This is a genomic window from Nocardia sp. NPDC003999, assembly GCF_053604885.1.
The window spans coordinates 115,124-171,775 of the sequence record NZ_JBSGIB010000004.1 but is presented as its reverse complement, the minus strand read 5'-3'; the positions used below and the strand labels follow the sequence as shown (position 1 = coordinate 171,775).

Here is a 56,652-nt window from a genome sequence, read left to right as displayed (position 1 = left end):
GAACCGCTGAACCCCCACACTTTTCTCGGACACAAGGAAGCTATTTCCGGGCCAGAGTTTTGATTCGCACGACTGGGACGACGACCACGCGCACCGCATCCTGGCCCGCTGCGCCGAAGCAGTCCGCCCCGACGGCCGGATCATGATCATCGAACCGGTCGGAGACCGCCACGCGGGCACCGAGTTCGACCTGGCCATGCTCGTGATCTTCGGCGGACGCGAACGCCGCATCGAGGAATTCCGCACGCTCGCCACGGCCCACGGCCTGACCCTCGACACGGTGGCCGACCTGACCGAACAGCGTTGCCTGCTGGAACTGCGCCTCGACCGATGATCCACGGCCCTGCTGACTCTTCGATGAGCTCTCCGGCGTGCATGTTGCCCGGAGTGACCGTGCGAGCTTCCTGTTCAGTACGTCCGCGACTGGGCCGACTTCTGGTTGGCTCGGCATGTCGTCTTCCACCGAATTCTCTTCGAGGGCCTTACCGGCCGCGGGCGTGAGCGCGATGCGGAGTGTGAGCGCGATCTGTCGGTTCCGGCCGTGCCGGAGGTCGGTCGATTGAGGCGGACGGTCGGTGACGGCCTTCCTCGTGGGAAGCCCACGATGCCTGGCTACTCGGCGCGGCGACTGGTGAAGTCGAAGGGTCCGCCGTCGATGCCCCAGGAGATGATTTGTTCGGGGTGAATTCGGATGATCGCGCGTTCCTGGGGAGGGAACGGTGGCTCCTCGTCATCGAGCGCCTCGGCGGTGCCGCGTACCTCGATGCCGCGAATCACGTATGGCTCCAAGGAAACCTGTTGGTCGATGACGAACGAGACCCGGCTGCCTGCCTCGACATTGCGGTACTTTCGACTGGCGCGCATCCGCATGCCCCCGATGTCGATCGTGCCGTCGGCGTTCACCCGATAGCTGGTCGGGTTGTTCTGCACGACGCCGTCGGGCGACACCGTGGCCAGCCGACCGATCCCGGCCTCGGCGAGGAATTGCTGTTCGTTGATGGTGAAGGTCATGTCGGTTACTCCTTGGTGGATTCGATATCAGATGTGTGCCCGGCGATCAGCTGTGAGTTGTCGGGCGCGGGAAGCGCAAGCTGTTGCCTGCCGCGTGCTCTGAGGTCAGAACAGGATCAGCGCTGCGCACAGTCCGGCGATGGCGACGAACTGCAGGGTGACCCGGTATTTCAGAATGCTGTCCCACTTGTCCTGCAGGGCACGGGCATTGGCCGGGATGATGCCGCTTCGCGCGGCGGCGGTCTGCTGGGAATTGATCGGCTTGGCGATGCGGACGTAGAAGGCCAGCCAGGTGAGCAGTGCCGCCACCGTGATCCCCGCCGCGACAGCGGCGCCGATCTGCCCGGCCCACAACGCGATCAGCAGCGTGAGTACCGCGCTGACCACACCGACCACGCCGACGACCGGCATGCGTCTGTCGCCGTAGTAGTGACCCCATCCCGCACTCATGGTCACGGTCGCGTCGTCGAGCTTGCGGTAGACCGATCGGGTGATCATGGCCACGGAGACATCGGTGCCATAGACGATGGCGTTCGAGACAACGGCGGCGGCGGCGATGATCTGGCCGGTGACGATGAGCATTCTCGGCTCGCTTTCCAAATTCTAGCGTCGTTAGGAACTGGAGCAAAGGTAACATTCGCTCGCTATCTTGTCTAGCTTTGCTAGATTTCCGATCGCTACCGCAGGATCTCGCTCGGATCAGCAAGCCGCACATGCGTGTTCCGACCGAGCGGACACCGTCGCCCAGCAAGCCGGTCACCTGACGCTGACAGGTCTTCGGTCCGCCGGATCCGCCGGTGGGACTGGGGCTCATTACCCTCCGGCACTCGTCGACCGGGTTGCGGGCAGCCCGACCGCGCCGGTCCCGGCCCTCGTCGACCGAGTTGCGGGCAGCCCGACCGCTTCGGGCTCGGCGATCGACGGCACCCGACAACCCCACCTCGACGCGGGCGATCCGACCAGCTGCCCGGTGACGCCGCCGCAGCTCGAGCGGCGGCATCACGGCCGCACACCGAGGCCACCCGTACAGACGCACCCCTCTGCCGCGTACCGCGCGATGCGATGGGGCGAAAAATGGCCGTTTCCGGCCCGACCTGGATTCGGCGCACCGGAAACAGGAAACCGCGGCTCGCCGAAACCGCGAATCGGTCACAAACCGCGTACGGAACTACGCGACGAAATCAGGGATGTAAGAGTCTCTGGCAGACAAGAGTTCTGGGAGCGCCCGAGCCAGGGCAGAAATGACGACCCAGATCGGTGCGCTCACCACGGCAGAGGTCTACCGGGTCCACTGGTCGATCAACACCGCCACACGGGCGTCCCGCTGAGCCGGTCGCAGACGTCCGCCGCGGTCCAGGGTCGCCAGGCCGTGCAGGGCGCTCCAACCGACCTCGGTGAAAGTCTCCGGATCGTGCTCGCCCGCGAACGGTGAGAAAGCGGCGAACATGACGGCGAACGCGTCCCGCAGCGGCTGCGAGGCATTCTCGCCGAACGCGAGGTTCACCTTCATCAGGAACATCGCGTCGTAGAGCGCGGGCCGCGCGGTCGCGAACTCGAGGTAGGACCGCGCCACCGCCGCCAACGCCGCGCGCGGCTCACCGCCCGCGGACTCCAACGCCGCGCGGCTCCACGCGGCCATCTCCGCGATACCCTCCTCGGCGACCGCCGTGACGATCTCATCCTTGCCCGCGAAATGCGAATACAGCACAGGCTGGCTGTATTCGATCCGTTCCGCCAACCTGCGCACAGTCACCGCGTCCCAGCCCTGCGACTCGGCCAACTCCCGAGCGGTGTCGATGATCAGCCGGTGCCGCTCGGCGCGCTCACGCTCTCGTCGCGTCTGGATCCCCATAGACCGACTGTAGCATTGCTTGACAATCTAGTGTCACTAGATTTGGTGTCAGCGGCACAACACGGGCGTCACCTAGACTTTCCACACCTCCTGCCGCCACGGCGAGTGTGGAGGCGGTGGTTCTCGTGGCTGTCCGCGTGGAGGGTCGGGACTGGGGCAAGCTGCTGTCAGCGATCCCGAGCGGCGAAACGGGGCGATCATCTACGACCTCACCGACTTGGGCGGGGTGCCGATCACGCGCTACCCGGATGCCAACGGCGTCGCCACGATCCGATGGACACCGCAATCCGCTGGCGCGCACACGCTGACGGCACAGGGATGCTCAGACTCTACGCAGACCGACACACCCGTTGAGATCATCGTCGAGGTGATCGGCGGATAGTCTGCCCCACGCAGGTTGCTATGCGCTCTTCCGTCGTGCACCGCTGGTTGATCGCCTTCCCGGTTGGCCACCAGCAGCGCCTTGTCGAGTTCCGGACGGAGGCGAGCTTGCCGGAAAGCTTGTCGAGGAAGATCTGTCTACAAGAAGAAACTACGGCTGAGCTGGCCGGACTTCGCTTGCCTTGCGATACTTTCCGTGTCCGCCTTCGCCGATGGACCATGTCACCGGCATGCCCGAGGTAATGAGTTGTTCGTCGCCTTTGTACTCCCACAGGCAGAACCACACGTCGCCGGAGTGGCTGGCAATGAGCCCGTCGGAATGGCGGGGCAGCCACCACCGGACCACACCGTCAAGGTCCGGATCGGGATCCTTCGCTGCCTCGGCCTGCCCGAACGGTGTCGAGCCGCCCTGTCCGCACCATCCGTCAAGGGTGGGCAGCAACGGCTGGTCCCCACCCGCAGGGTCGGCGGGCCAGATCTTCCCGCTGCGGGACAGGACGTCGTCGTGGATATGCCAGGCGAGCTCGCATGCCACACCGCTGGGCGTGAACTCGCCGGGGCTGGTGCCGACGAAGACGTTCAGTGCCGGAACGCTGAACTCGATCCACCAGGCCGGTGCAAAAGACATCCGGCGCCGATGCTCGGGGATCCTTTCGTCGATGTGTACCTCGAAGCCGAGAGCCGACTCGATGTCGGCCGCCAGCAGCTCGGCGCCGGCTCTCGAAATCTCCTGATCCACGCCCTTATCTTCCCGCATCTCGGGGGCTGTTCGCCGTGTTGGTCATCGCGGCGGCTCTTGTCGGCCCGCCGCAGCGGCACAACCGGGTACCACGATGCCGATTTCCCCGACGCCGACGACATCGACTACGTCCGCGGTACCTACATCGCCGGTGACCGGGCCGAGCCAGCCGGATAGCCTGCCGCACGCAGGTTGCTATGAGCCCTTCCGTCGTGCACAGCGGGAGGGCTCGTACCGTGCGGCCGGGTCCGCGGGCGACCGGCTGTGTCGAGTCGGCCGCTCTCTCACCTGCCCTGGTTGGCGACAAACCCCTGTACGGCATCGAGGAACTCCGGGCCGCCCATGGCGTATCCGCCGATGGTTCCACCGATCAGCGCACCGATGGGGATGCTGACTCCCCAGACCAGGATCACGCACGCCCCGAGGAGACCGCCCACGATGGCACCGGCGACGACGCCGGGCAGGTTCTTGTTGATCTGCTCCTTGAGCCGGTCGTAGGAGCTGATGTCCTTCAGCTGCGCGGTATCTTCTGCGGTCGGTGTCGAGGTCAGGGTGCGGCCGTCCGCGCCGATGTGCTGCGCGATCGCGATCGAATGCCCGTCGACGTCGTACTGTTGCGGCACTTCGGTCACTGCCGCTCCGTCGCCGGACTCGAGCACCACCGCACCGTTCTGTGCGATCTCGAACCTGCCGTTCTCGACGGTAGTGGTAACGACGCCGTCGACTGGCGAAACAGTGATCTCGTAGGGGATTCCGTGATCCACACCGGAAGTCGTGTACCCCGCAGTCGGCTGCTCCGTTATGGCCGGTTCCGCATGGGCGGTCGCCGCGGTGACACCCACGGCCGAGACGGCCAGGAAAACGGCAGCGGTGATCTTCTCGAACTTCATTCTTCGAATCCCTCCACTCAGCTGCCCCCGATGGGCGGACCGAGTCAGACCTTAGGCCCCGGATTCAATGGTGTGTGGTAAGCCACACCCAGTTCGAAGTCACACCACTTCGAGACAGAACCTAACCGCGATAAATCTCGACGTAAGCGTTGGTCGCCACCGCCACCACACCGGGACCCATTCCCGTGCATCCCGTGGTGACGCGCTGGCCGCTCGGCGTGAAGGGGTAGCTGAGCGCTTGATAGGAGCCGACACCATACTGCGGGAACGGCCCGCTGGCGTAGAGGCCGAAGCAGTCGACGTGCAAGACGTAGTTGCTTCCTCCGTCGGGTTGGCAAGTCGTCGACGCACCGAAAAGGTCTCGCTCGACGACGCAATCCTGCGGCGCCGCTTGGGCGGTCCCGGAACCGACAATTGCGACGAATGCCAAACCCGAAACACCGGCCGCCGCGACGCGTACAGCGGTAGTCAACACTTTCTTCATAGAATCTCCTCCTGTTCAGGGTTCTCTTCGGCCGTCAGCGGCTGGATGTTACGACTGGCAGATCTGAAACCGACAGTGAGTGTGGACAATTCGGTGTCCGATACGAAACGTCCGTCCTGGTGGTGACGGCTTACCTCGGAGCCCTTGAAGAGATAAGCGCTCCGCACAGGTAGCAGCGCGACTGCTTGCGGCGCCGGTTCGTGTACGACCGACGCCGAGGAATCCGTCGTGAGGTTGCCGCGAACCCGCCGGGACGAGAGTCGCGGCAATACACTGCACGCATGCGACGACCGCGCGCCATGGTGCTCGATGAGGTGTGGCGCAGGCTCGAGGGTGTCGAACCGCTCAGCGGCCCGCACGGGGGTCCGCTGCGCCGGACGGTGAAGCTCGTGCTCGACCCGTTGGTGATCCGGCCCGTGCAGCATCCGTTGTGCGCGGGGCCGATCCTGACGGCGGATGGCGCGGTGTTGTTGGAGGCGCGCATTCAGGCGGCGGCCGATGTACTGCGTGCGACGGCGGCCTGGTTCACGGTGCTCAAGCAGGTGCGGCGGACGCTGCGGATCACCGAGGGGCACCCGCAGGATCTGTATTTCCAGCGCTGTTTCGAGCTGGCGACCACCTCGGGTATGCCGGATCCGGCGCGGGCGCGCGGAGTCGCGGAGGACGCACTGCGCGAGATCCACGAGTACACCGCCGGACGCACCACGCAAGCGCTGAAGGAATACCTCACCGACCGCGAGCGGGAACGGGAGCTGGCCGGTCTGCTCGAGCTGGCCTGGCGGCGGCGTCCGCTCACCGGCCCGCCGGGCGGTGACCACGACGCGGAGGTGGACGAGCTGCTGGAAGCCTGTGCGGCCGCACGACTCGGTGAGGACGCCGACGGACAGGAGACCCTGGACCGGCTGATCGCCGCCCATGCGGGTACGCACGCGGGGATCCGGCTGTGGCAGGACGCGTCCGCTCAGGAACTCGGGTTGACCACGCATCCGGTGCCGCCTCGCCCCGCGATCGGTTCTTCGGCCTCGAAATCGACCCTCGGGCTCCCGTTCGATCGCACCGTGTACGAGCGGGTGTTCACCGTGCTCCAGGCATCCACCGAGCGCGCGGAGCTGCCGCCGATCCCCGAGCTGGTCGACGCCGAGATCGCGCGGAGTTGTGCACCGTGGGCGCTGCTGGACGAGTCGCTGCGCGTAACAGCGACGGCGGGGACCGCGCTGGCGACCGGTTTGGCGCCCATCGAGCACCGTCGTGAACAGTCGACGGGCCGACCGCGGCTACGTCTAGCCGAAACAGCGACGGAAACAACGCAATCCACGGCGCATCAGGTGGTGAACAGCCGCTGGCAGCGGGAAGCATACGTGTTGCAGGCGCGGCGGCTGGTGGTGTCCGCCGAGCGGCCCACCGGTCCGCTGGCCGCCATCGCCGCCGAGCTGATCACGCCGTGGCAGCCGTACCTGCGGCGCTTGTGGGTCCGCTTGCACGGCAGAGATGTCCGAGAGTTCGCCGTTTACGATCCGGACGAGCTGTGGGATCTGCTCGACGGTGTGGCGCGTTCGGTGATCCTGGACCATCGCACGCGGGTCAAGCGGGCGCTGAGCGTGCGGGCGAGCGTGGGTGAGCCGGACGCGGCGGAAACGAAGGCGAGCTGATGACGACCGTACGCATCCGCCGCCGCGACGGCCTGTGGATCATCGCGCCGGACGACGCTCCGACCGTCGTGGACGGCGCGGCCGGGGTGGACGTGCTCGTGCTCGAGGTGGCGGGCGGGCATCTGACGTGGAGCCTGCTCAGCGGGCAGACGACCCCGGCGGCGGTGCTCGACGACATCGACCTCGCACAGGAGTGGATCTGGGCGGTGTACGGCCCAGAGGTGGCCATCGCTCTCGACGAAACGAGCGGCAGTGAAGGGGAATACACGGCCGAGCCCGCACTGCCCGACCTCGCCGCGCATGCCTGGCGGCTCGGCTACGCCCGCTGGGCGGCACGCTGGTGGCCCGCGTCGACTCTGGACGGCATCGCCCCGCTGGACGAAGACCTGCTGGAAGACGAGATAGCCACGCTGAGCGAGGAATGCGATCTGATCGTCGACGGCGCCGACGCGACTCCCGAAGAACGCACGGCCGCGCGGGCACTCGGCCGCGCGGAGGATTACGCGCTCGCCGCCGGACCGGCCACCATCGTCGCGCCCGGCGCTCTCGTCCTGGCCAGGGGCAGCGCGGGCTGGGACTGGCATCGCTGCCCGCCGGGCCTGCTCGACGCCTCGGAGCGCGCAGTGTCCTGGGAAGTGGTGCGCGCGGCGGGGACCACGATAGTGCGGGTGAGCGCGGTCGCCGCCCCACTTTCGCCAACGGACCTACCGGCACACCTGCATCCCAGGGCCGGAATTCGCACTCCGGCGGACGCCGCCGACGTGCCGCTGATCCGCGACGGCGAGCTCTGGCGGGCCGAGAGCACGGCTCCGGCCGGAGCGGAAGCGGGCGTGACCGTGCACATCTACGTCCCGGGCGTCGGCGTGGACGAACAGGAGCCGGACGCGGCGACGCGCCGAGCGCGGATTCGCGACCTGGTCACGACGCGGCTGCACCGCGCGGACGAAGCATCCGGCAACTCCGCCGACTCGCTCCTGCTGGCGGAAATCGCCGCTGCCGCATCGGATTCGGACTTCTGATATGACCGAGGCGACTCCGGACGACGGCCGGGAACTGCTCGCCGCTGGCGCCGCCGCATACACCCGCGGCGACCCCGCCGAGGCGAAACGCCTGTTCGAGGACGCCGCTGAACGAACAACCGGCGATATCCGGCTCGGCGCGATCATCAACGCCGCGAGCATGGCCGACGAACTCGGCGACCACGCCGCCTCGCTCGCCCTCTACCGCTCGGCGTTGGCCGAGATGCCCGAACACGCACCGCGATTGCGCCCGAATGCCCTGGTCAACATGTCGCAAGCGCTCCAGCATCTGGGCGATCTCGACGCGGCGCAAGCGGCGCTGGAGCAAGCACGCGCCTTGCTCGCCGACAACACCGACACCGATCTCGGCGTGCTGCGCGTGGCCTGCCTGCTCTCCCTGACCGCCGTCGCACTGCACCGGCAGAACTGGGCCTACGCCGCCGAGATCGCCACCGAATCACTCGACGCGGCACAGCGTTTCGCGCCGCAACTGGCGGGTCACCCGCTGATGAATCTCGCCGCCACCTACTTCGAGACCGGACGCCGCGACCTGGCCGTCGATTTCACGCGGCAAGCGCTCGCCGCGTTCGAGTCCGCGGGCGACCGCAACGCGGTCGCCGAGACCGAACAGAATCTCGCCACCATGCTCGTCCGCCTCGAGCGGTACGACGAGGCCGAGGCGCCGCTGCGATCCAGTCAGGCCTATTTCGAGCAGGCCGGGCTGGGGTATCGGGCCGGGGTCGGACTCAAGACCATGGGATTTCTCGCCGAGGGCCGCGGCGATCTGGCGGACGCCCAGGATCTCTACGGGCGGAGCCTCTCGTATTTCGTCACGTCCAGCGCCGTACTGGATGCCGCCGACCTGCGCATTCGTTCCGCCACCGTGGCGTTCAAGTCCGGGCGGGTCGCAGAGTGCGAGGAATTGCTCGCCGCCGCGTTCGCGGTCTATGCCGAGCGTGGCCTAGGCCTGCACTGCGCCCAGCTCGATTTCTGGCACGCGACGCTCCTGGAAGGCGCGATCGACGCGTCCGAGTCGCCGCCCGCGGAGTTGCTCTGGCGCGCTGTGGGGATCGCCGTTCCCGCCGCCCTGGCCATCGACGCCGTGCGCCACACCTTGCCGAACGGTACGCAGCGCGAGCAGTGGAACCGGCAGATCGCCGACCCCGCGATGCGGCTTGCGTTCCGCTTCGCCTACCTTTCCGGCAACGGTGTCCTCGTCACCGATTTGGTCGAAACACAGTGCGCTGGGACAGCTTTGGCGCTCGATCGCACCGAACGGGCGACTCGCACACGGCTTCCGCTCGATCTGCTCGACCCGCCGGAGGACTTCACCGATCATCCCGGCAACGCCGCCCTGCAACTGGGCGCCGCCTTGGCAGAGGTCGCGGCCGGAGCGGGTCTGCCGGTCGCTCCGCCACCGCGCCTGGCACTTGCCGCGGAAGGCCGAATCGCGCTCGCGCCGTTCATCGCCGCCGCCGAACAGCGCTACGGCCGGGTGATCCGCGACGATCGGGTGCTGACGGTATGACGCGACCGACGGTGCTGGTCCGCATGGCGGACGCGGGAGACATCTACGTGTCGTGGCGATGGGTCGACGACAGCGCGCCTCGCGGCGCGGGAGTGCTCCCGGAGGACGCGGCGATGCGGGCGGTCGGACTGCTCGCCGACGCGCTGCCGCGTCCCGCCGAGCCCGGCGGTCTCGAGCAGGCGCTCACCACCGGCGCGTTCGCCGACTACGAACGGGAATATGCCGTCGCACAGGCGCTTTCGCGAGCACTTTTGCCTTATGGCCTGGCCGCGCAGCTCTACGAGCTGTGGCAGCGCGGCGTGCGCCCGCATATCCGGCTGCAACCGTCACCGCGTGTCGCCCAGGTGCCGTGGGAACTCGTCGCGCCGGATCGCGACGTCCGGCTGATCGACATCGCCGACGTCAGCCTGCTCGCGCCTGCCGGCGTCGCGCAAGCGCCCGGACGGATCGCCCGCACTTGGACCGAGACCGCCGCGCGGCCGGTCGTCGCGGTGCTGGATCCGCGCGTTCCCGGCTTCCGCGCCGATTCGACGCTCGGCTCGGTGCTGGGCCGGATGACCGCTGAAGCCCCGCTCGCACAACGAATGGCGATGTACACCGCGAACGACCGCTTGCGCCCCGCGGTAGCGAACCCGGTCGAGACCTTCCGGCGCACGGATGTCGATCGCGACTGGCTCGGCTCCGTCCTGCGCGCGGGCGCGAGCCGCTTGCTCTACGTCGGACACGTCACCGCCGCCGCGCCCGGATCGGGCCGCAGTGAGGACGCCGAACTGCATCTCGCCTGCACCGCCGATGCCGTCGGCTTCGCGGAACCGTCCCGCACCCACCGGCCGCTCTCGGCCAAAGACCTCCTGCTCGGAACGCATACCATCGAATCGGAACCTGTGGCCGGACAACGACTGTGGCCGATGCCGAGCCGGGTCGCGCTGATCGCCTGTGAGAGCGGCGGCGACCTGCGGTTCAGCGAAGCGCTCGGCTTGACCGCCGCGATGATCACCGGCGGCGCGGAACTGGTCACCGCCAGCCGGTGGCCGCTGCCCACGGATTTCGCCTTTCAGCGCGTCGCGGGCGCACCGGCGCAGGTCCACCCGCTCCAGGAGACGATCTGCGCCATCGACGAGGCGCACGAGCGACCCGACCCCGTGACCGCCATCGCCGAATGGCAGCGCGACCGTCTCACCGCGTGGCGCGACACCGGCCGGATCGAGCATTCCCCGGTGCTCTGGGCGGCCTTCGCCACCGTGTGTGCCTAACTCGGGCAAACCATCCCGCGCGGTCTACATATACCGGTCTACGTGCAGCGATGCCGCGGGAAACGCGCGAGAATGGGTAACGCAACTAGTGCGCAAACCGACACTCAGCTTCGAACGTGTGGATAAGCTCGAACGCCGTCACCCATCACGATTCGCGACCAGGAGAACCAGCAACACCAGTTGGATGACCGCCTCGACCGGCCTCTGAGGAGCCCACCAATGCGCTACTACGCCGTCTACGACAACGACGGAAACCTCGCCACCATCCTCGGGCAACCCGACGACGCGCCGCCGCTGCGCCCCGCCGCCTTCCACCGGGGCCAACGGCTCACGGAACTGGCTCTACCGGAAGGGGCCGTTGACCCCACCGACCCCGACAATCTGACCGCCCTGCTCGACCTGGTCGCCGACCGGCGAGTCGACGCGGCCGACACGCGCGCCCGCCGCTAGTCCGGTGCTCCTCACGCCCGCGTGAGGGCGACCACCGGGATGACCCGGGACGTCTGCATCTCGTGTTCGGCGAAGAACGGATAGGCGTTCTTCAGCATCGCCCAGGTGCGGGCACGGTCGTCGCCGGTCAACGGGGCGGCCAGCGCCGGATAGCTCTCCTCGCCCACTTCTACGGTGACGCGCGGGTTCTCCCGCAGGTTCACGTACCAGTCGGGATGTTTCGGCGCACCGATGTTGGAAGCGACGACGAGCAGGCGGTCGCCGTCGTGGTGGAACATCAGCGGGGTGGTGTACGGGGCGCCGGTTCTGCGGCCGATCGTGGTCAGCAAGATCAGACGGTCGCGTTGCATGCCCTCGATCTCGCCGCCCGCTCGGAACTGGGCGATGGTTCGCCGATTGACTTCCTTGACGTCCACGGTTCACCTCCCTTGCTTGTCGGTGGACGAGACTCAGCTTTCCCTCCGTCCGCACACCGTGTGCGGGGAACGGCGGGATGAACAGCGCCGCCGAGGCATTCACCCGCGATGGGCGAGCAGGTGCTGGATCAGCAGGCGGGTCAGCGCCTCGGGCGCCTCTTCCGGAACCCAGTGCGAGACGTCCTCGAGCATCTCGAATCGGTACGGGCCGGAGACGTACTTTCCGGTCGCCAGCGCCGCGGTGGAGCCGAAGGTCGCGTCCTCGGTGCCCCATACGTACAAGGTGGGAACGCACACCGGGCCGGTCGGACCGGCGAGGTCCATGGCGCGATACCAGTTCAACGCGGCGGTGAGCGCGCCGGGCCGCGACAACCGGCCCACGTAATCCTCGACGCGTTCCTCCGGGATCTTCCACTCGAAGATCCGGCGCAGCGCGGCGGCGTCGTCGGCGAGCAGAGCCCGCTCCGCGGTGCGCGGCTGCCGAAGGGCGATCACATGGTGGGACCGCAACGCTTGATCCTCGTCCTCGGCTATCGCCTGCTGGAGCGCGGAAGGATGCGGATGCGACACCGCGCTGAACGTGCGGACGCGCTCCGGCAGCTCCGCCGCCACTGCCCATCCGACCCGCGCGCCGCAGCCGTGGCCGATCAGGTCGAAGCGCTCCCACCCCAGCGCGTCGGCTATCGCGACCACGTCGCCGACCAGTTCCTCGAGCCGATAGTCGGCGGCTCGCTCCGGCCGCACTCCCGGCGAGTACCCGCGCTGGTCGGGCGCGACGACGCGGCACCCGCCGCCGCCGAGGACGCGGAGCTGGAACTCCCACTCCCGTGCGCATTGGGGGAACTCGTGCAGCAACAGCACTTCCCGTCCGCCGGGAGCGCCGGCGGCCAGTACGTCGAAGGTTCCCGCCCCGGTACGAATCTCGAGTTCTTCGATCACCCGCCCGACTCTAGAACCGGAGACCGACGCGAATCAGTGCTCGTCGAAGTGACCGTCGTGGGCGGCGTGACGATGGCCGTCGTGCAGGTAGTCGACGTGGTCGCCGTGCTGGACGGCCTCGTGGCCGCAGTTCGGACCGTGCCGGTGCGGGTGATCGCGGCATTCGCAGTGCTCGGACCGCTCGCATTCGTCGTAGTGACCCGCGTGTTCGCGATGCAGATGACCATCGTGGGCGTAGTCGATGTGATCGCCGTGCTGGAACGCCGTGTGCCCGCAGTCCGGGCCGTGCACATGGTCGTGGCCGGTGTGCTGGGCGTGTGCTGTGGTCATCGAATTTCCCTCTTTCCTCGCGCGGATAGCTGGAATCGTGATGACAAATACATTAGCAGATGCGCATCAATGAAAGTTGCCCCGAATGTGCTACCGACTCAGAGCACCTGGGCGAGGAACCTCTGCAAACGCGGAGTCCGCGCGTCGTCGAACAAAGCGTCGGGCGTGCCGGTCTCCACGACCTGCCCCTGATCCATGAACACCACGCTGTCGGACACCGTGCGGGCGAAGCCCATCTCGTGGGTGACCACGACCATCGACATGCCGCCGGAGGCGAGGTCGGTCATCAAACCGAGCACGCCCTTCACCAGCTCGGGATCCAGCGCCGAGGTGGCCTCGTCGAAGAACATGAGTTCCGGCTGCATCGCCAGCGCCCGTGCGATGGCCACGCGCTGCTGCTGCCCGCCGGACAGGTTCCCGGGACGGGAATCGGCCTTGTCGGCCAGACCGACGATCTCCAATTGCTCGACGGCCAGCGCCCGTGCTCGATCCTTGGACAGGCCGCGCAGCTTGCGCGGGCCCAGCGCGACGTTCTCCGCGACGGTCTTGTGCGGGAACAGATTGAAATGCTGGAACACCATGCCGATACGCTGCCGCAGCCGGTCCGGATTCTCGGTGAGCACGGACTTGCCGTCCAGCAGCACGTCGCCCTGATCGGGCTCGTACAACCGGTTCAGCACCCGCAGCAGGGTCGACTTGCCCGACCCGGACGGCCCGATGACGGTGACGGTCTTGCCCGCGTCGACGTGGATGTCGATCCCGCGCAGCACGTGGTTGTGTCCGAGCGTCAGATGCAGTCCGGTACCGGTGAGGGAGGCACTCATCTATCCGCGCCCTTCCGTGATCGTGGCCGCCTCCACCTGGTCGATCGGCCGGTCGGGTCGGCCGGTCCGCATCCGGCGGTCGATGTAGTTCACCAGGTGGGTGAGCGGGATGGTGAGCAGCAGATAGGCCAGACCGGCGGCGACCAGCGGCGAGAGATTGCCGGTCTGCGCGTTGAGATCGCGGCCGACGGCGAACAGCTCGCGCTGGGTGGCGAGCAGGCCGAGGAAGTAGATCAGCGAGGAATCCTTGATGAGGGCGATGAACTGGTTCATCAGAGCCGGGAGCACCCGGCGCACGCCCTGCGGGATCACCACCAGCGTCATCGCCTGGCGGTAACCGAAACCGATGGCGCGCGCCGCCTCCAACTGCCCGGCCTCGACCGATTGGATGCCGGAGCGGAAGATCTCGCCGATGTAGGCCGAGGCGAGCAACGCCAGCGCGACCGCACCGAGCCAGTACGGGTTGTTGCCGGTGAGGTTGCGCACCACCGGCCCGACGCCGAGACCGATCAGCAGGATGATCACCACGGCGGGCAAACCGCGGAAGATGTCGGTGTAAACCCGCGCGGGCCAGCGCAACCAGCGAGTCCGCGAAATACCGGCGACCGCGAGCAGCATGCCGATCACGGTGCCGAGCGCACCCGAGACCACCGCGAGGATCAAGGTATTGGGCAGGCCGGTCTTCAACAGATCGGGAAATGCCTTGCGGTACAGCGACCAGTCGAAGAACGTCTCCCGCAACTGCTGCACCGTGGATTTCGGCGCGTTCTGCTCCGTCTCGTCCTTTTTCTTGCCCGCCGCGAGCGCCGCGAAGTCCGGCAGCTGCGGCGCGGGCGCGGCCCGCGAGCCCGGCTTCCAGCCCGGCGGCAGCTCCCGTGGCACCCAGTCGGTGTAGAGCTTGGCGTAGGTGCCGTCCGCGATCACCGCGTCCAGGCCGCTGTTGAGCGCGTCGATCAGCGGCTGGTTGTTCTTGGCGACCGCGTAGCCGACGAAGTTGTCCAGGCTGAAGGTGTTCTGCGACACCGATGTTCCGTCGCCCGGCTTGATCGCGCCTTCCGCTTGGGCGGACGGGGCCACCCAGGCGTCCACCTGGCCGGACTTCAAGTTGGCGTAGGCGGTGTTGTAGTCGGGGAACTTCACCGGGTCCAGATGCAGCTGGTTCACGACGAACTCGTCCTGCACGGTGCCCTGCACCACCGCGATCCGTGTGCTCCGGTTCAGGTCGGCGAACCCCTTGATGCCGCTGCCGCTCGGCACCACCAGGGAGAAGTAGCCGAAGTCGTAGCCGTTGGTGAAGCCGACCAGCTGGCGGCGCGCGTCGGTGGTGGTGATGTTGGACGAGCCCACGTCGAAGCGACCGCCGGACACCTGGGCGAGCAGCCCGGCGAACTCGGTGCCGGAGAACTCCACCTGGAGGCCGAGCTTCGCGCCGATCGCCTTCAGCAGCTCGTTGTCGAAGCCGGTGAACGTGCCCTGCCGGTCGACGCAGATGCTCGGCGGCGCGTCCGAGAGCGTGCCGACGCTGAGCTTGCCGGGCGTGATCAAGCCGAGCTTCGAGACGTCGATCGAGGTCAGCGGCGCGGTGGTCGCGGTGGTGTAGCGGTCGCTGCCCGCGGCGGCCGACGAGGCCAGGTTGGTCGGCGCGGCGGAGGCGGCGGCCGGGCCGGGCGGTGCGCAGAGGTTGCGCTCGGTGCTCGCGTCGTCGGAGCCGGAACCGCACGCCGTCGCGCTGAGACCGACGGCAAGCAATATCACGGCGATCAACGCACGAGACCGAACAGCGGGCAGAACAGCCATGACGGACAACCCTAGCGGCGGAATTCTGCTAACCCACGGCTACCCCAGGGCCGGAATTGCCGGAATCCATGCCGCTGCGGCGGTCCAGAGTTGCGATCACGGTGATTCGAACTCCACACCGCCCTCGCGCAACAGTCGCCGGGCAATCCGGATCAGGCCAGCCCGCTCACCGGTTCCGGGTTGACCTCGTCACGCCACCGCACGGCCTTCGCGACCTCGCTCAGGTCGTAATCCGGTCCGCTGGCCCCGATGGTGAAGGTGGTGACTCCCGCCTCGACGAAAGCGGGCGCCTTCTCCAGTCCCGGCCACTGCACCGAGCGCTCGATGCGCGCCTGGTCGGTGCCGACGGCGGCGCAGTGCTCGGCGAGCACCTTGTTCTTGTGCGCGAGCACGTCCAGGTCGGCGAAGGTGTGCCACATGTCGGCGTACTGCGCGACCAGCCGCAAGGTCTTCTTCTCGCCACCGCCGCCGATCAGGATCGGCAGGTCGCGAGTCGGGCGCGGATTGAGCTTCGGCAGCCGGGCGCTGATCCGGGCGAGCGTCTCCTTCAGCAACTCGAGCCTGCTGCCCGGGGTGCCGAATTCGTAGCCGTACTCGTCGTAGTCCTTCTCGAACCAGCCCGCGCCGATGCCGAGGATGAGCCGCCCGCCGCTGATGTGGTCGACGGTGCGCGCCATATCGGCCAGCAGATCCGGATTGCGGTAGCCGCCGCCGGTGACCAGCGCGCCGATCTCCACCCGTTCGGTCTGCTCGGCGAACGCGCCCAGCATCGTCCAGCACTCGAAGTGCGCGCCGTCGGGATCGCCGGTGAGCGGGTAGAAGTGGTCCCAATTGAACACGATGTCGACGCCCGCGTCCTCGCACCGCAACACCGCGTCACGGATGAGCCGGTACTCCGGCGCGTGCTGCGGTTGTAGCTGAACTCCGATACGAACTGGACGACTCATGGCATTACTCCTCGTCGCTCGGCCCGCCCCCGCCCCGAGGCTACCGGCGCGGTGGGGTTCCCGCAGGTCGCCGCACGATGCTTCCGGCGCGTCCGGCGGGGGCTAGGTTGAGACCCGATGCCGAGCCCGGCGAAGGGAGGTGTCGCCAGTGGCCGACGGCGAGAACGAAGTGGTTCGCGCGGTCGTCTCGACGATGCTGCGCGGTCGCGATCAGCTGATCGCCGAGCTGTCGGCGGTGATGCGCGCGCAAGTCGCGGCGCTCGACCTGGATACCCGGCTGCGGGGCCTGTTCGAGGCGGGCACCACCGACAATCTGATGTCCGTCCTCGACTTCGTGCAGAACGACGCCGCCGAGCACGACGTGCACGCCCCGGCGCGGGCGCTGGTGTACGCGCGCACGCTCGCGCAGCGCGACGTCCCGCTGTCGGCGCTGATGCGGGCGTACCGGGTGGGGCATGCCGGGTTCCTCGACATCGCGATGCGCTACGCGGCGGAACTGGGTGGCTCCGACAGCGCGGCGGCGATCATCCGGATCGTCCATCGCTCCGCGGTGTACATCGACCGGGTGTGCGAGCACGTCGGCATCGCCTACGAGCAGGAGCGCGACCGGTGGGTGGGCAGTCGCGGCGGCCTGCGTCAGGAATGGGTGGCGCGGGTGCTCGACGGCTCGGCCGACGACATCGGCCAGGCCGAGCAAGTGCTCGGCTATCCCTTGTCCGGCCGGCACGTCGCGGTGAACGCCTGGACCGAGCCGCAGCTGTCCGCACGGGCCGCGGTGGATGTCCTGGACGCCGTGCGCGCGGCGCTGGTTCCGCTGCTCGGCCACCCCCGCCGGGCGCTGCTGGTGCCGACCGACGAACGCGAAGTGCGGCTGTGGTTCTCGATCGCTCGGGACACGACCATCGATGCCGAGGCCATCGAGCGTGCCCTGTCGGCACTGGCGTTGCCGGTGCGTGTGGCGGTGGGCGGGCGCGGTTCCGGCGTCGCGGGATTCCGCCGCAGCCTGCGGCAAGCCGATCGGGTGCGCGAACTCGTGCTGCTGGCCGGTCCCGACGCGCCCCGCGCGGTGTCGCACGACCAGGTGGCGGCCGTCGCGCTGCTGGGCGGCGACATCGAGGAACTGCGCCAGTACGTGGCCGACTGCCTGGGTGAACTCGCGACCGGCAACCAGCGCAATCTCTGGCTGCGCGAAACCCTGCGCGTCTTCCTGGCCAACAACCGCAGCTACGCCGCGGCCGCGCAGGAGTTGGCCGTGCACCGCAACACCGTCCAGTACCGGGTGCGGCAGGCACTCGACCTGACCCGCCACGACTTCGACGATCACGATCGCACGCTGCACCTGCATCTGGCGTTGCAAGCCGCCCGCTGGTTCGGACCGGCGGTGCTGCAACCGTGCCCGGTGGCCTGAGCCGCGTCCTTCTGTGCGATGCGCACGAAAGTTGTACGAAGATTCAGCACCGGCGAATATGGCCCACCTCACATACCGGTTCGTACGATTCCTGCGAATGCGCAGCTCAGATGAGGAGAAATCGCTGTGTCGACGCTGGAAACCGTGCGCGGGCCGATCGATTCCGCCGAGCTCGGAGTGACACTTATGCACGAGCACGTCTTCGTGCTCACCGGGGACGTCCAGCAGAACTACCCGGCCGAATGGGGCTCCGAGGACGAACGCATCGCCGATGCCGTGCGACGGTTGCGGGTCGCCTACGACGCCGGGGTGCGGACGATCGTCGATCCGACGGTGGTCGGGCTGGGCCGCTACATCCCACGGATCCAGCGGATCGCCGAGCAGGTGCCGCTGAACCTGGTGGTCGCCACCGGCATCTACACCTACGGGGATGTCCCGTTCTTCTTCCACTACCGCGGCCCTGCGTTGAACGAGATCGTCGGCGCGCAGGTCCCCGACCCGATGGTCGACATGTTCGTCGGCGACATCCGCGACGGCATCGCGGGCACCGGGGTCAAGGCGGGCATGCTCAAGTGCGCGATCGACAAGCAAGGGCTGACCGCGGGCGTCGAACGGGTCATGCGCGCGGTCGCCAGGGCCCATCTCGAGACCGGCGTGCCGATCACGGTGCACACCCATCCGGAGTCGCGCGCCGGGCTCGACGTGAAGCGCGTGATGTGCGACGAGGAAGGCGTCGACCCGGGTCGCATCGTGCTCGGGCACAGCGGCGACACCACCGACTGCGATCACCTCGCCGAACTCGCCGACGCCGGCTTCGTGCTCGGCATGGACCGCTTCGGCATCAACCTCGACACCACCTTCGAAGCCCGCGCCGACACCCTGATCGAGATGGTCCGCCGCGGCTACACCGACCGGATGGTGCTGTCCCAGGACGCGAGCTGCTATATCGACTGGATCGAGCCCGCCGCCATGGCCGCCCTGCCGCAGTGGCACTACACCCACCTGTTCGACGATGTGTTCCCCTACGTGCTCGAACGCGATGTCACGGAGGAGCAGATCGACACCATGCTGGTCGACGTCCCGCGCGCGTTCTTCGAGGCGCGCACCCGCTGACGTGGCTCGTCGCCGGCCCGCCCGATAGGATCGCCGCACCCTTACTCGGATCGTCCGGCACGTTCCTGCCGGGATGGGATGTGAATTCGTCATGGCCACTGTGACCTTCGACAACGCGACGCGGCTCTACCCCGGATCCGCCAAACCCGCCGTGGATCGGCTGAACCTGGAGATCGAGGACGGCGAATTCCTCGTCCTGGTCGGTCCCTCCGGCTGCGGGAAATCGACCTCGTTGCGCATGCTCGCCGGGCTGGAGGAGGTCAACGGCGGACGCATCCTGATCGGCGAGAACGACGTCACGCACGCCGAGCCGAAGGAACGCGATATCGCCATGGTGTTCCAGAACTACGCGCTCTATCCGCACATGACCGTCGCGGAGAACATGGGCTTCGCGCTGAAGCTGGCCAAGGTGGCCAAGGCGGAGAAGGAGAAGCGGGTCCTGGAGGCGGCCAAGCTGCTGGACCTGGAGCCCTTCCTGGATCGCAAGCCGAAGGCGCTGTCCGGCGGCCAGCGTCAGCGGGTGGCGATGGGCCGCGCGATCGTGCGGCAGCCGCAGGTGTTCCTGATGGACGAGCCGCTGTCCAACCTGGACGCCAAGCTGCGCGTGCAGACCCGCACCCAGATCGCGCAGTTGCAGCGCAGGCTCGGCACCACCACGGTGTACGTCACCCACGACCAGGTCGAGGCGATGACCATGGGCGATCGGGTCGCGGTGCTGAAGGACGGCCTGTTGCAGCAGTGCGCCACTCCGCGCGACCTCTACCGCGATCCGGCCAACGTGTTCGTCGCGGGGTTCATGGGTTCGCCTGCCATGAACCTGTTCACGCTTCCGGTCACCGATAGCCGGGTGGAGCTGGGCGGGCACGCGATCGCGCTGCCGCGCACGGTCGCGGACGAGGCGGGGAACACCGTGACGGTCGGTATCCGCCCGGAGCATTTCGAACTGGGTAACGGCTCCGGCATCGAGATGGAAGTCGACGTGGTGGAGGAACTCGGTTCCGACGCCTACATCTACGGCCGCACCGTCGCCGAAGGCGGGACCGACGGCGCCGGGGAAACCATCGTCTCGCGCGCGGATTGGCGCAATCCGCCTGCGAAGGGCGCCCGGCTGCGGCTGGCCACCGCGCCGGAGCACGTCTACTTCTTCGACACCGAAGGACGCAGGCTCAACTGAGCACGCTGCCGGGTGGGCCGCACGGCTTCGGCTCTCGGCTCGATCCAGCGCGAGGCGGTCACCGCCGGCGGATCGGCAGCTCAGGTGTGGTCGCGGCATCGCAGGTCGACGGCCCGCTCGGCACAGCGCCGCGAGCGGGCATCAGTCTGTCGCGTCCACTCGACGGCGCTCGCGCCGCTGCTGGGCGTACTCCTCGTTGAGCCGTACGCCCAGTTCCTCGAGTTCGATCTCGCGGCCGGACTCGCTGCGCACCTGCACCCGCACCGGGGCGCCGGTCGACTCCTCGACCAAGAGCAGTGGGGCAGGCCCCGGCTGCAAGTAGGCGTCGCCCCACTGCATGAGCGCCAGCACGGCGGGCAGTAGATCTCGTCCCATCCGGGTGAGCACGTATTCGTGCCTGGTGCGCTTGCCTTCCTCTCGGTAGGGCCGTTTCGCCAGCAAGCCCGCCTCGGTGAGCTTGCGCAACTGGGCCGCGGCCGCCGCGTCGGTGATGCCGACGCGGCTGGCGAACCCGTCGAACCGCCGGGTCCCGTAGTACGCCTCGCGCAGGATGAGCACCGCCGAACGCGTACCGACGATGTCCATCGCCTTGGCGATCGAGCATTCCTCGGCCTTCCACGCGCTGAGATCGGCCAACGGTCCTTCCATCACTGCTGCCATGACGAACATCATACCGGAGCTGACTTGTGTCAACTATTGCCAGGTGTAATCTGACTATGTGTTGATAGAGCCAGGCATGGCGGCCCGGCTCTCGGTCCGGAAGGAAGCACCATGAGAGACGCGGTGATCGTCGAAGCGGTACGCACGCCGATCGGCAAAGGCAAGCCGAACGGAGCACTGTACGACGTCAATGCGGTTGATCTGCTGGCCCACAGCCTGCGCGAGGTGGTGAACCGCAGCGGCATCGATCCCGCCCTCATCGATGACGTGATCGGCGGCGTCGTCACCCAGTTCGGCGAGCAGGGGGCGAATATGACACGGCGGGCCGCATTGGCCGCCGGATATCCCGAATCGGTCCCGGCCACCACCGTCGACCGGCAGTGCGGCAGCAGCCAGCAGGCGATCCACTTCGCCGCGCAAGGCGTGATCGCGGGCGCCTACGACATCGTGGTCGCCGCAGGCGTGGAGTCGATGGGCCGGATTCCCATGGGCGCCAATCTGGTCGGATCGGACGACATCTCCGGCGTCGGCTTCGCCGAGCGCTACCCGGAAGGCCTGGTGTCGCAGGGCATCAGCGCGGAGCTGATCGCGGCGAAATGGGAACTCACCCGCACCCAGCTGGACGAGTTCGCGCTCGCCAGCCACGAGAAGGCCGCGCTCGCCACCAAGAACGGCCTGTTCGCGCGGGAACTAGCGCCGATCAACGGACTCGCCACCGATGAGGGCATCCGGGTCGGTAGCACGCTGGAGACGCTGGGCGCACTCCGTCCCGCCTACTACGACCCGGCCATGGCCGCCCGCTTCCCGCAGATCGGCTGGGCGATCACGGCCGCGAGCGCGAGCCAGGTCAGCGACGGCAGCGCGGCGGTGCTCATCATGACCGGCGAGCGCGCGAAGGAACTCGGGCTGAAGCCGCTCGCCCGGCTGCACAGCTTCGCGGTGGCCGGCGACGACCCGCTGCTGATGCTCACCGCGGTGATCCCGGCGACCAGAAAGGTCTTGCAGCGGGCCGGTTTGCAGCTGTCGGACATCGACCTGATCGAGATCAACGAAGCGTTCTCGCCGGTGGTCCTGGCCTGGGCGCACGACACCGGTGCGGACCTGGCGAAGGTCAACGTCAACGGCGGCGCGATCGCGATCGGGCACCCGCTCGGCGCGTCCGGCGCACGCCTGATGACCACGCTGGTCCACGCCATGCAGGACCGCGGCGCCCGCTACGGCCTGCAAACCATGTGCGAGGCAGGTGGTCTGGCGAACGCCACCATCGTGGAGCGGCTGGGCTGATCCGCTTCTTTCCCAACCGAGTCCATGGGCGGATCTGTGGGCAGTTTTCGACCGGCACCCTCCGCTCGAAAACTAGCCCACACCTGGGCAGATCGAACTCGGAGCAGCGGCAGATCAATAGGAGACCAGCACGACCGCGATCAAGAAGCCGACCAGCCAGGATTCGAGGATCAGCGGCACCGCGATCAGCGGAGTCCAAGCGATCGGCCTCCGGTCGCGCACCTTCTCCAGGGCCGAGACGACCGCTGCGAGCACCGACGCCACGATGCCCGCCCAGGCGATGACCTGTGCCCACGGCAGGTACCCGACGCCTCGGCCCTCGTGTCCGTCGCGCAGGAGCACTTCGTAGAGCGGGACGAAAGCGGCCATCACCCAGCCGAATCCGAGGACGATCACCGACCCCAGCGCCACGCGCAAGGCATCGGCCGTTCGTCGCCGGATGTGCCACGCCATTGCTTCAGCATGACCGGTCAACGGCCGCAGGGCATCTCAAGCGCCTGTGTAGACCTGGGAAGCCAGCGCGACGCCGCCGGCGAACGACAGGACGATGAGCGCCATCGCCAGCACCGGCCAGTACCACATGTACCAACGCTTGATCGCGGCGAGAACAAGGATCGCGGTAACCCCGACGATCGCGGTCGCCGTCCCGCCCCACGACACCGCGAACGCCCAGCCGAGGTATTCGGTGCGGCAGTTGTCCTGACCGCACGGATCTGAGGCGAAGGCGAAGAAGACGGTGAAATAGGCGGCGGCCGCACCCAGAACTACGGCGACGGAGTACAGCACGACTGCGAGTACGACGTCCCAGGTCCGCACCGGCCGCTGCCCTACGGGCGGCGTGCCGTACGGCCAAGGCTGCGGAGTACCGGTGTGGATCATGACGCCAACGATCCCGTCTCGCGCGCCGGGCCGACTCGGGGAAACTACTCGAGTCCGCATGCGCAATCCCGCGATCGGCCGCCGCAGCCGCATAAGCTGGTCGGCGATGAGCGACTCCGCAGCGCAGAACATCGTCTACGCCATTCCGATGCGCACCCGCTTCCGTGGCATCACGGTGCGCGAGGGCATGCTGATCCACGGGCCGCTCGGCTGGGGCGAATTCTGTCCGTTTCCCGAATACGACGACCGGGAGGCCGCCGGCTGGCTGGCCACCGCCGTGGAGCAGGTAACCACCGGCTGGCCCGAACCGGTGCGGGATCGCATTCCGATCAATTGCACCGTGCCCGCCGTCGACCCGCGGCAGGCGCACGCGATCGTGGCCCGATCCGGCTGCCGCACCGCCAAGGTGAAAGTCGCCGACCACCCGGAATCGCTCGCCGAGGATCTGGCCAGGGTGGAGGCGGTCCGCGACGCGCTCGGCCCCAACGGCGCGATCCGAGTCGACGCCAACGCGGTCTGGGATATCGACACCGCGGTGCGCCACATCGAACTGATCGACAAGGCCGCGGGCGGGCTGGAGTACGTGGAACAGCCGTGCCGCACCATCGAGGAACTCGCCGCGGTGCGCCGCCGCGTGGACGTGCGCATCGCCGCCGACGAATCCATCCGCCGCGCCGAGGACCCGATGCGGGTCGCGGTCGCCGGGGCCGCCGACATCGCCGTCCTCAAATGCACGCCGCTCGGCGGAGTCCGCCGCGCCTTGCAGGTGGCCGAGGCAGCCGGGCTGCCCTGCGTGGTCTCCTCCGCCTTGGAGACCAGCGTCGGCCTAGCCGCACAGCTGGCGCTGGCCGGGGCGCTGCCCGAACTCGACTTCGCCTGCGGGTTGGGCACGCTGAGCCTGCTCACCGGGGACGTGACGCGCGGATCCCTGCGTGCGGTCGACGGTTACCTCCCGGTTCTGCGCACCCCACCCGAGCCGGAACCGGAATTGCTCGAAAGCCATCGGCAGCCCGATGCCGATCGCGCCGCCTGGTGGCAGGACCGCTTGGCTCGCGTCAGTGCCCTCGCCGCACAGAAGAACCCGGCCACATAACGCGCGTGGTTGCAACGGGTCCACCTCGCACCCCCAAGCGACACCTGTGTTCGGGGTCAGGCAGGTGTGGCAGCGTGCACCGAACCCCTCAGGATCTGCTATACCCTGCTACTCCCGAGACCGAGACGAGCACGCGTACCAGCGGCGCAGGTAACGCACCAACTCCACGGCCAAGATCAACGCCGACCCCGTTACTCGAGCCTTCTCCTACTCCAGCAGCGCACCTCGATCCCACCAGACCCTACACAGGACCGCTAGGCTCAACATCGCCTCATATTCGCAGGCAGGGCGGCCTAGCGGCCACGATGACAGCCGCCTGGATCGCCATTCCGGTCACCAGGTGAATGCCTGATCGCGGAAACCTGGTAAAGAATCGCCGGCCGCTCACCCGATCCGGACGCCGCATCCCAGCATCGTCGTGCGCAAGAGCAACGCTGCCTCAGGACCGACGACGCCGTCTACGAGGTCCACGTAGCGGTCGCAGAATTCCGGGCCGTGCGGGGCTGCCGACTCGGGGGCGGATTCGAGGTGATGCGCCAGTTCGTGCAGGATGACCAATTCCCGCAGCGCCCACGCGGTGCCGCCGGTGTGCAGCGGAACCGCCAGAACGTTCCCGGCCGCCTCGTAGTGCGCGGCCGTTGTTCCGGCGCGAGAACGGACGCGCACCGCCACGGCGGCCCGCTCCCAGCGCGCCCGCACCCAATTGAGCGCCAGCACCTTGTCCGTATAACTCTGTACGGATTCCACCGAGGCGAAGCGGCGCTCGATCGGCAACGTGAGCTGCGAACCATAGAGTTCGACGGTGCGCACACCGTGCTCGTCCGCGCGATCGAACACCCCGCGTACCAACTGCTCGGCGTCGTAGACCTTGGCACGCTGGCCGTCGCGCACGGTCATCGCCGCGCCGCCGATCCCACGGGCGGCATCGGCCTGTCGCCGAGGTGCGCCGACCGGACCCCGGCAGCCGCTCGCCCGGTTCGGCCCGTGACGTCCACGCCGGTCAACCGCCCTCGGAAGAGTTCAACTTCTTACGCGCGGCGGGCAGTTCGGGCGAATTACCGATCCGTGCGGCCCGCCCCGCCCGGTCCCCCGCCGCCCGCGCCGCCGCCGAATGTCCCGCCGACTCCTGCGGCCCGCGCCAGGTGCCGCGCGCCTCCGACGTCTTCGCGTAGAAGTCTGTGAGCTCGATCTCCTTGTTCCGCAGGGCCAGCGCCGTCCCGGACACCTCGGCGTCGCGTGGCAACACTTCGGCTTCCACCTCGGCCTTGACCTCCGACAGCCGCCGCCCGATCCGCGCGGCGAACGCCATCTGGAAATTCAGCCGCGCCGTCACACCGGCGACCGGCGCCTGCACCCGGCGCCGCACCTGGCGACCCCACCGCTTCTCCACCACGATCTTCTCGACGGTGGCCGATCGGTAGGCCCCCGACTTGATGTACTGGTCGGACGCGCGCACCATCTGCACGAGCAGGCTGGCGTAGAGCGCCTCGCAGGTGTCGATGTCGGAGTCGAACCCGTAGGCGTAGACCTGTGTCGAAGTCCGGGCGACGTCACAGCGCACGTCGTTCGCGGCCGCGATCGCGACGAACAGCTGGACATAGGTGCGCAACCCGCGTTTGCCGGGCTCGCCGATCGGAATGATCCGCTGCACCGGTGTGGGCCTGCGCTCGCGTCCCGCGATGTGCGCCCGCGCCACGGCGAGGTCGATGGACGACTTAGTGGCCAGCCGCTGAGCAGCGGCGAGAAACGCCTCGGCCTCGTGTTCGTTGTCCGTGCACTCGGCCTTGCGCAGCAGCCCACCGATGCGCGTGAGCATCCGATCGGGAACCGCGTTCGGCGAAGACATCGCGCCCCAGCCTAGTGGGCGAGTTCCAGCCACTGTCCCGCACGCCGGATCGGCACCATGTATCTTGCCTTGTGCACCGGCAGGGTGTGCTGCCGCTCACGAACGATCCTGGAGTGTTTGCGATGGCTGTGAAGAAGGTGACGTCCCTACGTTCGTCGCTCGTACCGCGGGCCGCGGTGGCCCTCGCGTCGGTCGGGCTGCTGACCGCGACGTTCACCAGCGCCTGCTCCAGCGACAGCAGCGGGAGCCCGATCAGCCAGAATCTCACCGGTCGCGGCCCGATCACCTACGTCGAGGGCAAGGACACCACCGAGACCGGCGCGGTGAAGCAGCTGATCGAGCGCTGGAACGCCGCGCACCCGGACGAGCAGGTGACGTTCAAGGAGCAGTCGAACGACGCCTCGCAGCAGTACGACGACCTGGTCGAGCACATGCGTTCCAAGCAGTCCAACTACGACGTGGTCGCCTTGGACGTGCCGTGGACCGCCGAGTTCGCCGCCAAGGGCTGGATCCAGCCGTTGAAGGATTCCTTCGCCATCGACACCAGCGCGCTGCTGTCCCCGCCGGTCGCCAGCGCCACCTACAACAACACGTTGTACGCCGCGCCGCGCAACACCAACGGCGGCCTGCTGTTCTACCGCAAGGATTTGGTGCCGAACCCGCCCAAGACCTGGAACGAGCTGCTGGCCCAGTGCCCCATCGCGCGCCAGCAGAACATCGGTTGCTACGCGGGTCAGTTCGCGCCCTACGAGGGTCTGACCGTGAACGCGGCCGAGGTGATCAACGCCTACGGCGGCAGCTTCGTCGGCGCCGACGGCAAGACCCCCACGGTGAACAGCCCGCAGTCCCGCGCCGGACTGAAGGTCCTGGTCGACGCCTACAACAACGGCGACATTCCCAAAGAGGCCATCACCTTCAAGGAGCCCGAGTCCAGCAACGCCTTCGCGACGGGCAAGCTGATGTTCCTGCGCTCGTGGCCGTCCACCTTCGGTGACGTCGGCGGCGAGGCCTCCGCCGTGAAGGACAAGTTCGCGGTCGCCCCGCTGCCGGGGGAGAACGGCGTCGGCGCCTCCACCCTCGGCGGCTACAACGCGGCGATCAGCGCGTACTCCAAGAACAAGGCAACCGCGCTGGACTTCCTGCGCTTCCTGATCAGCGAGGACGCGCAGCACATCGTCGCCGCGGGCGCGCTGCCCTCGGTGCGCGCGTCCATGTACGACGACCCGGCGCTGATCGCGAAGATGCCGTACCTGCCCGCGCTCAAGGACTCCATCGCCAGCGCCGTGCCGCGCCCGGTGACGCCGTTCTACCCCGCCGTGAGCAAGGCCATCCAGGACAACGCCTATGCTGCGTTGAACGGAACCAAGTCCGTCGACGACGCGATCACCGGTATGCAAAAGGGCATCGAAACCGCTGGATCGTGAGCGGTTGAACGCAACGGACCCGACGAACCCGCAGGAGAGAAACGGTGTCGGATCCTTCGGGAACGGCGACTAGCGTGCCGAAAGACGAATTCGTTCCGGCCAGGCGCGGCTTCGCCGCCAGGCTGGCCTCGGAGCTGCGTCGCTCCGGGAAAGCCTGGCTGTTCGTCACCCCCGTCCTGATCGCGCTCGCGGTCGTCATCGGTTATCCCGTGTTCCGGGCGCTGTGGATGTCCTTCCAGAAGGACTCGGGACTCGACCCGGCGACCGGCATGTTCGTCGAAGGCGGCAACGCCGGGTTCGACAATTACACGCACTGGCTGCTGCAACAGTGCCAGATCGCGACCGGCGAGACGGTGCCGTGCCCGACCGGCAATCTCGGCTCGCAATTCTGGCTGGCCATCGGGGTCACGCTGTTCTTCACGGTCGTCACCGTCGCGCTGGAGGCCACGATCGGCCTCGGCATGGCCATGGTGATGGGTAAGACCTTCCGTGGCCGGGCGCTGCTGCGCGCGGCCGTGCTGATCCCGTGGGCGATCCCGACCGCCGTCACCGCGCGGTTGTGGGAATTCATGTTCCAGTACGACGGCGTGGTGAACCGCGTGCTCGGCACGCACATCCTGTGGACTTCGGACCCGTGGCCCGCCCGGATCGCGGTGATCGCGGCCGACGTCTGGAAGACCACGCCGTTCATGGCGCTGCTGCTGCTGGCAGGCCTGCAAGTCATCCCGGCCGACGTGTACGAGGCGGCTCGCGTCGACGGCGCGTCGGCCTGGCAGCGGTTCACCCAGATCACGCTGCCGCTGCTGAAGCCGGCCCTGCTGGTCGCGGTGCTGTTCCGGACCATGGACGCGCTGCGGATGTACGACCTGCCCGCGATCATGACGCTGGGCAACCCCGCCACCCGCACGGTATCCATCCTGGTGGTCGATCAGGTCCGGCAAGGCCCCAACAGCGCGGCCGCGTTGTCCACGATCACCTTCCTTTTGATCTTCGCCGTGGCGTTCGTGCTGGTGAAGATCCTGGGCGCCAACGCGGTTCGTACCCAGGAAGAACAGCGGGAGGCGCACTGATGTCCGTGCAGACAGCGGAGCAGGCCGTGACGAGCGAATCCGCCGCGGCGCCGGTGCCGTGGACCAAACGCATCGGCTCGGTACGGCTGTACCTGGGCGCGCTGATCGTGCTGGTGTGGGGGCTCGCGCCGTTCTACTGGATGGCGGTCACCGCGTTCCGCGATCCCGACTACACCTTCGACAACACTCCGTGGCCGACCCACGTGACGCTGGAGAACTTCCGCAACGCGTTCGACACCAGCCGCGGCAACGACTTCGGCAAGGCGCTGGTCAACAGCCTCGTCATCGGCTCCATCACGACGGTGATCGCGCTGGGGATCGGCGTGCTGGCCGCGTACGCGCTGGCCCGGCTCACCTTCCACGGCAAGTACGTGGTGTCCGGACTGATTCTCAGCGCCTCGATGTTCCCGGTGGTCGTCCTGGTGACCCCGCTGTTCCAGCTCTTCACCAACCTCGGCTGGATCGGCGAATACCAGGCGATGATCATTCCGAACATCTCGTTCGTGCTGCCGATGACGGTCTACATCCTCGCGTCCTTCTTCGCCGAACTGCCGTGGGAACTCGAAGAAGCCGCGCGGATCGACGGCGCCACCAAACTGCAGGCCTTCCGCTTGGTGATGCTGCCCCTGGCCGCTCCCGCCGTGTTCACCACCGCGATCCTCGCGTTCATCGCGGCGGTCAACGAATACCTGCTCGCCCGTTTGCTTTCCAGCGACAAGACCGAGCCGGTGACCGTCGCCATCGCCCGCTTCTCCGGCAACAACCCGCTGGTGCAGCCGTACGCGGCGATCATGGCGGCAGGCACGATCGTCACCATCCCGCTGGTCGTCATGGTCCTGATCTTCCAGCGCCGGATCATCTCCGGCCTCACCGCGGGCGGCGTGAAGAGCTGAGTCTTTTGCCGCTTCGCTCGAAACCCGTGGTTGAGCTGGTGTGGTGGCGTTGGCGGGATCGCTAGGGACAGATAGTTCGCCGCTTCGCGCAGCACGCTTATGGTCTGCGTGCACCGCTGTGTCAACGGCCCGAGAAGTGGAAACCCGGTTGTGAACGTACGCGGTAAACTCGGCCTTTCGATGCTCTTTTCCGTCCGTTCGTGCAGGTGAGTTCGTCCGACGCTCCGGGAGGAGATGATCGTGAGCTCGTTCCGCAAACCGCGTGAACGCAGGCGTGGCGCCAAGGGGGGTCCTCCGACCGCACCGTATGCCTCGATCGCGGGCTGGACGCAGCGGCCCGATACGCCGAACCGGAACGCGCGGGAGCGGCGCGAGCGCGCGGCGGCTCGCCGGAAATCGCGACCGACCGCGCCGCGCCCCACGGAGCCGGATCGTCCGCCGCGCAGCCGGGCCGAACGCATCCGCCGCCTGCTGCTGGCCTTGTTCATCATCTTCGGCGTGGTGCCCGCGCTGCTGTCGGTCCTGGCGTACTGGAGCGCCGAGATCCCGGATCCGAATGCGGTGCAGACGAATCAGATCGCGACCGTCTTCGCCGCCGACGGCAGCACCGTGCTCGCGAAAATCGTCCCGCCGGACGGGAATCGGACGCCGGTGCCGTTGTCCGATGTGCCGCGTCCGGTGCGCGACGCGGTGCTGTCGGCGGAGGACCGCAATTTCTATACCAATCCCGGCTATTCGACTTCCGGCTTCCTGCGCGCCGCGCGAGACAATCTGCTCGGCAAGGACAACGCGGGCGGCGGCTCCACGATCACCCAGCAGTACGTGAAGAACGCCTTTCTCGGCTCCGAGCGCACGGTCACCCGCAAGATGCGCGAGCTGATCATCGCGGCGAAGATGGCACGGCAGTGGAGCAAAGACGACATCCTCGCCGCCTACCTCAACACCATCTACTACGGCCGCGGGTCGTACGGCATCGGCGCGGCGGCCAAGGTCTACTTCGACAAGCAGGTCGACCAGCTGACCCTCGCGGAGGGCGCGGTGCTCGCGGCGCTGATCCGCACGCCCTCGATCCTGGATCCGGAAACCCACCTCGCGGACCTGAAGGCCCGCTGGCGGTACGTGATCGACGGAATGGTCGAGATGGGCGCGCTCGCGCCGGGCGATCGGGACGCGACCACCTTTCCGCCGATCATCCCGCTCAGCCAGATCCCGGACGAGAACGTGGCTCGCGGCCCCGAGGGCCTGATCCGCAACCAGGTCGTGCGCGAGCTGCGCGACTCCGGCATCAGCGAGCGCGACTTGAACAAGGGCGCGCTGCAGATCACCACCACCATCGACGCCAGAGCGCAGCACGCGGTACTGGGCGCGGTGCGCGACCGGCTCGGTGCGCAGCCACCGGAACTGCGCGCAGCGGTGGTGTCGATCGATCCGCGTTCCGGCGCGGTACGCGCGTACTTCGGCGGCTACGACGGCATCGGCTTCGACTTCGCCCAGGCGCCGTTGCAGACCGGCTCGGCGTTCAAGGTCTTCGCGGCGATCGCCGCGCAACAGCAGAGCATTCCGCTCTCCCGCGTGCTGGACAGCTCCCCCGTGACCGACCGCGGTACCCGGATCACCAACGTGGACGGCGAATCGTGCGGCAAGTGCACCATGGCCGAGGCGCTCAAACGCTCGCTGAACACCAGCTTCTACCGGCTGACCATGACGATGTTCGACGGTCCTCAGTCCATCGCGGACGCGGCGCACGCGGCGGGGATTCCGGAGGAGCTGCCCGGCGTCGCGGGCAAGACCCTTACCGAGGACGGCGGGAAACCGCTGAACGGAATCGTCCTCGGGCAGTATTCGGTCCGGCCGATCGATATGGCCTCGGCGTATGCCACGATCGGCGCGTCGGGCGTCTACCACCGGCCGTACTTCGTGCAGCGAGTGGTGACCGGTGACGGGCGGGTGCTGCTGGATCGCGGCGAGCAAAAGGTCGGCGACCAGCCGCCCGCGGGTCAACAGCGCATCTCCAAGACGATCGCGGAGAACACCGTCGAGGCGATGCTCCCGATCGCGGCCTACTCCAACGGGCACGCGCTGAAGAACAACCGCCCATCGGCAGCCAAGACAGGTACCACGCAGTTCGGCGCGAGCGAGTCGAACAAGGACGCGTGGATGATCGGCTTCACCCCGTCGCTGTCCACGGCGGTGTGGGTCGGAACCGATCAGCCACAACCGATCCGCACCGCACGCGGAGCCGACATCTACGGCTCCGGCCTGCCCGCCGACATCTGGAAACAGGTCATGGACGACGCGCTCGACGGCGCTCCGATCGAACAGTTCCCTGGTGCGCAGGCTCCGGGCGCGCAAGCCCCGGCCCGGCCGAATCCGAGCAAGCCGCCCTCCGGCGGTCCCTACGACATCCTGAACCCACCACAGCCGTCATCGCAGCGCGAGCCCGTCGTCATCATCCCGCCCAGCCCGCAACCGCCCAGCGAGGTCGAGATTTTCCCCGGACTGAGCATTCCGGTTCCTGGATAGCGATGATGCTGTGACCTTCCGTGGCCCGGCGGAACGCATGACATGGCAGCATCGTTTGCCAGAGTGAGAGCGAACAGCGAGTGCGTCGGAACGGGCCGACGCCGAAACCGCGAAAACAATGCGGAAGGATATGCGCCCGAGCGACGACAGCGCGGCGCGAGCGACGGGCCCGGAGGCGGTAGCCTGCGTCACCACGGAGGGCACCGGGACCGACGCCAATTGAGGACAGACGAGACATAGGGGCTACGCCGGTGGATTTCAATGTCGTTGACCAACCCGAGACGCTGGTGGCGGGAACAGTGCTTCGCAGCCCCGCGCTCGCGGTCGAGGGGCCGCGCCGCGCGAAAGTCGAAGAGGCGTGGAAGCGCAACCTGGCCCGCAAGCTGCCCGGACCGCCGACCACCGCGTACGTCGACCACGCGCCGGAGATCAATTCGTACCTGACCCATATCGTCGGCTACCGCTGTCACGGCTTGGCCGACCTGCAGCCCGGAGACGTGCTCGCCCGGGTGCCCGCCGGGCGCTTCGCCCGGTTCGTCGCCAGTGGAGACAATCTCGGCGACACCATCGTGAGCATCTGGCGAGCAGTGTGGGACGCGGAGGCCGCGGGGCGACTCATTCGCGCTTATACCGGCGACTGGGAACACTATCCGGACGCACGGACGGTGGAAGTTTTCGTGGCAGTGGCAGACGATCAGGGCAACGGGTAGGAACAGACAGTGGACTTCGAGATCGTCACATTGCCGCAGAGCATGGTCGCGGGCCTGACCGTGCCGCTGGCCGGCCGGGAGGTGACCGCGCGTGACCTCGACCTGGTGAACTTCACCTGGGATCGCTATCTGGCGCGGGAGAAGAACGTGCCGCGGGTGGCGGCCTACATCGGTCAGAACGACCACGCCGTCGCCGTACTCGGCTACGAGATCGGCGCGATGGACGAGCTGGACTCCGGCGATGTGCTCACCATCATCCCGCAGGGCCGCTACGCCAAGTTCGTCGTCTCCGACAAGCCCTACGACCTGCTGCGCACCGCCTGGGCACAGGTGGCGAAGGCGGAGAACGCGGGAACCATCACCCGCTCCCACACCGCCGAGGTGGAGCGCTACACCGGCCCGGCGTCGGTGGAGGTCTACGTCTCGCTGGACTAGCGCGGACGCCGCACAACGCAGCCGGCCGGAGGCTTCTGCCTCCGGCCGGCTTGCGTCGGTGTCACCGAATCACTCGGCGCCGATGATGAAGGCTTCCAGCTGGGCGCGCGCGATGTCGTCGGCGAGCTGCTGCGGCGGGGACTTCATCAGGTAGGCCGAGGCGGGGATGACCGGTCCGCCGATGCCGCGGTCCTTGGCGATCTTCGCCGCGCGTACCGCGTCGATGATGATGCCCGCGGAGTTCGGCGAGTCCCACACCTCGAGCTTGTACTCCAGGTTCAGCGGCACGTCACCGAAGGCGCGGCCTTCCAGGCGGACGTAGGCCCACTTGCGGTCGTCGAGCCAGCCCACGTGGTCGGACGGGCCGATGTGCACGTCGTTGGCGCCGAGTTCCTTCTTGAGGTTGCTGGTGACGGCTTGGGTCTTGGAGATCTTCTTCGACTCCAGGCGCTCGCGCTCGAGCATGTTCTTGAAGTCCATGTTGCCGCCGACGTTCAGCTGCATGGTGCGGTCGAGCTGCACACCGCGATCCTCGAACAGCTTGGCCATCACGCGGTGGGTGATGGTCGCGCCGACCTGGCTCTTGATGTCGTCACCGACGATGGGGACACCGGCTTCGGTGAACTTCGCCGCCCAGACCGGGTCGGAGGCGATGAACACCGGCAACGCGTTGACGAACGCGACACCCGCGTCGATCGCGCACTGCGCGTAGAACTTGTCGGCCTCCTCCGAGCCCACCGGCAGGTAGGACACCAGCACGTCGACGTTGTTGTCCTTCAGCACCCGCACCACGTCGACCGGCTCGGCCTCGGACAGCTCGATGGTCTGCGCGTAGTACTTGCCGATGCCGTCGAGGGTCGGCCCGCGCTGCACGACGACGTCGCTCGGCGGCACGTCGGAGATCTTGATCGTGTTGTTCTCGCTGGCGAAGATCGCCTCGGCCAGGTCGAAGCCGACCTTCTTGGCGTCCACGTCGAACGCGGCGACGAACTTGACGTCGCGGACGTGGTACGGCCCGAACCGCACGTGCATCAGGCCGGGGACGGTCGCGGATTCGTCCGCGTCCTTGTAGTACTGCACGCCCTGGACCAGCGAGGAGGCGCAGTTGCCCACACCCACGATGGCGACGCGAACCTCTGTGGCGTTGTCAGCCTTCTTGACGTCACTCATGGCCGATATTTCCCTCTTTCTGTGGTGCCGCCTTCGTCGATTGCTCCGCCGCAATCAACTCGTTGAGCCAGCGCACTTCGCGCTCGCTTGATTCGAGTCCGAGTTGATGGAGCTGCCGGGTGTAGCGATCCAGCGACCCGCTGGCCTTCTTGATCGCCTCCCGGAGCCCCTCTCGGCGCTCCTCGACCTGACGCCGCCTGCCCTCCAGGATCCGCATCCGCGCTTCCGCGGGAGTGCGGCTGAAGAAAGCCAGATGAACGCCGAAGCCGTCGTCGGTGTAGTTCTGCGGCCCGGTGTCGGCGAGCAACTCGCTGAACCGTTCCCGCCCGGCCGGGGTCAATTGATAGACCCGTCGCGCGCGGCGTGTCGTCGCGCCCGCGGGGATCTCCTCGGCGATCAACCCGTCCGCCTGCATGCGGCGCAGTGTCGGGTAGAGCGATCCGTAGGAGAAGGCACGGAAGGCCCCGAGCAGGCCCGTCAACCGCTTGCGCAGCTCGTACCCGTGCATGGGCGCTTCCAGGAGCAGCCCGAGGATTGCCAGTTCGAGCACCGGGCTTCACCCCCTGACTGTGTACAGAACCTAACCGATGGATGCGACTTTCCACTATATCGGAGCGATACATCTGTGCACAGCCGTAGGCCCGGTGCGGCCGAACTCGCGGTTCAGCGAGTGGGTGGGAAGACCGCTAGCGGCTCGCCCGCGAAAGTGGTCGTCAGGTAGCCGGACGAGCCGTCCTTGCCCGTGACGTGGATCTCCACGACGGCGCCGCGATCGTATGGACCGTGCGTATCGAACTGCACGATGACCAGGGTGATCACGCCGTCCGGGCACCTCACCGTCCGCGGCGCACCGGCCAGCAGGCCCGCGATGGCGGGCACGTCGATGGCGGCCAGGTCGAAGCTGCGGGCCCCGCGTTCCCGCTGGGAGGTCCCGGAGGTGCGGAAGTCGCCGTTGTAGTGGTAGTCGCCGGTCTCGGAGGCGCTGCCGGGCTTCTGCCGGTCCACAACCGCATACTTCGGATAGAACGTGACCTCGTCGGCGTTCATATCGCCGAATTCGGCCCGGTACTCCGCGAGGAAATAGGCCAGCCCCGCGCCGGTGGTCAAGTCGGGAACGTCCTCCCCGAAGCCGGGCAGATCGACACCGCAACGGCTGATCCCCCCGACCATCGCGCCTGCCACCAGGGCCGCGACGACCACCGACACCGGCGCCAGCCAGCGGCGCGGACGCCGCCGGTCGACCCGGACCACCGGGGCATTCGCCAGCCCGTCGGGGATCTGCAGATCATCGATCAACGCCTCGAGCTCGCCGAAGGACTTCGCGCGCATGGCTCGAGCGGTACGCGCGGCGTGCTCGTCGGCGGTGAGCTGGCCGTCAGCGAGCGCGGCGTCCAGCAGCCCGCACACGTCGGCGCGGTCGGTGTCGCGGGCCCGGACGTCGCTGTATCGGGTGGTCGCCATCGCTCATCCTCCGAACGGCCATACGCGGCGCACCTCGCCCGTCGGGGTCAGCACGAAGTGGCCGCTTTCTTTCACCGCGTTGCTCACGTAGACCTCGATGACGGGTTGCCCGGCAGCAACGCCGTACCCGGGAGACAGACCGTTCACGCCCACCTTGAAATGCGTGACGACGCCGCCGGGCACTCGGGTCATGGTGGCCGCGTCGGCGAGAGCCCTGCCGATCGCCTCCACGTTCAGTCCGGCCAGATCCACCGACGGCGTGTCCGCCTTGCGTGTCTCGATCTGCATGGACTGGGCGAAACCACCGCGGTAGTCGTACTGGACCTTCCGGTTCGGCTGGCCGGGCACAGCCCGGGTGAGCGAGGCGTGATCACCGTGCATATACAGCTCGTCCACCTGGAGGTCGCCGAATTTCCGCTGGTAGTTGCGCAGGAAGGTGGCGATCCCCTCGGTGGTGACCAGACTCGGCGTCGGAACCACCACGGGCTGCACCGCCCCCACGTCCACGACCGGCGGGGCTTGCGCCGTGGATCGCGGTTCCGCCTCCTTGGTGACCGCGAGAAAACCGGCGCAGGCGGCCAGCGCCGCTGCCACAGCGACCGCGGCCCGATACCACTGGGGTCGATGCGACCGCGGCGGTCGCGGCGCGGGGGCGACGTCGCGTGGCCGCTGGAGATCCGCGACCAGATCGTCCAGATCTCCCAGGGTGCGCGCTTCCGCGGCGAGTTCGATGAGGGCGTCGTGCTCGTCTTCGGACAGCTGGCCATCGGCACGGGCGCGGTCGAGCAGTTCGCGCGTAGTGGCGCGATCGGCATCGCGCGCCCTGGTGTGACCGGGATAACTGCCGCCGGAACCGGAGCGGCGCAATACTTTTCGCGCGCCCGACGGGCGCCGCGCGGCGAACCCGCGCGCAGCGGCCGGGGTTTGCAGGTCGGCGGTGAGCGCGGCCAATTCGCCGAGCGTCTTCGCCGCCGCGGCCTGCGCGATCCGGTCGTGGTACTCGTCGGCGCCGAGCTGCCCCTCGGCGTAGGCGGCATCCAGAAGACCGGATGCGTCGGCGCGGTCGAGATCACGCGCTCGCATGCGCCCGGATGCTGCGGTGGACACAGACGGATCGTAGTCCGGGTAGCGGCGCGACGCGCTGGATCGGCCCGGTCGGGAACGGTCAATCCGCAGCAGCCCGGGGCGGCCCGATTCCATCCCCGCTACTCTGGTTCTCGTGCGAATTCAGCGGCAAGTTGTCGACTACGCCCTGCGGCGCCGGTCGCTGCTGGCTGACGTCTATGCGGGCCGGGTCGATGTCGCCGAGGTGTGTGATGCGAATCCTTATCTCTTGCGTGCGGCGAAGTTCCATGGCCGCGGGAGCGAGGTCACATGCCCCATCTGCCGGAAGGAACAGCTGACCCTCGTATCCTGGGTCTTCGGCGACGGCCTGGGGCCGGTCGCCGGATCGGCTCGCACACCCGAGGAGCTTGCGCGACTCGCCGAGACGCGCGAAGAATTCTCGGTTCATGTCGTCGAGGTATGCCGGACCTGCAGCTGGAATCATCTGGTGCAGTCCTATGTACTCGGTTCCGCGCCGGCACCGCCGCGACGCCGCTCCGGGACACGCGCGAACCGGCGCACCGCCGCCGAATGAAGTGCCTGGGTCGTCCCCGGCGGGTGACTCGCGGAGCCGGCATGCGTCCGCCGCGGTGACGACTACCGCTGATTGCCACCTGGACCGCTACGAGTTATGGAGATCTTGTCAGTGAATTCGCCCTACGAGCCCTACGGCGATGAGCCACATGGCGGTCGTCCTCCGCAGAGTTCACGTCCAAGTCCCAACCCGTATCAGAATCCCCGTCCCGGACCACCTCCCGGCGCCCGTCCGGTCCCGCCGCCCGGTGCGCGCCCTCTCCCCGGTGAGCCGCGCGGCCCCCAGCCGCCGCGCCGTCCCGGCCCTCCGCCGAACGGTCGTCCTCCGCAGGGCGGCCGTCCGCCCCAGCCGGGCCGACCGCCACAGCCCAACCGCGGCGCGCCCAATGGTGGCGCTCCCGGCCCCCAGCCTGCCCAGCGGACGCAGCGGCCGGCTTCCCTGACCGAGGCGGTGAACGAACGCGACAGGCGCGGCCCCGCCACCGGACCGCGTCCGGCCACCGGCGCACGTCCGGCGGTGGACCGTGACGGACGTCGCGTCACCGGTAGCGGCCCCACGACCGGCGAACGCAGGCAGGCCGCGGGCGGTCCGCCGTCGGGCCCGCCGCCGCGCCGCGGCGGCAGCGGCGGCTCCGACGGGCCGGGAAGGCGGCAGCCCGGGCAGCAGAAGAAATTCCCATGGCGGATCGTGCGCCGCACCCTCTACGTGCTGATCGCGCTGGCCATTCTGCTGCCCAGCGGCATCTTCCTGGCCGCGTACACCACGGTGTCGGTGCCGCAGCCGGGGGACCTGAAGTCGAACCAGGTGGCGACCATCTTCGCCTCCGACGGCACCTCGGTGATCAGCAAAGTGGTTCCGCCGGAAGGCAACCGGACCGACGTCACCATCGACCAGATCCCGCCGCACGTACGCAACGCGGTGATGGCCGCCGAGGACCGCGACTTCTACACCAACCCCGGCTTCTCGATCTCCGGCTTCGCGCGCGCGGCCAGGGACAACGTTCTCGGCCGGGAGAGTGCGGGCGGTGGCTCGACCATCACCCAGCAGTACGTGAAGAACGCGCTGGTCGGTGACGAGCACTCGCTAACCCGCAAGATGCACGAGCTGGTCATCTCGGCCAAGATGGCGCGGCAGTGGAGCAAGGACGAGATCCTCGCCGCGTATCTGAACACCATCTATTTCGGTCGCGGCGCGTATGGCATCGACGCAGCGGCCAAGGCGTACTTCGGCAAGCCGGTGTCGGAACTCACCGTCGCCGAGGGCGCGGTGCTCGCCGCCACCATCCAGCTGCCGTCCAGCCTGGACCCGGAGAAGAATCCCGAGGGCGCGAAGACCCGCTGGAACTACGTGCTCGACGGCATGGTCTCCGGCGGCAACCTGAGCGCGACCGAGCGACAGGGCCTGCAGTACCCGCAGGTCGTCCCGCTCTCCTCGACTCGGGACAAGGCGCAGGACTCCGGCCCCGAGGGCCTGATCAAGACCCAGGTGCTCAAGGAACTCGGCGCGGCGGGCATCAGCGAGCAGCAACTGAACACCGCGGGCTTGCAGATCACCACCACGATCGACCCGAAGGCCCAGCAGGCCGCGGTCGACGCGGCCACCTCGAAGATGAAGGGTGAGCCGGAGCAGTTGCGTACCGCCGTGGTCTCGATCGATCCGCACACCGGTGCCGTGCGCGCCTACTACGGCGGCGACAACGGCCAAGGTTACGACTACGCCAACGCCGGTTTGCAGACCGGTTCGTCGTTCAAGGTCATCGGCCTCGCGGCCAACCTGGAGCTGGGCATCCCGCTGTCGCAGATGTACGACAGCTCGCCGCTGACCGTGAACGGCATCAAGATCTCCAACGTCGAAGGCGAGGGTTGCGGCACGTGCACCATCGCCGAGGCGCTGAAACGGTCACTGAACACCAGCTTCTACCGGATGGAGCTGGACATGCAGAACGGCCCGCGCAAGATCGCCGACATGGCGTACAAGCTCGGCATGCCGGACACCATCGCGGGAGTCGGCAAGACGCTCACCGAGTCGGACGGCTCCGGGCCCAACAACGGCATCGTGCTCGGCCAGTACCAGGCGCGGCCGCTCGACATGGCCTCCATGTATGCGACGCTGGCCGCCTCCGGCGTCTACCACGCGCCGCACTTCGTGTCGAAGGTCGTGACCGCCGACGGTCAGGTCCTGCTCGACCGTGGTGAGGTAGCCGGTGAGCAGCGCGTTTCGGCCGCTGTCGCCGACAACGTCACCGCCGCGATGAAGCCGATCGCGGCCTACTCCCGTAACCACGGGCTGGCCAACGGGCGCGAATCGGCGACCAAGACCGGTACCGCGCAGCTGCTGGATACCGGCGAGAACAAGGACGCCTGGATGGTGGGCTACACCCCGTCGCTGTCGACGGCGGTGTGGGTCGGCAGCGTCGACAACTCGCCGCTGCGCAACTACAGCGGCGGCATGATCTACGGCTCCGGTCTGCCCTCCGACATCTGGAAGGCGACCATGGACGGCGCGCTCTCGGGGACTCGCAACGAGACGTTCCCGAAGCCCGCCCCCATCAAGGGCCAGGCCGGTGTCCCCGAATGGTCGGCGCCCTACACCCCGCCGTCCACTGTCGACTCTCCGCTTCTGCCACCCGTGGTGGTCGCGCCGACCCAGGTGGAGATTCTGCCCGGCATCACGATCCCGGTCCCCGGCGTCCAGCCCGCACCTCAGCAGCAGCGCCCGCAGCAGCAGCGTGAACCGGACTCCGGACCGCTGCCCGGCCAACCGGTCGCACCGTCCGACGGTGCCGCACCGACGGCCACCGGCTCACCGAGACCCGGCAACAACGGCAACTCGGGTAACAACGAAGGCACGAACGGAACCGCTCCGACACGGGGCCGATAGTTCGCCGGCGCACAGGCCGGGTCCGACCGCATCAGGTCCGGTCCCGGCCTTCGTCGTATTTGCGCCGGATTGCCGAGAGACGGCTTGCTCCCTGGGCTGGTAATTCCGGGAAGCCGTGATCGATCGGTCCGGTCGGCGAATTCCATTCCCGGCGCCCTCGGATGCAAGTACATATCCGAACTTCGGTGGACAGGATCACCGTGAAAAACGCCCCTCTGGGCAGACATTATTGGTCAGCAGGCGGATCACCGAACTCGCCAAGGATGTCCAGACCAGAATGCGTTGATCATGCGGGCCATCCCCGCCCGGCGTCATTCATACCCAACGCATGAGAAAATACGGAAAGGCTCGACCGCCCAACAGCGGTCGAAAGACCGAATCCTTTCAGCCCTGGCCAACGTATCCGATCGCAGCCAGGGCCGACACGAAGGAAGAGATCAGATCGGAGTCTTGTACCAGAAACCATTCGGATCCTGGTAGCACCTCTCCCTGGCACCCGCCCAGCTCGAGCATTCTGCGTACTTGAAGTATCCCTGCGGGACGACATACGTTCCGGATTACGCTCGCGATGCCCGGAGGCCGTGCGCGGATGGCAACGCGCGGAAGACCGAAGCCGACTCGGTCCGGACCGTGGGCCGTACTCCGGGTAGCCTCGGTTTCCGTGACCGATCAGCAGCTGGTGGAGCCACGGAGGAATGGGAGGGCACCGCTGTCGGACCAGAAGGCGCCCGGTGGGGCGTACTACGCCGCCCCTGCTCCGCTCGCCTCTGATCTGCGATCGGCGGACGCGCGGGACCGGCCGAGTCGCAACGATTCGCTCGCCGCGCAATTGTCGACGGTGATCGGTGGGCCGGTCGGTGATCATGCGCTGATCGGGCGGGTGCGGTTCTGGACGCCCATGCGGGTGCTGATGGCGTTCGCCCTGATGTTCCTGGCGCTCGGCTGGTTCGGCAAAGCGGGATGCATCCAGCAGACCACCGGCGCGGACGGTCCCACGCTCGACTGGAACAACGGCCGCCAGTACGTGGCGATGTGCTATTCGGACACCGTGCCGCTCTACGGGGCCGAGCGCCTGAACGAAGGCGCCTTCCCGTACAAGAAGCAGTGGACCGAACAGACTCCCGACGGTGGACGGGAGACGCGGTACATGGAATATCCCGTGCTCTCGGGCCTGTACCAGTACCTTTCGATGCGGATCGCGAAGAGCTGGGACGCTTCGCCGCTGCCCGGCGCGCTCCAAGTGGTGATCTACTTCAACGTCGTCGCGGTCGGTCTCGCCATGGCCTGGCTGATCACCGTCTGGGCATCGGCGTTGCTGTCCGGCCGCCGGATCTGGGACGCGGCGCTGATCGCCTGTTCGCCGTTGGTGATCGTGCACGCCTTCACCAATTTCGACGCGCTCGCGACCGCCTTCGCCGCGACCGGCCTGCTCGCCTGGGCCCGGCGCAAACCCGTGCTGGCGGGCGTGCTGCTCGGTCTGGGCGGCGCCGCCAAACTGTATCCGCTGTTGCTGCTCGGGCCGATCCTCGTGCTGTGCCTGCGTACCGAGACGAGGCAACGCACGCTGCGCACGCACCTCGGCCTGCGGATACGCGACATCGACGGCTGGCCGACCTTCCTGGCGTGGGTGCGGGAGACGCCCTACCGCATCCAATTCCTCAGCGCCCGACCGATCGGCGCCGCGTCCGTCGCGATGTGCGCCGCGCTGGCGACCTGGCTGGTGGTGAATCTTCCGATCGCCGCGTTGTTCCCGAACGGCTGGCAGGAATTCTTCCGGCTCAACACCACCCGGCACGCCGACCCGGACTCGATCTACAACGTGATCTCCTCGTTCACCGGCTGGCGCGGCTTCGACGGCGCGCTGACCTACGGGGAGCAGCCCGCGATCCTGAACGCCGTCTCACTGCTGGCGTTCGTCGCGGCCTGCGCGGTGATCGCCTACATCGGTTTCACCGCGCCTCGACGGCCGCGGCTGGCGCAACTGTGCTTCCTCGTGGTCGCGGCGTTCCTGCTGACGAACAAGGTGTGGAGTCCGCAGTACTCGTTGTGGCTGGTGCCGCTGGCCGTCCTGGCGCTGCCGCACCGGCGCATCCTGCTGACTTGGATGACCGTCGACGCGCTGGTCTGGGTGCCGCGAATGTTCTACTACCTCGGTTTGGACCGCAAAGGTTTGCCAGAGCAGTGGTTCACCGGCACCGTCGCCCTGCGCGACTTGGCGGTGGTGGGGCTGTGCGCCTTGATCGTGCGCCAGATCTACCGCCCGGAGGAGGACCTGGTGCGGCGCGACTTCGTCGACGACCCGGTCGGCGGTGTCGTCGACCGCATGCCGGATCCGCCGCTGCCCTGGCTGCCTGAGCCGCTGCGGCCGCGTACGGCGGTCGCGGGCGGCTGACCCGGTCGCCGGTTCAGGCGCTCACCTCGTACGCAGGAAGCGCGCCTGCCGTTCCGGCTCGTGCGGCAACAGGTCCAGATCGAGTTGCCACGCGCTGCCGGTCCATGGATCGAACAGCGGCGTGCCGCCGATCGTCGGCAGGTGGCGGCACGACTGCGACAGCATCGCCACGGTGGTGTCGGCCGAATCGGATTCGTTCGCGCCCACGATCACGATGGACAGTCCGATCAGCTCGCCGCGCGTGATCAACGCGCCGATGCGCTGTGCGTCCGAACTCTGGTAGCCGTGCGGAAAGTCCGCGGCCAGCAGGACCCGGTGCTCGCTGGGCGGCGTGAAAGCGCCGCTCGTATAAGCCAATTCCGCCAGTTCGGCCGCGTCCACCAGCGCTTGCAGCCGCGCCGAGATGTCGGCGTGGTCGGTGATCGGCGGTCCGTTCAGCACGGGAGCGAGCAGGCCGGTGAAGCCGCCGAACGCATCGGTGAGGTCGATGATGTCGACCAGCGTTCGCCGTTGCGGCGCCGTGGCGAGCAACCGCGCCAGCAGTGCGCCCACGACCGGCGCGACCGCACGGGTCGACTCGGCATCGATCCACAGCGGCCGATTCAGCGGCACCGGAACACAGTACGGAATACGCAGCGAGCCCCGGTCGAGCGCGTACAACTCACCGAGCCGGATACCGTCGCTCGGCGCGGACGGCTTGTCCCAAGCGGGTGAGTCCCAGGACGCGAGGGCGCGCGGCAGCACCCGGTCGGCCGCGGCGAGTTCGCCCATCAGCTGTTCGGCATCCCGCTGGTGGTTGCGCTCGGCGGTGTCGACTAGTTCGTCGTGCCGTTGCTGCGCGGCGCTGCGCGCCTGCTCGGCCGCCGGAGTGTTCCTGGTCGCGGGATCGGAGACGGCGAGCGACAGCTCGTGATCCAACCGCTTGGCCGCGTACTCACGTGCCGATACCAGCGCGGCGGCCGACCGCGCCACGTCCTCGAACACCATCCACAGCCGTTCCAGGCCGTGACCGACTTCCAGCGGCGCACCGGCAGCGGCGATCTGCGCGTCACCCGCCAGTGGACCGGACATGGTGTGCGTACCGGGTTGGTCGGCCTGCTCCGGGGCCGCACCGTCGACCTCGACGCCGTGCGCGGTGAGCAGCACGGCGAGGCCGCCCGCGTAACCCTGGCCCACCGCCCGCAGTTTCCAGGCCGGACCGCGCCGGTACACCTCCAGGCAGATCAGCGCCGTCTCACCGGATGACGGGGTGATCGCGAATTCGGCGGTCGCGCTGTCGTTCTCGGACAGGGTGGCGGTGACCGGCCCGAGCCCGCCCGCCCGCGCGGGGGCGGCCGGATCGACGCTGACCACCAGTAGTACGGCCTTCGCGTCCGCGCGCACCTCGGTGAGCGTGATCGTGACCCCGTCGGCCGCCAAAGCGACCCCTGCCGTGGCGGGCTGGTTGTAGAAGACGAAATCGTCGCTGGAGAACACCTTCAGGTTCTCCGCCACCACCAGCGCGGAAACATCGAGGGCAGCCTCGGCTTTCGCACTGAATCGAACGACCTCACCGGTCAACGGGATGTTCTGACCGGCCTGCAGTTGAATCACCTTGTCCGCCCTGCTGTCCCGCCGCCGATCAACCGTTGACGAGGAAGCGGCCGAGCTGCGGCACCGCCTCACCCGGATGCTTGGCCTGGAAGCCTTCGCCGAGCGCCTGCAGTTTCCAGTCGTTGCCCACCCGGTACAGCTTGGCCATCGCCATCGCGGTGAACGGCATGCCGCCCGCGAGGGTGTATCTGGCCAGCTCGCCGTTGTTCGTCCCGTCGACCAAGCGGCAGAACGCGTTCTGCACCTGCTCGAAGGTGTGGCCCTTGTAGGAGGTCACGATGAACAGCAGCGTGTTGACGTGCGCGGGGACGCGGGTCAGGTCGACCAGGATCACCTCGTCGTCGCCCTCGCCCTCACCGGTGAGGTTGTCGCCCTGGTGGCGGATGGAGCCGTCTTTGGAAGTCAACTGTCCGTAGTACGCGACGTCCACCGGGTTCATGTCGGCGAACATGATGACCGACGCGTCGAGGTCGATGTCGACCGTGCGGTTGCCGAACATGCCGCGGCTGCGCACCGGATCCCAGCCGAGACCCATCTTCACGAAGGTCAGCGCGGCGCCTTCCTTGCGCAGCGTGACGCGCTGCCCCTTGACCAGGCTGACCGGGCGGTCCTTGCTGAGGCTGACCTCGGCGGGCTGCTGCGGCTGCGGCGGCTGGCCGGGCGGCGGGTAGCCGGGCCCGGGGCCGGGCGGCGGCGGGTAACCCGGACCGGGCGGCGGATAACCAGGGGCACCCTGCGGTGGCTGGCCGGGGCCGGGCGGCGGGTAGCCAGGTCCGGGCGGCGGATAACCACCGGTCGGCGCGTACTGCGGCGCCTGCTGCTGGGTGGGGTACGCCGGGGTGGTCGGCGGCGGGTAGTTCGGCTGCTGCTGGACGGGCGGCTGCTGCGGAGGCGGCGGCGGGGCCTGGGGAGCCTGAGCGGGCTGGGCGGGAGCATCGTCGACCGTCACACCGTGATCGGTGACCAGCGCGGCGAAACCGCCCGCGTAGCCCTGTCCGACCGCACGCACCTTCCACGCACCCTGGCGGCGGTACAGCTCGAGCGCGATCACGATCGACTCGGTGTTCAGCCCGTCGATCCGATAGGCGTACAACTGATTTCCGGCCGCATCCGACACGATCGCGGTCGGGGCGGGGAACCTACCGAAATTGCTGTTCGCGTCGTCGAGCGTGATCACAGCGCGAATCTGATCGATGTCGGCGGGCACCGCGTTCAGCGACACAGCCAGCGACGCGGGCTGCCCCGCGGGCGCAGGCTGCAGATTGACCCCGGGGCCGCTCGGCTGGTTGAAGAAGACGAAATCCGCATCGGAACGGACCTTGCCCCGCTCGGTGACCAGTAGCGCCGACAAATCCGCCGGCGCCGTGAGCTGGACGGATATCACCACGTCGTTGGTGGCCAGCGGACCGTTCTGGCCCTTGGCGAGAGTTGCGGACAAGTTCGACCCTTCGCTTGTCGGTGCGTTCGCCTGACACTCTACGAGAAACGCGCTGCGCGGCGCTGGAATCGAACGGCCGTGCTGCCCCGACACCCCCGGAACCATCGGTTAGGGTGACGGCACGTAGATGGAATACGGCGATCCCACCGTGTTCCCGATCGAGACAGCAGGCAAACATTCCATGGCGCAACTGTTCGAGCAGTCGAAGAAGGTGATCGAGGCCCATCTGGCCGGCACCAGCCTCCGCGCGATCTCCGGTTCGATGATCGCCTACGAGGGAAACGTGCAGTTCAAGGCGGCCGGCTTCGGCGGTGGCGACGGCGTGCTCGCCGGGCTGAAGCGCCGAGCCACCGGTGAGAAGCTCTCGCTGATGGAGTGCGCCGGTCACGGACGAGTGTTCTTCGCGGTCAACGGCCAGCACGTCACCGTCGTCGACTTGAACAACGAGACGCTGCAAGTGGAGTCGCAACAACTGCTCGCGTTCGCCGGGAACCTCCGCACCGACGTGCGTTTCGCCGGTTTGCGCGGTGCGTCGACCGGACAGGGCCTGTTCACCACGACCGTCTCCGGCCAGGGCCAGGTCGCGCTGCTCTCGGCCGGCGGTCCGCTCATCCACCTGGAGGTCTCGCCGCAGTACCCGCTGATCGTCGATCCGGACGCGTTCGTCGCGGCGCGCGGAAACCTCAACCAGTCCTTCGTCACCGACGTGTCCTGGCGCAGTTTCGTCGGTCAGGACGCGGGCGAGGCGTTCTCGCTGCGCTGGGACGGCCACGGCGTGGTGTTGATCCAACCGGCGGAACGGTAGAGACGGATGTTCGAGAAGATCAACGGCAAAGTCGTCAAGGTCAACGTCGGAATGGCGGGCGGCGTGGTCGCTCGCAACGGCGCGATGCTGTTCTACACCGGCGATGTTTCCTTTGCCCCCCACCAGGTTCCGGGGGCGCAAGGGATGGGCGGCATGGGCGGGCTGATGGGGCTCGCGGGCCGCGCGATGGCGGGTGAGCACGAGCGCACCATGCTCGCGCAGGGCAATGGCGAGGTCCATTACGGATTCGCCGGCCTGGAGGTGCACGTCGTTCACATGCAGCCGGGTGCGACGTTGCGCGTCGAGGCTTCGCGACTGCTCGCCAACACCGCCGGATTGCAGAGTTCGGTGGTCTCCGTGATGAGTTCGGGTGGCGGAGGCGGTGGCGGCCTGATGGGCGCACTGCGTGGCGCCGCCTCGGGGGCGTTGACCGGACAGGGCCTGTTCACCACCCAGTTGTCCGGGCAGGGCGCCGCGGTGCTGCTCGCGCACGGCGGATTCCTGGAATTGCAAGTAGGCGGCCCGAATCCGGTCGTGGTCGATCCGCAAGCCTTCGTCGCCGCCTACGGCAATGTGCAGACCGAGCTCAAAGCGGCGCTGAGCTGGCGGGACGCCGTCGGGCGCGGTTCCGGCGAGGCGATGCAGTTGCATTGCGTCGGGCAGGGCGTCGTCTACGTGCAGGCCTCCGAAGAGAAGTTGTGAGCATGTCCCAGATCCTCAACCCCATGAACCTCGGTGAGAGCGACAACATCCCGGGAAACAGCTACGCCTACTGCATCGACCTGAACAAGCCGTGGTTCATGCGCAAGGGCGCGATGATCGCCTACTACGGCGACATCCGGTTCCAGGCGCTCAGCCACGGGTTGCAGGGCGGACTGCTGCACATGGTGTCGCAGCAGTTCTCGGCGCCGCTGTTCACCGGCGACTACGTCGTCGCGGAGGGGCACGGCAAGCTGATCATCGGCGACCGTGGCTACGACATCAACTCCTACGATCTCGAGGACAACGGCAACCTGACCATCCGGGCGGCGAACCTGCTGGCCTTCGAGCCGGGCCTGTCGCTCAACCAGTCCATCGTGCCCGGGTTCCTCACGTTGATCGGCACCGGCAAGTTCCTCGCCTCGTCCAACGGGCCGGTGATGTTCGCCGAGCCACCGCTGCGCGTCGACCCCGAGTCGCTGGTCGGCTGGGCGGATTGCCCCTCCCCGAGCCACCACTACGACGAACGCTGGATCTCGGGTTTCCTGGCCGCCGGTGCGGCACGATTCGGCGTGAACTCCGGTGAGGAGCGCCAGTTCGATTTCACCGGCGCGGGGACCGTGCTGATCCAGTCCAGCGAGAAGGTGCTCAGCGACTCCGTGCTGGTGCGCACCATCGAGGGACAGATCCAGAGCGGCATCACCGTCGGCGGCCTGCAACGACTGCAAGGACTCATCGCCCAGCAACTGGCCGGGCACCAGCAGTACTGAAACGCGGCGGCGACGCGAATCGGGTACCGACGGTCGCGGCCGTGCCCGCGTAATCACTCGCGTGGGGGATTCGCGGCCCGCCGGACCCGGATACCGTTCATTCGTGTTTCACATCCTCCCCTCCCAGGTTCTGCGCGCGACGCTGCCTGCGGCAATCCTTGCCGCGGTAGTCGCGGTGCCCGCCGCCGCGACGCCGATTCCTTCGGTGCCCGCCGTGCCGGAACCGGCGCGATTCGTCGGTGCCGCCGCGAGCGGCGAACCGGTCACCGGCATCCCACCGGTCCCGCAGAACCCACATCTCGCGCCGAACGGAAACTCGGGAGTCCACAACGACGGGTGGATGAGCGATACCTACCGCCGCCCCGGTCCGCTCGGCCGGTCACCGCGGACCGATTCCCTGCTGCTCGGCAGCGAGTGCGGTTCGGTGGCGTTCGACCGCGCCGGACGCATCGTCAGCACCTGCCTGGGGCTGCAACCGGGCCTTTACCTCATCGACCCGACGACGATGAGCGTCCTCGGCAAACATCCACTGCCCGGCAAGAATCCCCTCGATACGCTGCGGCCCGGCGCTTTCAACAATTTCGGCGGCGGCGGGTACTTCTACCTCGATGACGAAGACCGCGCCGTGGTGGGCACCAGCACCGGACACATTCAAGTGTTCGCCGAGAACCCCGCCGCCGACGGGTTCTCGCTGGTACGCGACTACGACCTGACCGGCGTGCTGCACCCCGAGGAGACGCTGAACTCCGCACTGCCGGACTCGAACGGCCTGATCTGGTTCGTGGCCAAGACGAACGGCGTGGTCGGCACACTGGATCCGGATACCGGAGCAGCGCAGGTGGTTCGGCTCGGAGACGGTGCGGAGAATCAGATCGAGAACTCGTTCGCGGTCGGTGCGGCCGGTGAGGTCTACATCGCCACCAACCGGCGGCTCCTGCGTTTCGACGCCGGTCCCGACGGCGCGCCCGGGATCACCTGGCAAACCACCTACGCCAACAGCAACCAGCGCAAGCCGGGCCAAGTGGACGACGGAACCGGCACCACGCCCACCGTCCTGCCCGACGGCTATGTCGCCATCACCGACAATGCCGATCCGATGAACGTCGTCGTCTACCGCACCGCGCCCTCGGTCGCCGAACGGCAGGTGTGCGCGGTGCCGGTGTTCGAGCCGGGCCACAGCGCCACCGAGAACTCGCTGATCGGCGCGGGACGCTCACTCATCGTCGAGAACAACTACGGCTACGGACACCCCGACGCGGTCGCCTCCGGCAAGACCACCGCCGCGGGCTTCGCCCGTGTCGACATCGACGCCGACGGCAACGGCTGCCATCTGACCTGGACCAACGCGGTCGAGGCCGCGCCGTCGGTGGTACCGAAGCTGTCCCTGGCCACCGGGTTGATCTACACCTACACGAAGGGCACCGATCCGAGCGATCCCTGGTACTGGACGGCCCTCGACTACCGCACCGGCGCGACCGTGTGGAAACAGCTGTCCGGCACCGGCCTCGGCTTCAACAACAATTACGCCGGAATCGCCCTCGGCCCCGACGGAGCGGCCTACCTCGGCACACTCGGCGGACTGGTGTCGATGCGCGACAGCGGGTGAGCCGGGGCGCGAACAGGCTTGTGGACGTATCACCCACGGAGAGCGAAGGATTCGCGACAGGTCGGTGAACTCGTCTCGATGTTCCCCAGGGCCGGTGACGGTCGGCGGAGAATCTAAAGATGGCTGACTTGGCGCTTTCGCCGCAGCGCCGCACGGCGCTGACGAACCTCGTCCTAGACGAATCCACCTTCGCGACAGCGTATCCGCGGGTCGCGGACTACTGGTCCACCGCGGGCCGGTTGCCCGGCACCGGTGACGACATCACCGACGCCACGTTCGACCTACACCTACTGCACTACATGACCGGCGGTGCCAGCACGAATCCGTACTGGGACATCGTCGCCGCCGCGGTATCGCCCGGACCGAGGGAGCGCGCGAACCGCGCCGAGGTGAACGGCGGCAACCCGAAAGGCAGCGCGCGGCTGGCGTATGCGCAGATCGTGCTGCAAGCCGCGTACGCGTACGCGATCCCCGCACCTGCCACACTGCGCTGGGTAGCGGACGTCGCGCAGGGCAGGCCGGTGCTGGAAGTCGGCTCCGGGCGCGGTTACTGGGCGCATCAGCTCACCCGAATCGGCGTGCCCATCAGCGCTTTCGACTCCCACCCGCCGGACCGGGCGACCAACACGGCCTTCCCCGCCGCGCCGGGGCAGGCCGCCACCTGGCATCCCACCGCCACGCCGCCGTCTTCCACGGCCGATCTGGTGGCCGGGCACGCCGACCACGCGCTGTTCCTCTGCTGGCCGCCCGGCTGGGAGAACCCGATGGCCTCCAGCACCCTCGCCGCCTACCAGGAGGCGGGCGGCTCGTCGCTGATCTACATCGGCGAAGCACGCGGCGGGCGGACGGCCGACAGCGCGTTCTTCGACCTGCTCGAAGCCGGATGGACCTTGCTCGACCAGGACCCGGGCTATATCTCGTGGTGGAATCTCGGCGACCGGGCACAGTGCTGGCAGCGCCGGTAGGGGTCAGCTCGCGCGCTGGAACTCCCACGGGTCGTGCGCGCTGATCAGGGTGACCTCGTCGCCGTAATCGCGGTGTAGCTCGCGCAGCCGAGCCTGGGTGCCCAGCCGCAAGTCGTGGTGGACCTCGGAACCGGTCTGCACGACGTCGAGCACCGGGTGCGGCTGCGGAGCCGGATCGAGTTCGCGGTGGTAGTAGTACGCGTCGCCGCAGTGCAGCAACCAACTGTCGCCGTGGCGAACGGCGACCCCGGTGTGGCCCGCGGTGTGCCCGCCCAGCGGGATCAGCTGGAAGTCGTCGGGCAGGTCCTTCGGTTGGATCGCGTTGAAACCGAACCATTGTCCGGTCGGTTCCGACGGGTAGGCCACCCAGTTCGGATCGTGCGCCCAGTGCGCGGAGCGATAGCGGAAGCTCGGCGCTTCGGCCTGCGCCGCTGCCAGTTCGGCGGCGAGGACGTGGACCTGTGCGTGCGGGAAGTCGGGCAATCCGCCGCAGTGGTCCACGTCGAGGTGGGTGAGGATGATGTGCCGGACGTCGGCGGGCTCGTAGCCGAGCCGTTCGACCTGCCGGATCGCGGTCTCGTCTTCGGAAAGGATGGGCTGGGCCATCGCCACCCAGTCCGCGCCGAGGGTGCCCGCCGGGTCGCGCACGTCGTCCAGTCCGATGCCCGTCTCGATCAGGACCAGGCCGTCGGACGCGGTCTCGACCAGCAGGCAGTGGTTCACGGCATGCGCGGGCGCGGGTCCGTCGTAGGTGGCTTCGATCTGCCGAACCGATCCGCAATTGAGGTGATGGATTGTCATGTGAGCTAGTCTGTGACTTGAAGCGCGGTTCAAGTCAAGGAGACGAGATGGCCGACCTGCTCGATATCGCCGAGGTCGGCGAACAAACCGGCCTCGCCCCCTCCGCTCTGCGTTTCTACGAGAAACGCGGACTCATCGCCCCGACCGGCCGCAACGGCCTACGCCGCACCTACCACCCCGACGTCCTGAGCCGCCTGGCCCTCATCATCTGCGCACGCGGCGCCGGTTTCACCCTCACCGAAATCGCCCGCTTCCTCCGCGCCTCCCCCTCCGACGCCGAACTGCGCGCGCGCATGGCCGAAAAAGCCCGGCAACTCGACGACGACATAACCCGCCTCATCCGCATGCGCGACAGCCTCCGCCACGCCGCCACCTGCACCCACGATCCCCTGGTCGAATGCCCGGACTTCAAGTCGACCTTCGAGCCAGGCACCGACCTGGTGTGAGTCGACGAATGCATCCCGACCGACCGATACACGGGCGGCCTATTCGCTGGTCGAGTGGGAACGCCTTCCCGTCGACGACTAACGCATCGCAGCGGCAGTAGGGCTGGGCCAGGGTCGAGTCAACGAGATCACCAACAGCAGAAGAACTGTCACCCGCTTCGACGTGTTCGAGCGGATCGCCGATGGCATCTCTATGCCGGACCACGCGCGCGTCTTGTTCGGCCTCGCTCCGCGTCTCATACGCTCACCGGCCACGCCGAGATCGCGCAAGCATTCACCGTGCAGTCGGAGGCCGGTGCCGAGCTACGCCGACAAGCGCTGATCGCAGATCGAATAGACCTGTTGGCTGTACGCGGTCTGGGCTGCTGGCGCTCGAGTTGCTGGCCACGCTGGTGACCGTCCCCGAATTGGACGGCACGTTCATCGAGCTGGAAACCATCGTGCCCGAAGCGGAGCTGGCGGAAGCGCTGGAAATCGTGCGTACCACGTTTCGTCGACTCGGAATCCAGGACGGCGATCTCACCACCGAGCAGTACACCGATGCCGTCCTGGCTACTCGGAAGGCGTCGGAGCAGCCTTGATGAACCAGTTGATGATCTCCTCGCCCGCGAGGATGCCGGTGGCTCGGGTGACGGTGAGGTTGGGGTGGGTCCAGTTGAGTTGTTCGAGTTCGCCGTGGCGGGGGCGGATGGCGGAGTCGGCGGCGCGCAGCATTTCGGCGTCGAGGGCGCCGTCGCCCGCGGCGAGGGTGCGCGCCTCGTCGGCGAGTTCCCGGTTTTCCCAGAGGCGATTGCGCACCTCGGCGACCGCGCGGCTCTTGCAGACCGCGACCGGCATGGTGTAGATCTTGCGGCCCTGCTGGGAGGCCGACCAGCCGCGCGGACGGCACCAGTCGTCCCACTCGGCGAGGAATCCCTCGGGGACGGCTTTGGGCTTGACCACCAGATAGCAGAACAGGTGGTCGGCCACGCGGAACTTGGTGACCCAGGAGTCGTCGATGCGGGTGTGCAATTCCTTGCTCACCTCGGACAGGGTGGCCCCACCCGCACGGACCTTGGCGTCGATGTCGATGCGCCAGCTCAGATCGGGCACGCCATCCACCAGGATGTTCCCGCCGTTGCTCGTGATCGCGTAGCGCCACGGCGCTCCGGGCAGCCGGATGCGGTCGAACTGTTTGATGGTGCGGGTGGTGGTGGGAACGACGGCGGCGGGTTCGGTCAGGGTCTGCATCCGCAGCGCCGCGGTGGTGGTCATGAACGAAAGCGGCGCCCCTTCCAGATGCTCCACGCAGACCGTCGGCACGTCGGCGGTGGTGCTGAAGGCGTTACGCGAGTAGATCATCGTCCGGTCCAGGTCGGTCGCGATCAGCGCCCGTCTTCGATGGGTTGCCGGGGATAGGTTCACTGCTGCACGTCCTTGATCAATCCCATACACGAATATGCCAGGTCGGCGACGATTTCGACCGGGACACCCCGGGCCGAGGCGAGCATCCGGATGTGCGCGTGCTCCGGCGCGTCCGCCTCGCGCACCAGCACCCGCCACGGCACCCGCCGCAGCAGCACCCGCGTGGTCTCGCCGACACCGGGCTTCACGAAATTCACGCTGGTGATGCCGTACCGCTCCCGCACCTGCTCCACCGATGCCCAGCCGGTCCAGGTGGGCGTCCGGTCGCTCACGCGGATCGCGGCCACCTCGGCGGGCACCCGATCGCGGATCGCGTCGAAGGCGCCGCTCACGGTGTCCAGCAGGCGCCCGGACACGTCGTCACCGGCCAGTTCGCGGTAGAACTTGGCGCCGTGGAAATCGCCGGGTCCGATCAGCGTGTCGTTCAGAACCGTGCGCGAAACCAAGCCGGAGACAGTCGAATTCAGGCAGGCCGAGGCGATCAGGAAGTCGTCGCGGGTGCCGTAGGTGCGCACGCAGTGCCCTGGATCGGCCAGCACCGCCAATTCGTCGTCGAACCGCGGGCCACCGGCGGCGTGGTAGGCGTCCAGCGCTTCGGTCAGTTCGCGGGTGATCGCGCCTTTGCCGGTCCATCCGTCCACGAACACGACCGAGGACGGATCGTGCTGCTCGGCCAGATAGTCCAGCGCCACCGCGTCGATGCCGCGATCCCGCACGATCGACACCGCGTAGTGCGGCACCTCCAGGCTCGGACGCCGCGAACGCAGCCACCGGCGCATGAGAATGCCGACCGGCGTGCCCGCGCGGGCCAGCGACACCAGGACGACGTCCTCGCCACGTTCGGCGACGACCAGCTCCGACACGGTCGCCACGGCCAGCGCGAGCCGTTCGGCGCTGGCCGCGAGCACCTCGTCGAACAGCGCCCGGTACGACGCGTCGGGCTGATATTCGATCGGCAGCGACTCCGCGTAGTGCGCCTTCCCGGCCTGGATCCGCCGTTCCCGCTCGGCGATGTCGGCCTCCAGGTCGACTTCCGACAGATCCTTCAGCAGCCAGGAAACTTCCTCGGCCGCGTAGGAGCCGAATTCCGGTCCGTGCAACGGGATGGGTAGCGCGCCCACCCTGGTACCGGTCATATCCGGCTCCCGTTCGACTCCACGCGTTCGGCGTACAGCCGCCGCGGATCCGCCTCCGGCAGCACCGCGAGCAGCACGTCGGCCCCGGAAGCGGTCAGTACATCGATCAGCCCGTGTTCGGCCGTCAGCTCCGCGGTGTCGGCAGGCGAGTCGACCACGACGACGAGCACCGGATCGGCGGCCGGGCCGTCGCCCTCCGCGCCGCTGTCCACACCGTCGTCGGTGATCGTCACGGCGGCATCGCGCTCCGACGGGGCGGCGACCAGCCCCGCCAAGTCGGCCTCGAACAGGTCGAGCGAGGGCGCGGGCCACTGCGCGTTGTAGAGATAGCGCGGCGCGGCATCGCCCGGCTCGGGCGCGGTGAAGCGAAACCCTCGCCGCAACGGATATCCCGGTTCATCCAGCACGTACGCGGGCGATCGCGTGGTGGTCTGGAAGCGGGTGGGCGTGCCCGACTCGGCGAGCAGCGCCGCCAATCGCAGGGGCAGGTACATCAGCTCCTCGTGTCCGAGCACGATGACGTGCCTGCCCGCGAAGTCCGCGTCGAGCCGGGCGGTCAAAGCCTGGCCTGCTTCCAGCAGCGCCGCCTCGAACGCGCCGATGTCGGAAGCGAGTACGCCGTGCCTGCCACCCTCTGGAACCGCGGTCGGCCAGGGGAGTTCGACGCGCCCGAACGAACCGAGATGCGCGGCGGTCGGGTTGAGCCGCGGTTCGGGAAGGGCGCCGACCGCCTCGACCAGCCCGTCGGGCAGCGACGCGCGACCGATGGCGAGACAGACCGTGTCGATCCGGGCACCGAGTTCGGCCGCGGCCGCGTCGAATCGGGCGCGATCGGCCTCGGTGCGCAGATCGACCAGTGACGCGAGCACGTAGTGCGCACGGGGCGCGAAGGCGTGCAGCGCGCGCACCGCATCGATCGCCGTCGCGCCGGTGGAAATCTCGTCATCGACGAGTACCAGCGGCAGATCGTTGACGAAGATGTCGGCAGGCGCCGGTTGCAGCAGGTGGGAAGTGGCGTGCGAGTGCCCTTCCTCGAAACCGGCGAGCGTCGACGCGTGCGGCACCGCGCGCCGGGTCGAATGCAGATAGCAGCTCGCGCCGATTCGCGCGGCCACACAATGACCGAGACCCGTTGCGGTCTCGGCGAATCCGAGCACGACGGCATCGCGCTCACCGAGCACCGCGCGGACCAGATCGCCCAGCTGATCGCCCGCACCGAGCACCACCCGCGGATCGGTCGGCAGATGCTTGCCCAGCACGGTGGAAACCAGCAGGTGCGCCCGGCGCCGATTGTTGTGGCGCACACCCGGCTGCACCAGGGCCGTGATCGGCAAACGCGCCGTGCGCAGCCGGTCCGAGCCGAGTTCGCGCACCGGATCGTGATGCAGGTCTATACCGAGTACTTTTGTCGCCCAGAATGTTTCGTTGTCGCCGAAATCGGTCGCGGTTCGGCTCATACGGTGACCAACGCCGTCAGCAGATCCACGAACGACACTCCCTTGTTCGCCACGCCGAACACCCGCGCGCGCAACAAGGTCTGTCGCGCCCAACTGCGGTGCGGCCGCATCTCGTTCATCTTGTTCCGGTAGCCGGAGGCCGCCACGCCGCCGACGTCGTCGCGCAGGATGTCCAGCGCGTCCGAGTACTCCTCGTGTGTCACCACCGACAACGCGTGCACGGCCGCCACGTGGGACGGGTGGATCACCGTCTTGCCCTGGATGCCGTTGGCCCGGTCCAACGTGATCTCCCGCAGCAAACCGTCCAGATCCCGGCTGACCAGGTACTGCCGGAACGGCACCGCGTCGGACTCCTCGAACGGCGCCGTCCGCAGCAGCGGCCGGAACATCCGTTCGTGATCGGCGAAGTACTCCCACACCGGCCCCGTGATGACGAATCCGGTTCCGTCCGCGCGCCCCAGGTAGTTCACGATGTCGGCGATGACGTCGGCGACCACGCGCACGTCGTAGATGGTCAGGTCGCGGTCGCGCCGGATGCCGAAGGTCGAGCACATGTCGGTCGCGCCGACCCGCACCGCGAGCACCCGGTCCCGGTGCGCGGCCAGCAGCGCCGCGATCTGGGTGAGTTCGTAATCGCGGGTCTCCCGATGCACCAGCCCCGCCGACTCCAGCACCGGCATCCCGTACAGCGGCCGGCCCAGCCGCTGGGCCGCCACGTTCAGCGCGTTGAGGTACTTCGGCCCGGTGACGCTGTCGAACTTCGGGAACACGAAACCGGTCAGCACCTTGGCGCCCGGTCCGAGTTGCTCGATGAGCTCGGTGATCGTGTCCGCGTCGCGCACCCGAACGAACAACAGCGGGTTGGCGTCGTGGCTGCCCGCGAGCAGATCCAGCGCGTCGACGGTCTGCCGCTTGGCGTACTCCACCTCGTGATCGGCCACCGCGTCCTCGAGGTCGATCACCATCGAA

54 protein-coding genes and 1 pseudogene (1 of these 55 running past the window's edge) are annotated in these 56,652 nt (G+C 68.0%); 27 read left to right on the top strand and 28 right to left on the bottom strand.

The features are described from left to right. Positions 1-79: 79 nt before the first annotated feature. Positions 80-334: pseudogene (locus tag ACWESM_RS11155) on the top strand (methyltransferase); the annotation flags it as partial. A gap of 278 nt (positions 335-612) precedes the next feature. Here the strand turns inward: ACWESM_RS11155 and ACWESM_RS11150 are convergent. The 6 genes from ACWESM_RS11150 to ACWESM_RS11125 all read right to left on the bottom strand — a co-directional run bounded on the left by ACWESM_RS11150 (position 613) and on the right by ACWESM_RS11125 (position 5,357). Then, positions 613-1,011, bottom strand: a complete 399-nt coding sequence (locus ACWESM_RS11150; protein WP_364424801.1) for a PPOX class F420-dependent oxidoreductase — start codon at positions 1,009-1,011, stop codon at positions 613-615. A gap of 105 nt (positions 1,012-1,116) precedes the next feature. Further along, the gene (locus ACWESM_RS11145) at positions 1,117-1,593 is read right to left on the bottom strand and encodes a DUF1772 domain-containing protein (protein WP_355071238.1); all 477 of its coding nucleotides are present in this window, start codon (positions 1,591-1,593) and stop codon (positions 1,117-1,119) included. Between the two features lie 697 nt (positions 1,594-2,290). Continuing rightward, positions 2,291-2,863, bottom strand: a complete 573-nt coding sequence (locus ACWESM_RS11140; RefSeq protein WP_355071236.1) for a TetR/AcrR family transcriptional regulator — start codon at positions 2,861-2,863, stop codon at positions 2,291-2,293. Positions 2,864-3,395: 532 nt separating this feature from the next. After that, on the bottom strand, positions 3,396-3,983 hold the full coding sequence (locus ACWESM_RS11135; RefSeq protein WP_452491542.1) for a hypothetical protein: 588 nt from the start codon (positions 3,981-3,983) through the stop codon (positions 3,396-3,398). Positions 3,984-4,267: 284 nt separating this feature from the next. Continuing rightward, on the bottom strand, positions 4,268-4,873 hold the full coding sequence (locus tag ACWESM_RS11130; protein WP_452491540.1) for a hypothetical protein: 606 nt from the start codon (positions 4,871-4,873) through the stop codon (positions 4,268-4,270). 121 nt (positions 4,874-4,994) lie between these two features. Beyond that, positions 4,995-5,357, bottom strand: a complete 363-nt coding sequence (locus tag ACWESM_RS11125) for a hypothetical protein (protein ID WP_355071230.1) — start codon at positions 5,355-5,357, stop codon at positions 4,995-4,997. Positions 5,358-5,656: 299 nt separating this feature from the next. Here ACWESM_RS11125 and ACWESM_RS11120 point away from each other — a divergent pair, with 299 nt between their 5' ends. The 5 genes from ACWESM_RS11120 (at position 5,657) to ACWESM_RS11100 (ending at position 11,256) form a co-directional block, all read left to right on the top strand. After that, entirely contained in the window at positions 5,657-7,006 is a 1,350-nt protein-coding gene (locus tag ACWESM_RS11120) for a hypothetical protein (protein ID WP_364424875.1), read from the top strand. After that, complete coding sequence (locus tag ACWESM_RS11115; RefSeq protein ID WP_364424803.1) at positions 7,006-8,025, top strand: hypothetical protein; 1,020 nt, start codon at positions 7,006-7,008, stop codon at positions 8,023-8,025. The genes ACWESM_RS11120 and ACWESM_RS11115 overlap by 1 nt, the downstream gene beginning before the upstream one ends. Before the next feature lies 1 nt (position 8,026). Continuing rightward, the gene (locus ACWESM_RS11110; protein WP_364424804.1) at positions 8,027-9,553 is read left to right on the top strand and encodes a tetratricopeptide repeat protein; all 1,527 of its coding nucleotides are present in this window, start codon (positions 8,027-8,029) and stop codon (positions 9,551-9,553) included. After that, positions 9,550-10,806 carry a CHAT domain-containing protein gene (locus tag ACWESM_RS11105; protein WP_452491538.1) on the top strand — a complete coding sequence of 419 codons (1,257 nt, stop codon included), beginning with the start codon at positions 9,550-9,552 and terminating at the stop codon, positions 10,804-10,806. Before ACWESM_RS11110 ends, ACWESM_RS11105 begins: the two co-directional genes overlap by 4 nt. A gap of 219 nt (positions 10,807-11,025) precedes the next feature. Further along, positions 11,026-11,256 carry a hypothetical protein gene (locus ACWESM_RS11100; protein WP_355071223.1) on the top strand — a complete coding sequence of 77 codons (231 nt, stop codon included), beginning with the start codon at positions 11,026-11,028 and terminating at the stop codon, positions 11,254-11,256. A gap of 11 nt (positions 11,257-11,267) precedes the next feature. Here the strand turns inward: ACWESM_RS11100 and ACWESM_RS11095 are convergent, their stop codons facing one another. The 6 genes from ACWESM_RS11095 to ACWESM_RS11070 form a co-directional block, all read right to left on the bottom strand. Continuing rightward, complete coding sequence (locus tag ACWESM_RS11095; protein WP_356963070.1) at positions 11,268-11,672, bottom strand: nitroreductase family deazaflavin-dependent oxidoreductase; 405 nt, start codon at positions 11,670-11,672, stop codon at positions 11,268-11,270. A 99-nt stretch (positions 11,673-11,771) separates the two neighbouring features. Continuing rightward, entirely contained in the window at positions 11,772-12,611 is an 840-nt protein-coding gene (locus ACWESM_RS11090; protein ID WP_364424806.1) for an alpha/beta fold hydrolase, read from the bottom strand. 33 nt (positions 12,612-12,644) lie between these two features. Further along, on the bottom strand, positions 12,645-12,941 hold the full coding sequence (locus ACWESM_RS11085) for a hypothetical protein (RefSeq protein ID WP_355071217.1): 297 nt from the start codon (positions 12,939-12,941) through the stop codon (positions 12,645-12,647). A 98-nt stretch (positions 12,942-13,039) separates the two neighbouring features. Further along, positions 13,040-13,765 carry an amino acid ABC transporter ATP-binding protein gene (locus tag ACWESM_RS11080; RefSeq protein WP_355071216.1) on the bottom strand — a complete coding sequence of 242 codons (726 nt, stop codon included), beginning with the start codon at positions 13,763-13,765 and terminating at the stop codon, positions 13,040-13,042. Continuing rightward, a complete protein-coding gene (locus tag ACWESM_RS11075) occupies positions 13,766-15,562 on the bottom strand; it encodes an ABC transporter substrate-binding protein/permease (RefSeq protein ID WP_355071214.1) in 1,797 nt (598 codons plus the stop codon). Between the two features lie 152 nt (positions 15,563-15,714). Continuing rightward, positions 15,715-16,509, bottom strand: a complete 795-nt coding sequence (locus ACWESM_RS11070; RefSeq protein ID WP_355071212.1) for an LLM class F420-dependent oxidoreductase — start codon at positions 16,507-16,509, stop codon at positions 15,715-15,717. 148 nt (positions 16,510-16,657) lie between these two features. Here ACWESM_RS11070 and ACWESM_RS11065 point away from each other — a divergent pair, with 148 nt between their 5' ends. The 3 genes from ACWESM_RS11065 to ACWESM_RS11055 all read left to right on the top strand — a co-directional run bounded on the left by ACWESM_RS11065 (position 16,658) and on the right by ACWESM_RS11055 (position 20,204). Beyond that, on the top strand, positions 16,658-17,917 hold the full coding sequence (locus ACWESM_RS11065) for a PucR family transcriptional regulator (protein ID WP_364424808.1): 1,260 nt from the start codon (positions 16,658-16,660) through the stop codon (positions 17,915-17,917). 126 nt (positions 17,918-18,043) lie between these two features. Further along, positions 18,044-19,030 carry a phosphotriesterase family protein gene (locus tag ACWESM_RS11060; RefSeq protein ID WP_356963081.1) on the top strand — a complete coding sequence of 329 codons (987 nt, stop codon included), beginning with the start codon at positions 18,044-18,046 and terminating at the stop codon, positions 19,028-19,030. Positions 19,031-19,121: 91 nt separating this feature from the next. Continuing rightward, positions 19,122-20,204 carry an ABC transporter ATP-binding protein gene (locus tag ACWESM_RS11055; RefSeq protein WP_355071208.1) on the top strand — a complete coding sequence of 361 codons (1,083 nt, stop codon included), beginning with the start codon at positions 19,122-19,124 and terminating at the stop codon, positions 20,202-20,204. Positions 20,205-20,345: 141 nt separating this feature from the next. Here the strand turns inward: ACWESM_RS11055 and ACWESM_RS11050 are convergent, their stop codons facing one another. After that, positions 20,346-20,876 (bottom strand): winged helix-turn-helix transcriptional regulator, encoded by a 531-nt coding sequence (locus tag ACWESM_RS11050; RefSeq protein ID WP_397276351.1) that lies wholly within the window; start codon positions 20,874-20,876, stop codon positions 20,346-20,348. 99 nt (positions 20,877-20,975) lie between these two features. On the opposite strand from ACWESM_RS11050, the gene ACWESM_RS11045 reads away from it, so the two are divergent. Then, positions 20,976-22,148: a thiolase family protein gene (locus tag ACWESM_RS11045; RefSeq protein WP_452491534.1), complete on the top strand. Its 1,173-nt coding sequence runs from the start codon at positions 20,976-20,978 to the stop codon at positions 22,146-22,148. Between the two features lie 114 nt (positions 22,149-22,262). On the opposite strand, the gene ACWESM_RS11040 is transcribed toward ACWESM_RS11045, so the two are convergent. Together ACWESM_RS11040 and ACWESM_RS11035 are read right to left on the bottom strand one after the other, a co-directional pair. After that, a complete protein-coding gene (locus ACWESM_RS11040; protein ID WP_355071203.1) occupies positions 22,263-22,601 on the bottom strand; it encodes a hypothetical protein in 339 nt (112 codons plus the stop codon). A gap of 36 nt (positions 22,602-22,637) precedes the next feature. After that, on the bottom strand, positions 22,638-23,027 hold the full coding sequence (locus tag ACWESM_RS11035; protein ID WP_355071201.1) for a hypothetical protein: 390 nt from the start codon (positions 23,025-23,027) through the stop codon (positions 22,638-22,640). A 106-nt stretch (positions 23,028-23,133) separates the two neighbouring features. Between ACWESM_RS11035 and ACWESM_RS11030 the strand changes: the two genes are divergently transcribed. Next, the gene (locus tag ACWESM_RS11030) at positions 23,134-24,120 is read left to right on the top strand and encodes an o-succinylbenzoate synthase (protein ID WP_397276139.1); all 987 of its coding nucleotides are present in this window, start codon (positions 23,134-23,136) and stop codon (positions 24,118-24,120) included. 384 nt (positions 24,121-24,504) lie between these two features. On the opposite strand, the gene ACWESM_RS11025 is transcribed toward ACWESM_RS11030, so the two are convergent. Both ACWESM_RS11025 and ACWESM_RS11020 read right to left on the bottom strand, forming a co-directional pair. Next, positions 24,505-25,017: a TIGR04338 family metallohydrolase gene (locus ACWESM_RS11025; RefSeq protein WP_364424812.1), complete on the bottom strand. Its 513-nt coding sequence runs from the start codon at positions 25,015-25,017 to the stop codon at positions 24,505-24,507. Positions 25,018-25,120: 103 nt separating this feature from the next. Further along, positions 25,121-25,966 carry a DUF2786 domain-containing protein gene (locus tag ACWESM_RS11020; protein ID WP_355071196.1) on the bottom strand — a complete coding sequence of 282 codons (846 nt, stop codon included), beginning with the start codon at positions 25,964-25,966 and terminating at the stop codon, positions 25,121-25,123. 122 nt (positions 25,967-26,088) lie between these two features. Between ACWESM_RS11020 and ACWESM_RS11015 the strand changes: the two genes are divergently transcribed. The 6 genes from ACWESM_RS11015 (at position 26,089) to ACWESM_RS10990 (ending at position 33,021) form a co-directional block, all read left to right on the top strand. Further along, positions 26,089-27,390 (top strand): ABC transporter substrate-binding protein, encoded by a 1,302-nt coding sequence (locus ACWESM_RS11015; protein WP_356963088.1) that lies wholly within the window; start codon positions 26,089-26,091, stop codon positions 27,388-27,390. 44 nt (positions 27,391-27,434) lie between these two features. Continuing rightward, positions 27,435-28,460, top strand: a complete 1,026-nt coding sequence (locus ACWESM_RS11010; RefSeq protein WP_397276136.1) for a carbohydrate ABC transporter permease — start codon at positions 27,435-27,437, stop codon at positions 28,458-28,460. Further along, a complete protein-coding gene (locus tag ACWESM_RS11005; protein ID WP_355071192.1) occupies positions 28,460-29,353 on the top strand; it encodes a carbohydrate ABC transporter permease in 894 nt (297 codons plus the stop codon). Before ACWESM_RS11010 ends, ACWESM_RS11005 begins: the two co-directional genes overlap by 1 nt. 234 nt (positions 29,354-29,587) lie before the next feature. After that, positions 29,588-31,876: a transglycosylase domain-containing protein gene (locus tag ACWESM_RS11000; protein ID WP_452491531.1), complete on the top strand. Its 2,289-nt coding sequence runs from the start codon at positions 29,588-29,590 to the stop codon at positions 31,874-31,876. Between the two features lie 251 nt (positions 31,877-32,127). Continuing rightward, on the top strand, positions 32,128-32,586 hold the full coding sequence (locus tag ACWESM_RS10995; RefSeq protein WP_355071188.1) for a GyrI-like domain-containing protein: 459 nt from the start codon (positions 32,128-32,130) through the stop codon (positions 32,584-32,586). 9 nt (positions 32,587-32,595) lie between these two features. Next, positions 32,596-33,021, top strand: a complete 426-nt coding sequence (locus tag ACWESM_RS10990; protein ID WP_355071187.1) for a GyrI-like domain-containing protein — start codon at positions 32,596-32,598, stop codon at positions 33,019-33,021. 69 nt (positions 33,022-33,090) lie between these two features. Here ACWESM_RS10990 and ACWESM_RS10985 read toward each other — a convergent pair whose 3' ends face one another. From ACWESM_RS10985 to ACWESM_RS10970, 4 genes are all read right to left on the bottom strand, one after another. Further along, positions 33,091-34,191, bottom strand: coding sequence for an inositol-3-phosphate synthase (locus tag ACWESM_RS10985; RefSeq protein ID WP_355071185.1), 1,101 nt, complete (start codon positions 34,189-34,191; stop codon positions 33,091-33,093). After that, positions 34,184-34,741 (bottom strand): PadR family transcriptional regulator, encoded by a 558-nt coding sequence (locus ACWESM_RS10980; RefSeq protein ID WP_039803160.1) that lies wholly within the window; start codon positions 34,739-34,741, stop codon positions 34,184-34,186. The genes ACWESM_RS10985 and ACWESM_RS10980 overlap by 8 nt, the downstream gene beginning before the upstream one ends. Before the next feature lie 113 nt (positions 34,742-34,854). Next, entirely contained in the window at positions 34,855-35,652 is a 798-nt protein-coding gene (locus ACWESM_RS10975; RefSeq protein ID WP_364424815.1) for a DUF1707 SHOCT-like domain-containing protein, read from the bottom strand. 3 nt (positions 35,653-35,655) lie between these two features. Further along, positions 35,656-36,759, bottom strand: a complete 1,104-nt coding sequence (locus ACWESM_RS10970) for a DUF1707 SHOCT-like domain-containing protein (RefSeq protein ID WP_364424816.1) — start codon at positions 36,757-36,759, stop codon at positions 35,656-35,658. Positions 36,760-36,871: 112 nt separating this feature from the next. Here ACWESM_RS10970 and ACWESM_RS10965 point away from each other — a divergent pair, with 112 nt between their 5' ends. The 3 genes from ACWESM_RS10965 (at position 36,872) to ACWESM_RS10955 (ending at position 42,563) form a co-directional block, all read left to right on the top strand. After that, positions 36,872-37,291 carry a DUF5318 domain-containing protein gene (locus ACWESM_RS10965; protein WP_355071181.1) on the top strand — a complete coding sequence of 140 codons (420 nt, stop codon included), beginning with the start codon at positions 36,872-36,874 and terminating at the stop codon, positions 37,289-37,291. A gap of 450 nt (positions 37,292-37,741) precedes the next feature. Then, a complete protein-coding gene (locus ACWESM_RS10960; protein ID WP_397276129.1) occupies positions 37,742-40,171 on the top strand; it encodes a transglycosylase domain-containing protein in 2,430 nt (809 codons plus the stop codon). A gap of 661 nt (positions 40,172-40,832) precedes the next feature. Further along, positions 40,833-42,563 (top strand): glycosyltransferase family 87 protein, encoded by a 1,731-nt coding sequence (locus ACWESM_RS10955; protein WP_452491527.1) that lies wholly within the window; start codon positions 40,833-40,835, stop codon positions 42,561-42,563. A gap of 21 nt (positions 42,564-42,584) precedes the next feature. On the opposite strand, the gene ACWESM_RS10950 is transcribed toward ACWESM_RS10955, so the two are convergent. Next, a complete protein-coding gene (locus ACWESM_RS10950; RefSeq protein WP_452491525.1) occupies positions 42,585-44,156 on the bottom strand; it encodes a TerD family protein in 1,572 nt (523 codons plus the stop codon). Positions 44,157-44,184: 28 nt separating this feature from the next. After that, complete coding sequence (locus ACWESM_RS10945) at positions 44,185-45,594, bottom strand: TerD family protein (RefSeq protein WP_452491523.1); 1,410 nt, start codon at positions 45,592-45,594, stop codon at positions 44,185-44,187. Between the two features lie 181 nt (positions 45,595-45,775). On the opposite strand from ACWESM_RS10945, the gene ACWESM_RS10940 reads away from it, so the two are divergent. The 5 genes from ACWESM_RS10940 to ACWESM_RS10920 all read left to right on the top strand — a co-directional run bounded on the left by ACWESM_RS10940 (position 45,776) and on the right by ACWESM_RS10920 (position 50,439). Further along, on the top strand, positions 45,776-46,399 hold the full coding sequence (locus tag ACWESM_RS10940; protein ID WP_355072071.1) for an AIM24 family protein: 624 nt from the start codon (positions 45,776-45,778) through the stop codon (positions 46,397-46,399). A gap of 6 nt (positions 46,400-46,405) precedes the next feature. After that, on the top strand, positions 46,406-47,101 hold the full coding sequence (locus tag ACWESM_RS10935; RefSeq protein WP_356963104.1) for an AIM24 family protein: 696 nt from the start codon (positions 46,406-46,408) through the stop codon (positions 47,099-47,101). Positions 47,102-47,103: 2 nt separating this feature from the next. Next, positions 47,104-47,868 carry an AIM24 family protein gene (locus ACWESM_RS10930; RefSeq protein WP_355072070.1) on the top strand — a complete coding sequence of 255 codons (765 nt, stop codon included), beginning with the start codon at positions 47,104-47,106 and terminating at the stop codon, positions 47,866-47,868. Positions 47,869-47,971: 103 nt separating this feature from the next. Next, a complete protein-coding gene (locus ACWESM_RS10925; protein ID WP_364424820.1) occupies positions 47,972-49,474 on the top strand; it encodes a hypothetical protein in 1,503 nt (500 codons plus the stop codon). Between the two features lie 119 nt (positions 49,475-49,593). Continuing rightward, entirely contained in the window at positions 49,594-50,439 is an 846-nt protein-coding gene (locus tag ACWESM_RS10920) for a hypothetical protein (protein WP_452491522.1), read from the top strand. A 3-nt stretch (positions 50,440-50,442) separates the two neighbouring features. On the opposite strand, the gene ACWESM_RS10915 is transcribed toward ACWESM_RS10920, so the two are convergent. Further along, the gene (locus ACWESM_RS10915) at positions 50,443-51,240 is read right to left on the bottom strand and encodes an MBL fold metallo-hydrolase (protein ID WP_452491520.1); all 798 of its coding nucleotides are present in this window, start codon (positions 51,238-51,240) and stop codon (positions 50,443-50,445) included. Between the two features lie 47 nt (positions 51,241-51,287). Here ACWESM_RS10915 and ACWESM_RS10910 point away from each other — a divergent pair, with 47 nt between their 5' ends. Both ACWESM_RS10910 and ACWESM_RS10905 read left to right on the top strand, forming a co-directional pair. Continuing rightward, positions 51,288-51,686: a MerR family transcriptional regulator gene (locus ACWESM_RS10910; protein WP_452491518.1), complete on the top strand. Its 399-nt coding sequence runs from the start codon at positions 51,288-51,290 to the stop codon at positions 51,684-51,686. 377 nt (positions 51,687-52,063) lie between these two features. Continuing rightward, on the top strand, positions 52,064-52,267 hold the full coding sequence (locus tag ACWESM_RS10905) for a hypothetical protein (RefSeq protein ID WP_452491517.1): 204 nt from the start codon (positions 52,064-52,066) through the stop codon (positions 52,265-52,267). On the opposite strand, the gene ACWESM_RS10900 is transcribed toward ACWESM_RS10905, so the two are convergent. The 4 genes in view from ACWESM_RS10900 to ACWESM_RS10885 are tightly spaced (at most 59 nt apart) and all read right to left on the bottom strand, a layout consistent with a single transcriptional unit that may run on beyond the window. After that, positions 52,239-53,027, bottom strand: a complete 789-nt coding sequence (locus tag ACWESM_RS10900; protein WP_397276349.1) for an HAD family hydrolase — start codon at positions 53,025-53,027, stop codon at positions 52,239-52,241. The two genes, ACWESM_RS10905 and ACWESM_RS10900, sit on opposite strands and share 29 nt — an antisense overlap. A gap of 59 nt (positions 53,028-53,086) precedes the next feature. Continuing rightward, positions 53,087-54,226, bottom strand: a complete 1,140-nt coding sequence (locus ACWESM_RS10895; RefSeq protein ID WP_452491515.1) for a cysteine protease StiP family protein — start codon at positions 54,224-54,226, stop codon at positions 53,087-53,089. Continuing rightward, positions 54,223-55,683, bottom strand: a complete 1,461-nt coding sequence (locus ACWESM_RS10890; RefSeq protein ID WP_452491513.1) for a phosphoribosyltransferase family protein — start codon at positions 55,681-55,683, stop codon at positions 54,223-54,225. Before ACWESM_RS10890 ends, ACWESM_RS10895 begins: the two co-directional genes overlap by 4 nt. Beyond that, positions 55,680-56,652, bottom strand: the 3' portion of a protein-coding gene (locus ACWESM_RS10885; RefSeq protein WP_355071153.1) for an HpcH/HpaI aldolase/citrate lyase family protein. 242 nt of this gene lie beyond the right edge of the window; only the last 973 of its 1,215 coding nucleotides appear in the window; its start codon lies beyond the right edge, outside the window — the gene reads right to left on this strand; its stop codon occupies positions 55,680-55,682. Before ACWESM_RS10885 ends, ACWESM_RS10890 begins: the two co-directional genes overlap by 4 nt.

Excerpts from the sequence above, each read along its gene's own strand:
- ACWESM_RS11150 (WP_364424801.1), bottom strand. The coding sequence starts at position 1,011 with ATGACCTTCACCATCAACGAACAGCAATTCCTCGCCGAGGCCGGGATC.
- ACWESM_RS11145 (WP_355071238.1), bottom strand. The coding sequence starts at position 1,593 with ATGCTCATCGTCACCGGCCAGATCATCGCCGCCGCCGCCGTTGTCTCG.
- ACWESM_RS11140 (WP_355071236.1), bottom strand. The coding sequence starts at position 2,863 with ATGGGGATCCAGACGCGACGAGAGCGTGAGCGCGCCGAGCGGCACCGG.
- ACWESM_RS11130 (WP_452491540.1), bottom strand. The coding sequence starts at position 4,873 with ATGAAGTTCGAGAAGATCACCGCTGCCGTTTTCCTGGCCGTCTCGGCC.
- ACWESM_RS11125 (WP_355071230.1), bottom strand. The coding sequence starts at position 5,357 with ATGAAGAAAGTGTTGACTACCGCTGTACGCGTCGCGGCGGCCGGTGTT.
- ACWESM_RS11120 (WP_364424875.1), top strand. The coding sequence starts at position 5,657 with ATGGTGCTCGATGAGGTGTGGCGCAGGCTCGAGGGTGTCGAACCGCTC.
- ACWESM_RS11115 (WP_364424803.1), top strand. The coding sequence starts at position 7,006 with ATGACGACCGTACGCATCCGCCGCCGCGACGGCCTGTGGATCATCGCG.
- ACWESM_RS11110 (WP_364424804.1), top strand. The coding sequence starts at position 8,027 with ATGACCGAGGCGACTCCGGACGACGGCCGGGAACTGCTCGCCGCTGGC.
- ACWESM_RS11105 (WP_452491538.1), top strand. The coding sequence starts at position 9,550 with ATGACGCGACCGACGGTGCTGGTCCGCATGGCGGACGCGGGAGACATC.
- ACWESM_RS11100 (WP_355071223.1), top strand. The coding sequence starts at position 11,026 with ATGCGCTACTACGCCGTCTACGACAACGACGGAAACCTCGCCACCATC.
- ACWESM_RS11085 (WP_355071217.1), bottom strand. The coding sequence starts at position 12,941 with ATGACCACAGCACACGCCCAGCACACCGGCCACGACCATGTGCACGGC.
- ACWESM_RS11080 (WP_355071216.1), bottom strand. The coding sequence starts at position 13,765 with ATGAGTGCCTCCCTCACCGGTACCGGACTGCATCTGACGCTCGGACAC.
- ACWESM_RS11075 (WP_355071214.1), bottom strand. The coding sequence starts at position 15,562 with ATGGCTGTTCTGCCCGCTGTTCGGTCTCGTGCGTTGATCGCCGTGATA.
- ACWESM_RS11070 (WP_355071212.1), bottom strand. The coding sequence starts at position 16,509 with ATGAGTCGTCCAGTTCGTATCGGAGTTCAGCTACAACCGCAGCACGCG.
- ACWESM_RS11055 (WP_355071208.1), top strand. The coding sequence starts at position 19,122 with ATGGCCACTGTGACCTTCGACAACGCGACGCGGCTCTACCCCGGATCC.
- ACWESM_RS11050 (WP_397276351.1), bottom strand. The coding sequence starts at position 20,876 with ATGATGTTCGTCATGGCAGCAGTGATGGAAGGACCGTTGGCCGATCTC.
- ACWESM_RS11045 (WP_452491534.1), top strand. The coding sequence starts at position 20,976 with ATGAGAGACGCGGTGATCGTCGAAGCGGTACGCACGCCGATCGGCAAA.
- ACWESM_RS11040 (WP_355071203.1), bottom strand. The coding sequence starts at position 22,601 with ATGGCGTGGCACATCCGGCGACGAACGGCCGATGCCTTGCGCGTGGCG.
- ACWESM_RS11035 (WP_355071201.1), bottom strand. The coding sequence starts at position 23,027 with ATGATCCACACCGGTACTCCGCAGCCTTGGCCGTACGGCACGCCGCCC.
- ACWESM_RS11030 (WP_397276139.1), top strand. The coding sequence starts at position 23,134 with ATGAGCGACTCCGCAGCGCAGAACATCGTCTACGCCATTCCGATGCGC.
- ACWESM_RS11025 (WP_364424812.1), bottom strand. The coding sequence starts at position 25,017 with ATGACCGTGCGCGACGGCCAGCGTGCCAAGGTCTACGACGCCGAGCAG.
- ACWESM_RS11020 (WP_355071196.1), bottom strand. The coding sequence starts at position 25,966 with ATGTCTTCGCCGAACGCGGTTCCCGATCGGATGCTCACGCGCATCGGT.
- ACWESM_RS11015 (WP_356963088.1), top strand. The coding sequence starts at position 26,089 with ATGGCTGTGAAGAAGGTGACGTCCCTACGTTCGTCGCTCGTACCGCGG.
- ACWESM_RS11005 (WP_355071192.1), top strand. The coding sequence starts at position 28,460 with ATGTCCGTGCAGACAGCGGAGCAGGCCGTGACGAGCGAATCCGCCGCG.
- ACWESM_RS11000 (WP_452491531.1), top strand. The coding sequence starts at position 29,588 with ATGATCGTGAGCTCGTTCCGCAAACCGCGTGAACGCAGGCGTGGCGCC.
- ACWESM_RS10985 (WP_355071185.1), bottom strand. The coding sequence starts at position 34,191 with ATGAGTGACGTCAAGAAGGCTGACAACGCCACAGAGGTTCGCGTCGCC.
- ACWESM_RS10975 (WP_364424815.1), bottom strand. The coding sequence starts at position 35,652 with ATGGCGACCACCCGATACAGCGACGTCCGGGCCCGCGACACCGACCGC.
- ACWESM_RS10940 (WP_355072071.1), top strand. The coding sequence starts at position 45,776 with ATGGCGCAACTGTTCGAGCAGTCGAAGAAGGTGATCGAGGCCCATCTG.
- ACWESM_RS10935 (WP_356963104.1), top strand. The coding sequence starts at position 46,406 with ATGTTCGAGAAGATCAACGGCAAAGTCGTCAAGGTCAACGTCGGAATG.
- ACWESM_RS10930 (WP_355072070.1), top strand. The coding sequence starts at position 47,104 with ATGTCCCAGATCCTCAACCCCATGAACCTCGGTGAGAGCGACAACATC.
- ACWESM_RS10920 (WP_452491522.1), top strand. The coding sequence starts at position 49,594 with ATGGCTGACTTGGCGCTTTCGCCGCAGCGCCGCACGGCGCTGACGAAC.
- ACWESM_RS10915 (WP_452491520.1), bottom strand. The coding sequence starts at position 51,240 with ATGACAATCCATCACCTCAATTGCGGATCGGTTCGGCAGATCGAAGCC.
- ACWESM_RS10910 (WP_452491518.1), top strand. The coding sequence starts at position 51,288 with ATGGCCGACCTGCTCGATATCGCCGAGGTCGGCGAACAAACCGGCCTC.
- ACWESM_RS10900 (WP_397276349.1), bottom strand. The coding sequence starts at position 53,027 with ATGATCTACTCGCGTAACGCCTTCAGCACCACCGCCGACGTGCCGACG.
- ACWESM_RS10895 (WP_452491515.1), bottom strand. The coding sequence starts at position 54,226 with ATGACCGGTACCAGGGTGGGCGCGCTACCCATCCCGTTGCACGGACCG.
- ACWESM_RS10890 (WP_452491513.1), bottom strand. The coding sequence starts at position 55,683 with ATGAGCCGAACCGCGACCGATTTCGGCGACAACGAAACATTCTGGGCG.